Source organism: Candidatus Formimonas warabiya, from assembly GCF_002777255.1.
Classification (GTDB): domain Bacteria; phylum Bacillota; class Dehalobacteriia; order Dehalobacteriales; family Dehalobacteriaceae; genus Formimonas; species Formimonas warabiya.
Map to the genome: position 1 here is coordinate 346029 of NZ_CP017634.1, position 57671 is coordinate 403699.

The 57671-nt window shown below is 46.6% G+C and carries 56 protein-coding genes, 1 tRNA gene and 2 riboswitches (2 of these 59 cut by a window edge); of the genes, 42 read left to right on the forward strand and 15 right to left on the reverse strand.

Features of this window, described 5'->3' with window-relative positions:
- Positions 1–777, reverse strand: the beginning of a protein-coding gene (locus tag DCMF_RS01555; RefSeq protein WP_148132804.1) for a molybdopterin-dependent oxidoreductase. It extends 1524 nt beyond the left edge of the window; the window shows 777 of its 2301 coding nt (coding positions 1–777); its start codon is at positions 775–777; its stop codon lies off the left edge, out of view.
- 496 nt (positions 778–1273) lie between these two features.
- Positions 1274–1404, forward strand: a riboswitch (molybdenum cofactor riboswitch).
- 190 nt (positions 1405–1594) lie between these two features.
- On the opposite strand from DCMF_RS01555, the gene moaA reads away from it, so the two are divergent.
- The 9 genes from moaA (at position 1595) to DCMF_RS01600 (ending at position 10375) form a co-directional block, all read left to right on the forward strand.
- Entirely contained in the window at positions 1595–2554 is a 960-nt protein-coding gene (gene moaA, locus DCMF_RS01560; protein WP_148132805.1) for a GTP 3',8-cyclase MoaA, read from the forward strand.
- Positions 2555–2654: 100 nt separating this feature from the next.
- Positions 2655–3155: a molybdopterin-guanine dinucleotide biosynthesis protein B gene (gene mobB / locus DCMF_RS01565; protein ID WP_148132806.1), complete on the forward strand. Its 501-nt coding sequence runs from the start codon at positions 2655–2657 to the stop codon at positions 3153–3155.
- 150 nt (positions 3156–3305) lie between these two features.
- Positions 3306–4589, forward strand: coding sequence for a molybdopterin molybdotransferase MoeA (locus DCMF_RS01570; RefSeq protein ID WP_148132807.1), 1284 nt, complete (start codon positions 3306–3308; stop codon positions 4587–4589).
- Between the two features lie 18 nt (positions 4590–4607).
- The gene (mobA, locus tag DCMF_RS01575) at positions 4608–5240 is read left to right on the forward strand and encodes a molybdenum cofactor guanylyltransferase (RefSeq protein WP_148132808.1); all 633 of its coding nucleotides are present in this window, start codon (positions 4608–4610) and stop codon (positions 5238–5240) included.
- A 134-nt stretch (positions 5241–5374) separates the two neighbouring features.
- On the forward strand, positions 5375–6106 hold the full coding sequence (locus DCMF_RS01580) for a M15 family metallopeptidase (protein WP_148132809.1): 732 nt from the start codon (positions 5375–5377) through the stop codon (positions 6104–6106).
- A gap of 51 nt (positions 6107–6157) precedes the next feature.
- A complete protein-coding gene (recD2, locus tag DCMF_RS01585; RefSeq protein ID WP_148132810.1) occupies positions 6158–8302 on the forward strand; it encodes an SF1B family DNA helicase RecD2 in 2145 nt (714 codons plus the stop codon).
- 106 nt (positions 8303–8408) lie between these two features.
- Complete coding sequence (locus DCMF_RS01590) at positions 8409–8822, forward strand: RrF2 family transcriptional regulator (protein ID WP_148132811.1); 414 nt, start codon at positions 8409–8411, stop codon at positions 8820–8822.
- Positions 8823–8870: 48 nt separating this feature from the next.
- Complete coding sequence (locus tag DCMF_RS01595; RefSeq protein WP_148137690.1) at positions 8871–9416, forward strand: NADH peroxidase; 546 nt, start codon at positions 8871–8873, stop codon at positions 9414–9416.
- Between the two features lie 176 nt (positions 9417–9592).
- Positions 9593–9718, forward strand: a riboswitch (FMN riboswitch).
- Positions 9719–9793: 75 nt separating this feature from the next.
- Positions 9794–10375, forward strand: a complete 582-nt coding sequence (locus tag DCMF_RS01600) for an ECF transporter S component (RefSeq protein ID WP_257790941.1) — start codon at positions 9794–9796, stop codon at positions 10373–10375.
- Between the two features lie 54 nt (positions 10376–10429).
- Here the strand turns inward: DCMF_RS01600 and DCMF_RS29025 are convergent, their stop codons facing one another.
- The gene (locus DCMF_RS29025) at positions 10430–10606 is read right to left on the reverse strand and encodes a hypothetical protein (RefSeq protein WP_214659021.1); all 177 of its coding nucleotides are present in this window, start codon (positions 10604–10606) and stop codon (positions 10430–10432) included.
- Between the two features lie 148 nt (positions 10607–10754).
- Between DCMF_RS29025 and DCMF_RS01605 the strand changes: the two genes are divergently transcribed.
- From DCMF_RS01605 to DCMF_RS01620, 4 genes are all read left to right on the forward strand, one after another.
- A complete protein-coding gene (locus DCMF_RS01605) occupies positions 10755–11525 on the forward strand; it encodes a tRNA threonylcarbamoyladenosine dehydratase (protein WP_148132812.1) in 771 nt (256 codons plus the stop codon).
- A gap of 160 nt (positions 11526–11685) precedes the next feature.
- The gene (locus tag DCMF_RS01610; RefSeq protein ID WP_148132813.1) at positions 11686–11934 is read left to right on the forward strand and encodes a TM1266 family iron-only hydrogenase system putative regulator; all 249 of its coding nucleotides are present in this window, start codon (positions 11686–11688) and stop codon (positions 11932–11934) included.
- A gap of 18 nt (positions 11935–11952) precedes the next feature.
- Entirely contained in the window at positions 11953–12489 is a 537-nt protein-coding gene (locus DCMF_RS01615; RefSeq protein WP_148132814.1) for an ECF transporter S component, read from the forward strand.
- A gap of 129 nt (positions 12490–12618) precedes the next feature.
- Positions 12619–12960: a hypothetical protein gene (locus DCMF_RS01620; protein WP_148132815.1), complete on the forward strand. Its 342-nt coding sequence runs from the start codon at positions 12619–12621 to the stop codon at positions 12958–12960.
- A 106-nt stretch (positions 12961–13066) separates the two neighbouring features.
- Here the strand turns inward: DCMF_RS01620 and DCMF_RS01625 are convergent, their stop codons facing one another.
- From DCMF_RS01625 to nuoE, 4 genes are all read right to left on the reverse strand, one after another.
- The gene (locus tag DCMF_RS01625) at positions 13067–15286 is read right to left on the reverse strand and encodes a sigma 54-interacting transcriptional regulator (protein WP_148132816.1); all 2220 of its coding nucleotides are present in this window, start codon (positions 15284–15286) and stop codon (positions 13067–13069) included.
- Between the two features lie 153 nt (positions 15287–15439).
- Entirely contained in the window at positions 15440–17164 is a 1725-nt protein-coding gene (locus DCMF_RS01630) for an NADH-dependent [FeFe] hydrogenase, group A6 (protein WP_148132817.1), read from the reverse strand.
- An 18-nt stretch (positions 17165–17182) separates the two neighbouring features.
- Positions 17183–18406, reverse strand: a complete 1224-nt coding sequence (locus tag DCMF_RS01635; RefSeq protein ID WP_148132818.1) for a complex I 51 kDa subunit family protein — start codon at positions 18404–18406, stop codon at positions 17183–17185.
- Positions 18407–18489: 83 nt separating this feature from the next.
- Positions 18490–18936 (reverse strand): NADH-quinone oxidoreductase subunit NuoE, encoded by a 447-nt coding sequence (nuoE, locus tag DCMF_RS01640; protein ID WP_148132819.1) that lies wholly within the window; start codon positions 18934–18936, stop codon positions 18490–18492.
- Positions 18937–19799: 863 nt separating this feature from the next.
- Between nuoE and DCMF_RS01645 the strand changes: the two genes are divergently transcribed.
- The 7 genes from DCMF_RS01645 (at position 19800) to DCMF_RS01675 (ending at position 28093) form a co-directional block, all read left to right on the forward strand.
- Entirely contained in the window at positions 19800–20966 is a 1167-nt protein-coding gene (locus DCMF_RS01645) for a THUMP domain-containing class I SAM-dependent RNA methyltransferase (RefSeq protein ID WP_148137692.1), read from the forward strand.
- A gap of 57 nt (positions 20967–21023) precedes the next feature.
- A complete protein-coding gene (locus DCMF_RS01650; protein ID WP_148132820.1) occupies positions 21024–21449 on the forward strand; it encodes a hypothetical protein in 426 nt (141 codons plus the stop codon).
- Positions 21439–22452, forward strand: a complete 1014-nt coding sequence (locus DCMF_RS01655) for a DivIVA domain-containing protein (protein WP_214659024.1) — start codon at positions 21439–21441, stop codon at positions 22450–22452. The genes DCMF_RS01650 and DCMF_RS01655 overlap by 11 nt, the downstream gene beginning before the upstream one ends.
- A 32-nt stretch (positions 22453–22484) precedes the next feature.
- Positions 22485–24401 (forward strand): HD-GYP domain-containing protein, encoded by a 1917-nt coding sequence (locus DCMF_RS01660; protein WP_148132822.1) that lies wholly within the window; start codon positions 22485–22487, stop codon positions 24399–24401.
- A gap of 33 nt (positions 24402–24434) precedes the next feature.
- Complete coding sequence (gene trmB, locus DCMF_RS01665; protein ID WP_148132823.1) at positions 24435–25073, forward strand: tRNA (guanosine(46)-N7)-methyltransferase TrmB; 639 nt, start codon at positions 24435–24437, stop codon at positions 25071–25073.
- Positions 25074–25172: 99 nt separating this feature from the next.
- A complete protein-coding gene (gene thrC, locus DCMF_RS01670) occupies positions 25173–26669 on the forward strand; it encodes a threonine synthase (RefSeq protein ID WP_148132824.1) in 1497 nt (498 codons plus the stop codon).
- A gap of 62 nt (positions 26670–26731) precedes the next feature.
- The gene (locus DCMF_RS01675) at positions 26732–28093 is read left to right on the forward strand and encodes an RsmF rRNA methyltransferase first C-terminal domain-containing protein (RefSeq protein WP_148132825.1); all 1362 of its coding nucleotides are present in this window, start codon (positions 26732–26734) and stop codon (positions 28091–28093) included.
- A 26-nt stretch (positions 28094–28119) separates the two neighbouring features.
- Here DCMF_RS01675 and DCMF_RS01680 read toward each other — a convergent pair whose 3' ends face one another.
- Positions 28120–28431 carry a zinc-ribbon domain containing protein gene (locus tag DCMF_RS01680; RefSeq protein ID WP_148132826.1) on the reverse strand — a complete coding sequence of 104 codons (312 nt, stop codon included), beginning with the start codon at positions 28429–28431 and terminating at the stop codon, positions 28120–28122.
- Between the two features lie 346 nt (positions 28432–28777).
- Between DCMF_RS01680 and DCMF_RS01685 the strand changes: the two genes are divergently transcribed.
- The 4 genes from DCMF_RS01685 to polX all read left to right on the forward strand — a co-directional run bounded on the left by DCMF_RS01685 (position 28778) and on the right by polX (position 33354).
- The gene (locus DCMF_RS01685) at positions 28778–28975 is read left to right on the forward strand and encodes a cold shock domain-containing protein (protein ID WP_148132827.1); all 198 of its coding nucleotides are present in this window, start codon (positions 28778–28780) and stop codon (positions 28973–28975) included.
- Between the two features lie 144 nt (positions 28976–29119).
- Entirely contained in the window at positions 29120–29557 is a 438-nt protein-coding gene (locus tag DCMF_RS01690) for a DMT family transporter (RefSeq protein WP_214659025.1), read from the forward strand.
- A 30-nt stretch (positions 29558–29587) separates the two neighbouring features.
- Positions 29588–31516, forward strand: a complete 1929-nt coding sequence (locus DCMF_RS01695; RefSeq protein ID WP_148132829.1) for an ABC-F family ATP-binding cassette domain-containing protein — start codon at positions 29588–29590, stop codon at positions 31514–31516.
- A gap of 68 nt (positions 31517–31584) precedes the next feature.
- A complete protein-coding gene (gene polX / locus DCMF_RS01700; protein ID WP_236860161.1) occupies positions 31585–33354 on the forward strand; it encodes a DNA polymerase/3'-5' exonuclease PolX in 1770 nt (589 codons plus the stop codon).
- A gap of 60 nt (positions 33355–33414) precedes the next feature.
- On the opposite strand, the gene DCMF_RS01705 is transcribed toward polX, so the two are convergent.
- Positions 33415–33645 (reverse strand): heavy-metal-associated domain-containing protein, encoded by a 231-nt coding sequence (locus tag DCMF_RS01705; RefSeq protein ID WP_148132830.1) that lies wholly within the window; start codon positions 33643–33645, stop codon positions 33415–33417.
- A 107-nt stretch (positions 33646–33752) separates the two neighbouring features.
- Here DCMF_RS01705 and DCMF_RS01710 point away from each other — a divergent pair, with 107 nt between their 5' ends.
- Positions 33753–34250, forward strand: a complete 498-nt coding sequence (locus DCMF_RS01710; protein ID WP_148132831.1) for a metallophosphoesterase family protein — start codon at positions 33753–33755, stop codon at positions 34248–34250.
- 33 nt (positions 34251–34283) lie between these two features.
- Here the strand turns inward: DCMF_RS01710 and DCMF_RS01715 are convergent, their stop codons facing one another.
- A complete protein-coding gene (locus DCMF_RS01715; protein ID WP_148132832.1) occupies positions 34284–34508 on the reverse strand; it encodes a DUF896 domain-containing protein in 225 nt (74 codons plus the stop codon).
- 74 nt (positions 34509–34582) lie between these two features.
- The gene (locus DCMF_RS01720) at positions 34583–35296 is read right to left on the reverse strand and encodes a tRNA 2-thiocytidine biosynthesis TtcA family protein (protein ID WP_148132833.1); all 714 of its coding nucleotides are present in this window, start codon (positions 35294–35296) and stop codon (positions 34583–34585) included.
- Between the two features lie 193 nt (positions 35297–35489).
- On the opposite strand from DCMF_RS01720, the gene DCMF_RS01725 reads away from it, so the two are divergent.
- Entirely contained in the window at positions 35490–35726 is a 237-nt protein-coding gene (locus DCMF_RS01725) for a hypothetical protein (protein ID WP_148132834.1), read from the forward strand.
- Positions 35727–35748: 22 nt separating this feature from the next.
- Here DCMF_RS01725 and DCMF_RS01730 read toward each other — a convergent pair whose 3' ends face one another.
- Entirely contained in the window at positions 35749–36771 is a 1023-nt protein-coding gene (locus tag DCMF_RS01730; RefSeq protein WP_148132835.1) for an asparaginase, read from the reverse strand.
- Positions 36772–36896: 125 nt separating this feature from the next.
- On the opposite strand from DCMF_RS01730, the gene DCMF_RS01735 reads away from it, so the two are divergent.
- A complete protein-coding gene (locus tag DCMF_RS01735; RefSeq protein ID WP_148132836.1) occupies positions 36897–37181 on the forward strand; it encodes a DUF503 domain-containing protein in 285 nt (94 codons plus the stop codon).
- A 10-nt stretch (positions 37182–37191) separates the two neighbouring features.
- Here the strand turns inward: DCMF_RS01735 and ku are convergent, their stop codons facing one another.
- The 3 genes from ku to DCMF_RS01750 all read right to left on the reverse strand — a co-directional run bounded on the left by ku (position 37192) and on the right by DCMF_RS01750 (position 41327).
- Positions 37192–38010, reverse strand: a complete 819-nt coding sequence (gene ku, locus DCMF_RS01740) for a non-homologous end joining protein Ku (RefSeq protein ID WP_148132837.1) — start codon at positions 38008–38010, stop codon at positions 37192–37194.
- A 180-nt stretch (positions 38011–38190) separates the two neighbouring features.
- Positions 38191–39309 carry a CotS family spore coat protein gene (locus DCMF_RS01745; protein WP_214659026.1) on the reverse strand — a complete coding sequence of 373 codons (1119 nt, stop codon included), beginning with the start codon at positions 39307–39309 and terminating at the stop codon, positions 38191–38193.
- Positions 39310–39395: 86 nt separating this feature from the next.
- Positions 39396–41327, reverse strand: a complete 1932-nt coding sequence (locus DCMF_RS01750; RefSeq protein ID WP_148132839.1) for an aconitate hydratase — start codon at positions 41325–41327, stop codon at positions 39396–39398.
- 169 nt (positions 41328–41496) lie between these two features.
- Here DCMF_RS01750 and DCMF_RS01755 point away from each other — a divergent pair, with 169 nt between their 5' ends.
- From DCMF_RS01755 to DCMF_RS01765, 3 genes are all read left to right on the forward strand, one after another.
- The gene (locus DCMF_RS01755) at positions 41497–42252 is read left to right on the forward strand and encodes a class I SAM-dependent DNA methyltransferase (RefSeq protein WP_148132840.1); all 756 of its coding nucleotides are present in this window, start codon (positions 41497–41499) and stop codon (positions 42250–42252) included.
- A gap of 2 nt (positions 42253–42254) precedes the next feature.
- Entirely contained in the window at positions 42255–42713 is a 459-nt protein-coding gene (trmL, locus tag DCMF_RS01760; protein WP_148132841.1) for a tRNA (uridine(34)/cytosine(34)/5-carboxymethylaminomethyluridine(34)-2'-O)-methyltransferase TrmL, read from the forward strand.
- A 105-nt stretch (positions 42714–42818) separates the two neighbouring features.
- Positions 42819–42895: transfer RNA gene (locus DCMF_RS01765), tRNA-Pro, on the forward strand.
- Positions 42896–43094: 199 nt separating this feature from the next.
- On the opposite strand, the gene DCMF_RS01770 is transcribed toward DCMF_RS01765, so the two are convergent.
- The gene (locus tag DCMF_RS01770) at positions 43095–45449 is read right to left on the reverse strand and encodes an STAS domain-containing protein (protein ID WP_148132842.1); all 2355 of its coding nucleotides are present in this window, start codon (positions 45447–45449) and stop codon (positions 43095–43097) included.
- 274 nt (positions 45450–45723) lie between these two features.
- Here DCMF_RS01770 and DCMF_RS01775 point away from each other — a divergent pair, with 274 nt between their 5' ends.
- The 12 genes from DCMF_RS01775 to DCMF_RS01830 all read left to right on the forward strand — a co-directional run.
- Complete coding sequence (locus tag DCMF_RS01775; protein ID WP_148137694.1) at positions 45724–46131, forward strand: ATP-binding protein; 408 nt, start codon at positions 45724–45726, stop codon at positions 46129–46131.
- A gap of 609 nt (positions 46132–46740) precedes the next feature.
- On the forward strand, positions 46741–48474 hold the full coding sequence (locus tag DCMF_RS01780) for a uracil-xanthine permease family protein (RefSeq protein WP_236860162.1): 1734 nt from the start codon (positions 46741–46743) through the stop codon (positions 48472–48474).
- A gap of 237 nt (positions 48475–48711) precedes the next feature.
- The gene (locus tag DCMF_RS01785; RefSeq protein WP_148132844.1) at positions 48712–48957 is read left to right on the forward strand and encodes a hypothetical protein; all 246 of its coding nucleotides are present in this window, start codon (positions 48712–48714) and stop codon (positions 48955–48957) included.
- 29 nt (positions 48958–48986) lie between these two features.
- Positions 48987–49619 carry an IMPACT family protein gene (locus DCMF_RS01790; RefSeq protein WP_214659027.1) on the forward strand — a complete coding sequence of 211 codons (633 nt, stop codon included), beginning with the start codon at positions 48987–48989 and terminating at the stop codon, positions 49617–49619.
- A gap of 42 nt (positions 49620–49661) precedes the next feature.
- Positions 49662–49880, forward strand: coding sequence for a small, acid-soluble spore protein, alpha/beta type (locus DCMF_RS01795; protein ID WP_236860163.1), 219 nt, complete (start codon positions 49662–49664; stop codon positions 49878–49880).
- A 151-nt stretch (positions 49881–50031) separates the two neighbouring features.
- Entirely contained in the window at positions 50032–53457 is a 3426-nt protein-coding gene (locus DCMF_RS01800; RefSeq protein WP_148132847.1) for a DNA polymerase III subunit alpha, read from the forward strand.
- Between the two features lie 93 nt (positions 53458–53550).
- Positions 53551–54045, forward strand: coding sequence for a pantetheine-phosphate adenylyltransferase (coaD, locus tag DCMF_RS01805; protein WP_148137695.1), 495 nt, complete (start codon positions 53551–53553; stop codon positions 54043–54045).
- 23 nt (positions 54046–54068) lie between these two features.
- Complete coding sequence (gene mtrB / locus DCMF_RS01810; RefSeq protein ID WP_148132848.1) at positions 54069–54302, forward strand: trp RNA-binding attenuation protein MtrB; 234 nt, start codon at positions 54069–54071, stop codon at positions 54300–54302.
- Positions 54303–54417: 115 nt separating this feature from the next.
- A complete protein-coding gene (locus DCMF_RS01815; RefSeq protein ID WP_148132849.1) occupies positions 54418–54618 on the forward strand; it encodes a putative signal transducing protein in 201 nt (66 codons plus the stop codon).
- Positions 54619–54677: 59 nt separating this feature from the next.
- Positions 54678–55637, forward strand: a complete 960-nt coding sequence (gene pfkA / locus DCMF_RS01820) for a 6-phosphofructokinase (protein WP_148132850.1) — start codon at positions 54678–54680, stop codon at positions 55635–55637.
- Between the two features lie 27 nt (positions 55638–55664).
- Entirely contained in the window at positions 55665–57410 is a 1746-nt protein-coding gene (gene pyk, locus DCMF_RS01825; protein ID WP_148132851.1) for a pyruvate kinase, read from the forward strand.
- A gap of 80 nt (positions 57411–57490) precedes the next feature.
- Positions 57491–57671, forward strand: partial view of an oxaloacetate decarboxylase subunit alpha gene (locus DCMF_RS01830; protein WP_148132852.1) — the beginning only. It continues 1226 nt past the right edge of the window; the window shows 181 of its 1407 coding nt (coding positions 1–181); its start codon is at positions 57491–57493; its stop codon lies off the right edge, out of view.

Here is a 57671-nt window from a genome sequence, read left to right on the forward strand (position 1 = left end):
GTTTGCCAGCCAGGTCAGTCTGGGATCTACCACGATCAGCTTAGTTCCTCTTTTCATCATGTCGACAATGGCATGGCCAAAGAGGCCGTCCGCATTTGATTTCAGGGGTTCTTTACCCCAAACGATCAGACATTCAGGCAGCTTGTATTCCGGATTATCGAAACGATCTTCCTGGAATTGGGCGGCATAGTCGATTTCAGGATAACCGGCACCCATGGTATAAACGGTAATGGAGCAGCGAGGACCGTAGCAAGACCAGCCGCTATGGATGTAACTGAAGTTCGGGCTGCCCAAAGCGCCAAAGGTAACGAAGGGAACAGTATGCCACATATCTCTCCCTGTGCCGATCACGGAGAAGATGGATTCAGGACCGTATTTTGCTTTGATTTCTGTAACGTTCTTCTCAATCATGTCATATGCTTCATCCCAGGTGATCCGCGTCCATTTATCTTTACCGCGATCCGCTTTATCACGCTTCATGGGGTAGATAATTCTTTGAGGATGATAAATATATTCTGTCAAGGCCAGACAACGGGGACACAAGCGGCCATTGGTTATGGGATGAGCCGGATCTCCTTCCACCTTAACCAGTTTTCCGTCCTTCACATACAGTCTTAAACCGCATCCCACCGGATGATCTCCCGGGGGGGACCAGGCACAGGTTTTGACTACGGTATAACCGTCTTTTTCATATTTCCAACTCACAATTATCACCGACCCTTTCAAGAACCATTGTTCTTTTTCTTTTACTTCTTGTTGACATTCGCTTTTTGTCATGTCAAGATGTCTTTCTAGGTTCAGTTTTTAAAGATGAAAATAAAATCTTCCCTGTTTTCACCTCCTTTAATAAGGTTAGGGGAGACACCACATCCAAGCATCAAGATACAAGAAGCCGGAAGCAAGAAAAGTAAAGTTAGAGTCAGCAAAGAAGGGCAAACGTATATCATGTAATAGCAAAAGCCGTACCAATCTTCTTTTGTATTTTTCTCTTTATTTATAGGCATTACAGTAAAGCCATTTCCTATTTTGCATCTGCAAGAGTTAGCTTTGAAAAATTATTTGTGCAAAATAATACAAAGCCGTCTTATTCATCAAAATGAAAAAGCAGCTTGACATCTGCGCATAAAATTTTCAAAATGAAACTAGCGTACTAATTTTGATAAAGATATTTCACTCTTTTTGAGAATGCCAGGCAAGAAACCATTGATGTCCCAATACTTTTCCTTTCTGTCATTTTGGCATATAATTTGCTATATATAGTGAGTGCAATCCAAATTTAATATTTCTCCGAGCCTTATAAGCCTAAAGCGGAGACTATGGCTTTAAGGTCTGGGTTGAGGCCCACGGAGTAACAGAAGAAATTCTGTTGCTTGCTATTTGCGAAGGAGGTGCACAAAGAATGGATTGGCTGTTAAGCCGACCAGAGAAATTGCCTGCATGTCCGTGCAGGCTTTTTTTATGCTTTCAAAAATTATAAGACTCTAAAGGCTGAAAGTATCAGTGAAACTAAGGCTTCCGCCGTCGCCAGAGGATTGGTGCAAGCCAAGTTTTCTAATTGTGCAGGCTGCTATTCCCATCATAAGGAGATGAGGATATGATTGATAGTTATGGCAGGGACATTGATTATTTGAGGATCTCGGTGACAGATTTATGCAATTTAAAGTGCCGCTACTGTATGCCGGAAAAGGGAGTAAATAAAAAAAATCACCATGAAATTCTTCGCTTGGAGACCATTGAGAAAGTTGCCCAAGCAGCAGTAAAACTGGGTATTAATAAAATCAGGCTTACCGGTGGTGAGCCCCTGATCAGAAAAGGTATCATTGATTTGGTTAATCGAATTGCCCAGCTTAAAACGAAAGGGCTAAAAGATCTGGGGTTGACGACCAATGGTATTTTACTTAAAGAGTATGCATTGCAGTTAAGAAAAGCGGGCCTAACCCGAGTAAATGTGAGTATCGACAGTCTGGATCAAGCAAAATTCCAAACCATCACCCGGGGCGGCAATGTTCAGGATGTGTTAGACGGCATCAAGGCAGCTAAAGAAGCAGGACTTTTGCCAAAACTAAATGTTGTTTTGATCGGAGGATTCAATGACGAAGAAATTGAAGATTTTGTGTACATGACCTTAGAAGATGATGTTGAAGTGCGTTTCATCGAACTAATGCCGCTGGGAGAAGCCGCTAATTGGGACAAGAAGCATTTTCTCTCCGGCACGGAGATCATGAATAGAGTTCCGCGTCTGATTCCTCTGCCTTTTAAAGGACATGGGGGTGTGGCCCGCCTTTATAAGTTGCCGAACAGCAAAGGAAAGGTAGGTATTATTAGCCCTTTGAGCAGCCATTTCTGCCACTACTGCAACCGGATCAGGATTACCCCTGACGGGAAACTGAAACCGTGCCTCCATTCAAATATGGAACTGGATATCAAGAACTACCGGGAAGAATACCTTGAAAAATTTTTGATGGACGGCATTAAATGTAAACCACTCAAACACTGCATTCAAAGCAATGATTACATTCCCATAGAGAGGAACATGAACGAGATTGGAGGTTAAGCCGGGGGATGATTCTTTAACCGGGATGAGAGGAAAAGGTCTTAGGAAATAATAATCGCTGCGATGATAAAAGCACCCAGGATGAAAGGATAGATGATGGATGAAAAAAATACCGGTAATCTCCTTTGTAGGAAAGTCTGATTCAGGAAAGACCACTCTTTTGGAAAAAGTGATCAGGGAGTTAAAAAACAGGGGAATCAAGCTGGCCATTATTAAACACGATGCCCACCAGTTTGAGATTGATCACCCGGGAAAGGATACCTGGCGCCATGCCCAGGCCGGGGCGGATATTGTGGCCATTTCTTCTCCGGGAAAGGTGGCGATAATCGAGAAAAGAGAAAGGGAGCTTTCTCTGGATGAGGTGATCTCCCGGATATCCGGTGTGGATATCATCATCACGGAAGGATACAAAAGGGAAAACAAGCCGAAAATTGAAGTTATTCGATCTGCCGCGCACCGGGAACTGCTGTGTCGACCGGAAGAACTTCTTGCCATCGCAAGCGATCTCACCTGGGATATGGGCGTACCCTGCTACCATATTGACGATGCTTCAGGAATAGCTTCCGAAATTGAAAGGTATCTCCATTCCTTTGCGGGTTAAAATGAAAAGCTTGTAAAAGGTACGGGATTTGAATTTTTGTGCCGGGACTTAGGAATGTACTCAGGTTGAAGGAAAGAAATGGATCATGTGCCATTGACGCTACAGAGCCATGCAGACAATTTTACGCTTGGGAAAGGGATGAATGTAAATATGAGAAAGGGTATTTCATTGGAAGAGGCACAAGAGTTGCTTCTCCAAAGAGCAAGTATGGTGGAGGAATCCTCCGTGCCGTTAATGGAGTCCCTGGGTAGAATACTAAGCAGAGATATCAGGGCCCGGGAAAATCTCCCGTCATTTGATAAGTCTCCTCTCGACGGATATGCTCTCCAGGCAAAGGATGTGGAACGGGCCGAGTTATCTCATCCGGTGTCCCTGGAAATTATTGAAGAAGTCCGGGCAGGATTTGTTCCCCAAAATCGGATTAGGCCCGGGACCGCCATTAAAGTCATGACCGGGACTCCCATACCGGAAGGAGCAGATACGGTCATTAAGTATGAAGACGTAAAAAGAAGGGGTAATTTTATCTATTTGGCCAGTCCCTTGAGAAGCGGAAACAATATTATTCGGGCGGGGGAAGATGTGAAACGGGGAGAAGTAGTGGCAACAAAGGGTACCTTAATCAGGCCTGGGTTGGTTGGCCTGCTCGCTGGTTTGGGTATGGCCGAGATTTCGGTTTATCAAAAGGTCAAAGTGGCTCTGGTCAGCACCGGTGATGAGCTGATTGACCCGGTAAAAGAACCAAGTCCCGGCAAGATATACAACAGCAGCCTTTATAGTATCGCTGCTTTATGCGGTGAACTGGGCGTAGATCCCGTAATGATGGGGATTGTTCCCGATGAAAAAGATCTGATCTCAGAACGCATTTTAAAGGGTCTGGAAGAAGCGGATATTTTGATTAGTACGGGAGGCGTGTCGGTGGGGGATTTTGACGTGGTGCAGGATGCCCTCCGGCAAATAGAGGCAGATCTGCTTTTTTGGAAAGTGTCTATGAAGCCCGGATCTCCCGTCTTAGGGGCGGAAAAGAATAAAAAGATCATCATCGGCTTGTCGGGAAACCCGGCCGCTGCTCTCGTCACTTTTGATTTAATTGCGGTACCTGTGATTAAAAAAATGATGGGCCTCCATAAGCAAATGCCTCCTAAAGTTACCGCAGTTTTGATGGATAATTTTTCTAAACCTAGCCCCCAAAGGAGATTTCTCAGGGGAAAATTACAGGTGATAGATGGGCTTCATTACGCGAAACTCACAGGAGAACAGGGCAACGGCATCTTAAAATCCATGGTTCATTGTAATGCTTTGATTGATGTGCCTGCAGGGAGCGGCCCCCTGAGCGCGGGGCAGGAAGTTTCCGTCCTCATTGTCGGGAATATTATGGAAACTTTTATTGAAGCCTATCAAGAGATTAGCTCATCTAGTGTTTTTTCATCTTATTAATGCAAAGGGGAAATATAGGTGGGAATCAGCGGAATAATTCTTGCGGGCGGCAAAAGTCTGAGAATGGGACAAGATAAAACATTCATGTCCTTTAACAATGAGACCTTGATTGAACATACGGTGAAAGAACTTCAATCTGTCACAGATGAAATCATTATTGCCAGCAATGATTTATCTAAATACAATATATCCGGTCTGGTTGAAGTGCGGGATATCTTTCCTGATATGGGGCCTCTGGGGGGGATGCATGCAGGATTGACAGCAGCGAAAAATGATTATGCTTTTGTGGTATCCTCTGATCTGCCCATGTTTCATGCCCGATTAGCCTCTTACCTGCTCGAGCGTAGAAAAGGTTATGATGTGGTGGTCCCGGAAATACATGGTTATTGGGAGCCTCTTTGTGCCGTGTATGCCCGGGATTGCCTGGCCGCTATTGAAAAGTGCTTACGGGCGGATATCAGACAGGTATCCCAATTTTATCAGGATGTCAAGGTTTTAAAGATTAAGGAGGCGGAATTGCGTATCTTTGGAAAGACGGAAGAACTTTTTTATAACCTGAACACGCCTGAAGATTATCAGGCTCTTGTGCGGAGGAAAAAAGACGGATGGGGTGTGAAAAGCACGATTTTAGATGAACCAAAAAGGATTTAGGCTCTGAGGCAGGAATTTGGAATAGGATGGTAGAATAGGGGGGAATAAGTCTAAACTTATTCTCCTATTTGTGTTTAGAGCTGCGCTGTTTGGGAATTGTAAGTTGGCAAATTAGTCTGTGAGATGAGAAACGAATGCGAAATACCTACTCATTAATACTCACCTTCGTATTGATCGTGCCGCTGGTTTATCTTTATTCCATCATAGAGGCAACTGGTATTCAGCCAGAGCAAAAACCTGAGAATTTTGCCGCAAAATCTCTATGTGAACTGGAAGAGAAGTTGAAAAAGGCAGGATTGGTTGATATTCAAAAAATAGATCCCAGCATTCAGGTAGAGCTAAAATACTCGTCCACAGACAATTTTTTAAAAAAAGATGTTTACGGCTCTTTGGAAAGAGGATATCTCGTGCGAGAAGCAGCCCTGAAGCTGGCACAGGCACAGAAAGAACTCAGGAAGCAAAAGCCGGGATACAGTCTGCTCGTATATGATGCGGCCCGACCCTTAAGTGTCCAATATAAAATGTGGGAAATCGTCAAAGGGACGGACAAGCAGATCTATATCGGTGATCCGGAGAGAGGATCCATCCATAATTACGGAGCAGCCGTTGACATTACCATTGTTGATGAGAAAGGCGTGCCATTAGATATGGGCACACCGATGGATTATTTTGGCTGGCTGGCCGAACCGAAGCGTGAGCAGCATTATTTAACCCAGGGAAAGCTGACCAGACAGCAGGTGGCCAATCGGCAATTGCTCAGGTCCGCCATGACAAAAGCCGGCTTTATCGGCATTTCCAGCGAATGGTGGCATTTTAACGCCTTCTCCCAAGATTGGGTGAGGCAGCATCTAAAAGTGATCCCTTGAGCTCGGGCAGAATTTGAAGCAGCTCAGAAAAAATAGTTGAGGCAGGTTGTTATGGAGACTCTGGCAGGAATGGTAGAGAGAATTACCTTTGCCAATGAGGAAAACGGCTTTTGCGTGATCAAAATCAAGTCTAGGGGATTTCATGACTTGGTGACGGTAGTGGGAAACTTGGCCGCCGTGAATGTGGGGGCAGTCGTATACCTGAAAGGCGAATGGAGAATAGACGGTAAGTACGGCAAACAGTTTGTGGTGCAAGATTACCGGGAGACGGTGCCGGCCACAGTGGCGGGGATAGAAAAGTACCTGGGCAGCGGGCTGATCAAAGGAATCGGGCCTGTCAATGCCAAAAGGATTGTGTGTCAGTTTAGAGAATTAACGATTCAAGTGATCGAAGAAGAGCCGGACCGGTTAATCGAAGTGGAGGGCATCGGCCCGAAAAGAGTGGGTATGATTAAACGGGCCTGGGAGGAACAAAAGGAAATCAAGAATGTGATGCTGTTCCTCCAAAGCCACGGCGTGTCCACTTCTTTTGCCGTCAAAATCTATAAAGCATATGGCAATAAAAGCATTGAAGTCGTGAAGCAGAATCCCTACCGGCTGGCAGATGAGATTTGGGGCATTGGTTTTCGAACGGCAGATAAAATTGCCCAAAAAATGGGCTTTGATAAAGATTCTTATGAGAGATGCCGGGCGGGGATCATCTATGTTTTAAATGAACTCTCCAATGAGGGGCACTGCTATGCGACGCGAGAGCAACTGGTGGAAGAGTCGGTCAAGATATTGGAACAGTCTGAAGAAAATATTCAAGAGGCCGTGGAACAAATGCTGGCCGCGAAGGCGTTAATCCTTGACTTTGAGGATGCCATCTACCTGCCTCCCTTTTATTTTAGCGAAGTGGGGGTGGCAAAATTGGTCAGCCGGTTGAATACTGTCCAGGAACAAAAGGACTATGGGAAAATTATGGCCAAAGTGCAAAAGGATTGCGGCATCGTCTATGACGAAATCCAGGAAGCCGCCATTAAGACCGCTTTAATGGCCCCATTCATGGTTCTCACCGGGGGACCCGGAACGGGAAAAACAACCACTACCTTGGGCATCATTCAAGCCTTTCTCTCCATGGGAAAAAAGGTATTGCTGGCTGCCCCCACGGGCAGAGCGGCCAAACGGATGACGGAGGTTACCGGTTTGGAGGCCAAAACTATTCACCGGCTGCTGGAATACTCACCGGCGGAAGGGTATAAAAGAAATGAACAGCAGCCTTTGGTCTGTGACGTCCTGATTATTGATGAGGCCTCCATGATTGATCTCATCCTCATGTATAATTTGATGAAGGCTGTGCCTGCCGGGGCTTCGGTGATTCTGGTCGGTGATGCGGACCAGCTACCCTCGGTGGGTGCGGGAAATGTCTTACGCGACATCATTGAATCGGCATGTGTACATGTGGTATCCTTGACAAGAATATTCCGGCAGGCTCAGGACAGCATGATCGTTTTGAATGCCCACCGCATCAACCGGGGCGAGTTTCCCCAGCTGAGAGGGGGAAAAAACAAAGATTTTTTCTTTGTCGAGGAGGAAGTCCCGGAACAGATCCCGGAGCAGATTAGAAAGCTGTGCGCCACAAGATTGCCCGGGTATTTCGGCGTCAGTCCCGTTCATGATATCCAGGTGCTCTGCCCTATGCAGAGAGGGGAAGCCGGAACCGGGTATCTCAATGCTCTGTTGCAGGAAACTTTGAACCCCTCCCAGGTCGTGGCCAAATACGGGCCCACCACCTTTAAAACAAATGATAAGGTGATGCAGATCAAAAACAATTATGATAAAGGGGTCTTCAACGGGGATATCGGCGTGATCAAACAGATTGATCTTGAGGATAAGAAGATAGTGATTTCCTTTGATGAAAACGAGATCGAATACGATCTCTCCGAAATGGACGAAGTGGTATTGGCCTATGCCATTACCGTACATAAAAGCCAGGGAAGCGAATACAAAATTGTGGTGGCTCCTTTTACCACGCAGCATTTTATGATGCTGCAAAGGAATCTCTTGTATACCTGCGTGACCCGGGCAAAGCAGGCTTTTGTTGCTGTGGGCTCCCAAAAAGCCCTGGCCATGGCGGTTAAAAATAATAAAACCACCAAAAGGAACACCATGCTGGCCCGCAGGATTGGGGAACAAAAATCTCCGGCATGGGATTAGGTATTTTTGGTTTTTTTGCCCAAATGTAACTTGACAAGAAAGAAGGATTTCTATATACTAAAACTGTACCAAAAAAGTATACTTTTAGAAAGTGCGAGGATGGAACATGAGAATTACTCAGGAAGGGGACTACGCATTAAGAGTAGTTCTATATTTGAGTAAGCTGGGCCTGGATGAAAGAATAGAAGCCAGGGTGATTTCGGACCAGGAAAGAATTCCTCTCCGGTTTCTCTTAAAACTCTTAAGGAAATTGACGATGGCAGGAATTGTCAAGTCCTACCGGGGGATTGGAGGAGGCTATGCCATTGCCCGGCGGCCGGAAGAGATTAGCTTAAAGGATGTGATTGAAGCGATTGAAGGACCTATTTACGTAAACAGGTGCCTGTATGATCCCGGATTCTGCAACTTGAACCGGGCCCACATCTGTGATGTGCACCGGGCTCTGGATAAAATACAGTCCCGCTTGATCCAGGACTTGGGAGAAATTAATTTCCGGGATTTAATCAATGGGATGGACTGACCCGTGATCAATTAAATAGAGTAAAAAATAAGGAGGATGACGATCATGCTGAAAAAATTTGTCTGTGCCGTATGCGGTTATATCTACGAGGGAGAGGAAGCACCGGAAAGATGCCCGCAGTGTAAAGCTCCGAAAGAGAAATTCACCGAAAAAGGGGAAGGACAGTTGCACTGGGCAGACGAACATAAAATCGGGGTTGCCCAAGGTGTTGAGCCTGAAATCATGGAAGGGCTGAAAGCCAATTTTATGGGTGAGTGCACCGAAGTGGGAATGTACCTGGCTATGAGCCGCCAGGCGGACAGAGAAGGCTACCCGGAAATTGCGGAAGCGTACAAAAGATTTGCTTTTGAGGAAGCGGAACATGCCGCCAAGTTTGCCGAATTACTGGGTGAAGTGGTCTGGCCGGACACGAAAAAGAATCTCCAATTACGGGTAGAAGCGGAATGCGGGGCTTGCCAGGGCAAAAAGGACCTGGCTACCATGGCAAAGAAGTTGAACTATGATGCCATTCATGATACCGTTCATGAGATGTGCAAAGATGAAGCCAGACATGGGGCTGCTTTTAAGGGCTTGCTTGACAGGTATTTTAAATAGAACCCCCCAATTTTGACCCGCCACCTCTGGTGCGCGGGCCACTTTTTTGTTTCAAAAATTCTGGATTATCCCTTGTGCGCCGGGAATTTGTTCTTTTTGGATGTTCCATCACGGCTTTTTCTTATTGTATTCTTTTGGGGGGTCTGGTAAAATAAATTTAAAGTTCATCAAGAATATGAGATCTTCAGGGCAGGGTGAGATTCCCGACCGGCGGTAATTCGGTTTTCCGATAGCCCGCGTGCGCAAGCTGATCCGGTGAGATTCCGGGGCCGACAGTAAAGTCTGGATGGAAGAAGGTTGTTTTTTTATGTGTTTGATAATTTTCCTGGAGTTTTCATATTCCAGGAAAATTCTTATTTTTAGGAGGCAAGATTCACGTGAGATTTGATGTAAAAAATGTGGTAAAGATTTCGATTATGGCGGCTTTGTCTTTTTTGATCATGTTAATTGAATTCCCGCTCCCTTTTATGCCCCCCTTTATGCAAATTGATTTAAGCGAAATTCCTGCCCTTTTAACGGCTTTTTCCCTGGGGCCGGGCGCCGGGGTGCTGGTAGAGCTGATCAAAAATATTTTACATTTGCTGAAATCCCAAACTGCCGGGATCGGTGAATTGGCCAATTTTGTGGTAGGTATTGCCCTGGTGATTCCGGCCGGTCTGATCTATAAATGGAATAAAAGCAAAAAAGGTGCCTTTTTGGCTTTGGTGGTCGGTGTGGTCATTATGGCTGCCGTGGCCTCAGTCTTTAATTACTTTGTTTTATTGCCCTTGTACGCCAGGGTATTGGGTTTTTCTACGGATGCCGTAATATCTTTGGGTAAACAGGCCAATCATCTGATCGTAGATCTAAAAACCTTGATTGCGTATGGAATTATTCCTTTTAATATCATCAAAGGCTTTATCGTTTCCGTCATTGTTCTGGTGGTCTATAAACGGCTGTCTCCCGTCTTGCATAAATAAAATAGTAAAAAACTGGCAATCATAGAAGGTGCCAGTTTTTTCTTTCCCTGGTGCCTATTTTGGGATTCCGGTGGGAAATTCTTTGCCGAATTCTTCATAAACCATGGCTAACCGCCGATTATCCGGACCGTAAAAGTTTTTATCTTTATTTTTTTTATCTAAATTTGCTTTGGGTACTTCTGAGGGCCCTTCGGCATCGGCAACCGGATGCGCCGGGTTTTTAGCGTCCATTTTCATCACCTCCAAAATTAGTATGAGTTTTTAACCCTATTTCATGCTGTGTTTTCTTTACCAAATAAATGCTTTTAGGCAAAGCGGGCTTGTTTATTCCGGTTTGAAGCATTAAAATATAAAAATACCAATCAAAAAGAGGTCTTTTATGCTGTACGAATTTTCAAGAACAGAACTGCTGATCGGAAAGGAAGCCGTGCAAAAATTAAAGCACAGCAAAGTAGCTATTTTCGGCATTGGAGGCGTGGGCACTTATGCTGTGGAAGGTTTGGTCCGGGCCGGGGTAGGTAGATTTGTCCTGGTCGATGATGATTGTATTTGTCTGACGAATATCAACAGGCAGCTCCATGCCACCAGGAAAAGCGTGGGCAGGCCAAAAGTTGACGTGATGCGGGAAAGGATTTTGGATATTAACCCGAAAGCCGAGGTTGTTACCCACCAAAGGTTTTATCTCCCGGACTGCGCGGAGGAATTGCTGAAGGCGGATTATGATTATGTTGTTGACGCCATAGATACCGTGACGGCTAAAATTGATCTCATCGTAAAATCTATTGAGATGGGAATTCCTGTGATCAGCTGTATGGGAGCCGGCAACAAGCTGGATCCTACTCAATTTGAGGTGGCGGATATTTACAGTACCTCCGTTTGCCCCCTGGCCAAAGTGATGAGAAAGGAATTAAGAAAACGTGGGATCAGCTCCCTGAAAGTGGTGTACTCCAAGGAAGCGCCGATCACACCGGTAGAAACGGAGGATTCCAGCTGCAGTACAAATTGTATTTGTCCCAAGGGCAGTACCCGCCATTGTACCGTCCGGCGTCAGATTCCCGGAAGTATCTCTTTTGTCCCCTCCGTAGCGGGATTAATCGTGGCGGGGGAGGTAGTGAAGGATTTAATTCGTGATCCTGGTGCAGCCAAATAATTCTTTTAAGAGAGAAATATTATTGGTATAATGTAGTTGGAATAAATACCCTGCGCCGAGGGGAGTCTGAAAGCAAGGGGATGGAACAGAGGTCTTGGTTTCTTTCTGCTTTCCTCCTTTGCCGGCGAAAGCAGTTTTTTTATTGATGAGGGGGGATAAAGTGGAAACCAGATTAGGTGTGATCGGGATCGTCATTGAAAACAGGGAAGTTGTGGCGGAAAAAGTAAATGCTTTGCTTAGTGAGTTCGGCTCCATTATTGTGGGACGGATGGGCATCCCATACCGGGACCGGGATGTTTCTGTGATCGCTTTAATCATTGATGGAGATACCGATTCCGTAGGAGCGCTAACAGGAAAATTGGGCCGTCTGCCCGGTGTCAAGGTGAAATCGGCTTTAACCGGAAAATAAAAAAGGGAGGAAGATCTGATGACTGAGTATCCCAATCAGGCCGGCCTAGATGAAAAAAAAGAGAAGGGCATGAGCCTCCAATTTTTGACCCGAACAGCAGTTTTACTTGCCATTGCTTTGGCGGTACAGTGGTTACGTTTACCCACCTACTTTACCGGGCCGGTGGTGAATGCCGTGTTAATTCTAGCCACCTTGTTTTCCGGGATCTGGAGCGGCATTATCATTGGCTGCATTACTCCGGTAGTTGCTTTGCTGATGGGGATCATTCCTCCTGCGGCTATTCCGCTGGTTCCCCTGATCATTGCCGCTAACATTACTTTGGTCCTCGTATTCTTTTTTCTTGACAAAGCAAACAGGTATGTGGCCTGGATCGGGTCTGCTTTCGCAAAGTATGGGATGTTCTATGTGGGCCTCCGTTTATTGCTGCATCTTTTCGGGGTGAAACTGCCTGCCCCGTTGTTGCTTGCTTTTCAAATCCCCCAATTGTATACAGCCCTGGTGGGGGGATTGACAGCAGTGATCATCGCCCGCTACTTGAAGCAAAGAATGGACTGAATACAGGGACAGTGGTCATCATCGGGCAGCAATTGATTCAGGAAATAATTTATCAAGTTTCATTGAAAAATGACCATGATCTATGGTATTTTATTTAAGGGTATAGATCGCCTGAAGGAGAGTGCAGGAATGGAAGATTTTTTTGAGAAAATAAAAGAGTATTTAAAAATGGACAGTGAAATTTCCTATGAAGAATTTGCTGCTTTTTATTCCGGCGTCATGGAACACCTGAACAAGAACTATGCGGACTTAGACCGGGACGCGTTAATAAAAGGAAGGTTCATTTGCTCCATTTTGCAGGCAAACAGCTTGGAACGCTCCAAACGAAAGACTCCTGAAGCTAAGAAATTTAAGAAGATGATGGAAAAAAGCCAGTTTTGGGCAGGCGCGATCAAACATCGGCTCCTGAAAGAGGGCATGACGGTTTCCGAAATTGAGGAAGCCGACAAGGCTTTGCATGAGGCTGTTTAGTTTTTAATGATGAAATAGGCAAAAATAAAGGAGGGAAATGTTTTACGGAAAAACATTTCCCTCTTTATTTTATGCGGAATAAAATTACGCCGCTGCCCCTTATAGGTTAGCCAAGGTCTAATTTTTTCATGATTTCGTTGAGGGTGCTGCGGCCAATGCCCAGCTGGCGGGCCGCCTGTGCTTGAACACCATTGGACTGTTCCAGGGCTTTGGTGATCAGCTTCTTCTTATATTCTTCTAACGCCTGGTGGTAATTCATCAGTTCGGTTTCCGGCGCGGCCAGGTTATTTTGATATTCCCCGCGGATAGAGGGAGGGAGATCTTCTGTTTTTAGCTCTATGCCTTCGCACAATATGACTGCCCGCTCAATGGCATTTTCCAGCTCCCGTACATTTCCGGGCCAGGCCGCTTCAGATAGGTTGATCATCGCTTCTTTACTGACCGACATCACCTTTTTGCCGTGCTTTTTGTTATATTTGTCGAGAAAATATTTCACGAGAACCGGAATGTCTTCCCGCCGTTCTTTTAAATCAGGAAGATAGATGGTGACGACGTTTAGTCGGTAATATAAATCTTCCCGAAATTTCTTTTCGGAAATCAATTCTTCCAGGTTCTGGTTGGTGGCGGCAATAATGCGGACATCACATTTCCGGGGAATGGTTTCCCCGATTCTTAAAAACTCTCCTTCCTGGATGACCCGGAGCAGTTTTCCCTGCAATTGGGGGCTTAAATCACCGATCTCATCTAAAAATAGGGTGCCTCCATTGGCTTCCTCAAATAATCCTTTTTTTTCGTTTACCGCTCCCGTAAAAGCTCCTTTCGTATGGCCGAATAATTCGCTTTCCAGCAAGTTTTCCGGCAGGGCGGCACAATTGATACTGACAAAATTGCTTTTTTGGCGCAGGCTGTTGCGGTGCAGGGCATGGGCGACCAGTTCTTTACCGGTGCCGCTCTTGCCCCGGATCAATACCGTGCTGTCCGTAGGGGCAACCTTTTTAATGATTTCATACACTTTTTGCATAATGGGGGAATTGCCGATGATATTTTCAATTTTCTCCGCCGTGGTCAGCTGCTTCATGAGATGAACATTATGGGATTCCAAACTGGCAATGAGAAAAGGCAAGCACATTTTGCTTTCGGCCAGGCCGTGAAAAACTGCCACGGCCTTTTCCCGGCAGTTATTATACCCGCAGGCCCCGCAGTTCAGCTCATCTTCCGGAGAGAATTTACCCAGCTCCGTTAATACCGCTCTGATTTGTTGTTCCGTTGGTTCGGGCTGTTTCCGGCTCCGGTTGCGGAAACCCCGGGACATATTGAGCCCTTCTGGTGCCTGGAGGGGCTCCTGACCGTCGGCAATACTGTCTTTGGTATACTGGACCACAATTTTTTGCCGTTCCAGCTTGTTTAAATGTGATTTTAACATAGGGCCGCTGATACAGCCGTCGCAAAATAAGATATCGGCAAATTTGACCCAATTTTTATCTTTATTGATGGTATCAAGAAAATGCATGCAGTTTTCTTTACCTTCTACCTTGACAATGTCAAAATCTAAGGGGTCCAAGTCTTTACTGGCGCTGCGCAGCAATCCGCCCGACACAGGATAGAGCCGCCCGAAGCCGCCGGGAGGACTGTCCCATTTTCCCGGGGGCAATTTTTCCGGATCGATGCCTGCGTCACGAAACATTTGATCCAGTTCCTGGAAGGTTAATACGGCGTCAACCGCTCCATGCACCATGGCATCTTCCGCTTCTTCCTTTTTGGCCACACAGGGGCCGATGAATACGACCCGGCATTTCTCCCCATAATTTGCTTTTAAATATCTGCCCAGAGCAATCATGGGAGAGACTACCGGGATTAAAAGCGGGATCAATTCCGGATAATGTTTTTCCACCAGATTGACCACGGCCGGACAAGCGGTAGCAATAAAATATTGTTTTTCTTTGGCAGTTAAGATTTCTTTTTCGTATTCCTGGGTTACTAAATGGGCCCCAAAGGCGACTTCCCAAACTTCCTGGAAACCAAGTTTTTTCAGGGCACTAATGATTTGTCCCGGATGATATTGCGCATATTGGGCCACAAAAGACGGCGCCAGGCAGGCAACCGATTTTTCCGCGTTTAGGGCTTCTTGGCTTTTCTCGAGGCCACTGATAATCTGCTTTGCATTTTGAGAGCAGACGCCTACACAGTGGGCGCACCCGATGCAAAGTTCCGGAACGACCATCGCCTGACCGTCTTCTACCTTAATTGCTTTGGCCGGACAGTTCCGGACACAGGAAAAGCATCTTTTACATAATCCTTTGATGGTTGAGACGACATGTACCGGCACCGCTATCACCCCCTATTAATTCGGTGTTTGTATTTGTATTGTACCATTGACTTTTCCCTGTGAGCAACAGAGATTGCCTGGAAGCGATCAATAAAATATCAGCCTGCTTTCCCAAGGGAGCGAAAAGCAGGCTGAAAAAAGACCATAAATATATTATAGGAAGTTTTTGTTCTTCGGCGTATAGTGGGTGTGCAAAAGTTCGTGAGATTTATGGCCCAGGGGTTGATGGAGAAACTCTTCATAAAGCTGTTTCACTTCCGGATTATCATGGGATTTCCGTAAAGTTAAATTTTCGTCCTCCACATAAATGCCTTTAATCCGTTCTTCTCTCTTGGCATTGCATTTAGTGATGGGCTGGCCGCCTCCGCCAATGCATCCGCCCGGGCAAGCCATAATCTCAATAAAGTGATAGGGAGATTCTCCCGCCCTGACCTGATCCATGAGCTTTCTGGCGTTAACCAGGCCATGGCCGATGGCCACCTTCACTTTCACGCCGTCCAGATCAATTTCCGCTTCTTTAATCCCTGCCATACCCCGGGCAAAGGTAAAGTTTACGTTTTCCAGCGTCTTTCCGGTCACCACTTCATAAACCGTACGCAGGGCTGCTTCCATTACGCCTCCGGTGGCGCCGAAAATAACGGCGGCGCCGGTATAGGCCCCCATCCAGGAATCGAAATCGCTGGGTGCGACCTTATCAAAATTAAGCCCTGCCATGCGGAACAGCCGGCCCAACTCCCGGGTGGTCAGGACCAGATCTACATCCCGGTAACCGCTGGCGTTCATTTCCGGACGGGCAGCCTCAAACTTCTTGGCCGTACAGGGCATAAGGGAAACGGAATAAATCTTTGCCGGATCAACACCCATCTTCTCGGCCCAATAAGTTTTCACCAGAGCGCCAAACATTTGCTGGGGCGATTTGCACGTAGACAGGTTGTTTAAAAGGTCAGGATAGAAGGTTTCGCTGAAATTGATCCAGCCCGGGCTGCAGGAGGTGACCATGGGCAGGGTGCCTCCTTCCTTGAGCCGTTTCAGCAGTTCGTTTCCTTCTTCGAGAATGGTTAAGTCTGCCGTAAAATTGGTGTGCAGCACATAATTAAAACCAATCCGCCTTAACCCTGCCACCAGAACATTCATATCCAGGGCTCCTGTAGGCAGGCCCACTTCTTCTCCGATGGCCACCCTCACTGCGGGAGCCATTTGGGTAACGACAATTTTTTCCGGATCGGCCACAGCGGCCAGGAACTCATTAATTTGTTCGTTTTCATGGATGGCCCCCACAGGACAGGCGTGGATGCACTGGCCGCACATGACGCAAGGGCTTTCTACCAAGTCCTTGCCCAAGGAAGGCACGATCATGGCATGATTTCCCCGGTCCTCCACCCCTAGGGCATTTACGGTTTGTATTTCACTGCAGGCATATTCGCAACGCCGGCATAAAATACATTTATCGGGATCCCGCACAACTGCTCCGGTAGAATTGTCGATAGGCAGACCACGGGTGAGCTGGTCAAAAGGATTCTCCCGGATAAAATATTCTTCGGCCAGTTTCTGAAGCTCACAATTTCGATTCCGGATACAATTGAGACAGTCTTGGGGATGGTGGGCCAGGATTAACTCTAATATCGTTTTTCGTGCTTCCAGTACCGCGGGGCTGGTAGTTTTGATCACCATACCATTCCAGACCGGAGTGGAACAGGCAGCCTGAAGCAGGGCCAAACCTTCCACTTCGCACACACATACCCGGCAGTTGGCTTTTACTGCTTGATCGGGATGGTAACACAGGGTGGGTATTTTTACTCCGGCCGCCTCTGCCGCCTGCAAGATCGTTGATTTATCCGGAACGGTAATTTGGATACCGTCAATCGTTATATTTGCCATAACTTTCTCACTCCTTTCCTACTGTATTTTGGCATCATAATCAATGCCGAAATGATGAATGGTGGTTATTACAGGAGTAGGCGCCGCTTGACCTAATCCGCACAGACATGCGCCAGCCATCACCCGGCCTAATTTTTCAAGCAATGCCACATCTTCCTTTGAACCTTGCATAGAATTGATTTTTTCCAATAATGCTCTGATCCGCATCGTACCTTCCCGACAGGGCGCGCATTTCCCGCAGGACTCGTGTTCAAAGAATTTGGCGATGCGGGTGACTACATCCAGAATATCCCGGTCTTCCGCCAGGACAAAGACTGCGCCGGAACCCAAAGTAGCTCCTGCTTTTCTCATAGAGTCGAAATCAATGGGCGTATCCAGCAGGGTTTCCGGTAAAAAGCCTCCTGATGTGCCGCCGATTTGTACGGCCTTAAATTTTTTATCGCCGGTAATGCCCTGGCCAAATTGGAAAATAACTTCCCGGACGGTGGTATCGGTAGGTACTTCAATAAAGGTGGTATTTTTCACATCCCCCGTCAAGGTTAAAACCTTGGTTCCGGGGAAATTAGCTGCTCCAATCCCGGCAAACCAGGCGCTCCCTTTTTCCATAATAGGGGCGATATTGGCAAAGGTTTCCACGTTGTTGACGATGGTGGGTTTTTTCCACAAACCGCTCACCGGTGGGTAGGGGGGCCGGTACCGCGGTTCTCCCCGGTTCCCTTCCAGGGACTCGATTAAAGCCGTTTCTTCACCGCACACATAAGCCCCGGCTCCCATGCGCACTTCAATATCAAAGTCGCCTAAGACACCTTTTTCTTTCGCTTGTGCAACGGTGTTTTTTAAGGTTTGAACCAGGTGGGGGTACTCTCCCCGGCAATAAATGAAACCTTTGCGGGATCCGATGGCATAGGCGCAGATCGCCATACCTTCCAAAAGGCTATGGGGATCATTTTCCATGATAATCCGATCTTTATAGGTACCAGGTTCTCCTTCATCAGCATTGCAGACCACATATTTTTCTTCCACTTGCAGGCTGTGGGCAAAGAACCATTTTTGTCCTGTGTTGAATCCGGCACCACCCCGACCCCGCAGGCCGGATTTTTTTACTTCCTCTATTACTTCTGCTTTGCTCATGCCGCGAGCTTTTTCCAATGCCTGATAGCCCCCGGCATCAAGATAGTCGTCAATTTTTGTGGGGTTAATCTTGCCTAGATTGCGTAGTACCACGCGTAGTTCTTCCGCCATGTAAATATTTCCCTCCTCTCGATAATGTGAAAAAACAGACATTCACAAACAACGGTCTAACCCATTGAACCCGCCAGAGGTTCTTACTTGTACTCCGCCAAAACTTGCGAAATTTTCTCGGGGGTCATCCCCTCATAAGGTTTTGAATTGATGGAAATTACCGGCGTTTTTTGGCACTGCCCGATACATTCTGTAAATTCCAAAGTAAATTTTCCATCAGGGGTCGTTTCTCCCATGCTGATTCCCAGCTCTTTTTCCAACGCTTGGATCACTTCTTCAGCTCCGGCAATATGACAGGGAGCGCTTTCACAGATTCTGATAATGTACTTTCCCCGCGTTTTTGTGGAGAAAAACGAATAGAATGTAGCTACTCCATAGGCCTCTTTTACCGGTACCCCAAAAGCTTCCGCCGCTGCAATGATGGCTTCTTCCGGCAAATAGTTGATTTCATTCTGAACGGCATGGAAAGCTTCAATCATTCCCCCCTTCAGCGGAGCGTACTTTGTCATCATCTCTTTGTAATCAACCATTACCTATTCACCTCCTCTCAAATTTTTTTCTGCCTGGTTAGGTAATTAAAGCCATTTTGAGGCAAAATTTTTTACTTTGTGATCTTTTCCACAAAGTTTTTCAAATACCTTTTGTATTGAAATACGAACATGTTCTATAATCCGAACACATTTTTCGGATCAAAGAAAGAGATTTTGATCCATATAGTCTATTTTGTGTTCGATAATCCGAACAAAGAAAAAATTGCCAAAAAAAATTTTTTTAAAAAATCTTGACCAGAAAAGGGGAAATGATTTGTAATCTTTGGCATGATAATTGCTAATAATACTTTATAAAAAGAGAAAACCACCATCCACGGGGAAAAAATTTGAGATGATCGGGTAGAAATGATAAAGGAGATGTTTTTATGGATAATCTTGTAAAGGAAGATGAAAATAAAGAAGTTACGGAACGATTAATGGAAGAATATAATCAGATCATGCTACAACAATTATACGGCGCAAGAAACAACCTACTCGTAAAATAAGTTTTGACGCGAAAAATGCCTGGGTGCGGCCGGAATGGTGAAAATTTTCACAAAAAACCGGTGGTGCTTTTCATGAGACGCAGGAAATTAACCTGAGGTACCCGTATTATTTTATGCAGGGAAGCGCCTTTTGGTGCTTCCCATTTTAGCATATGCGAAACCCCGGTTCGTTAGTAGAACCTTTTTTGATACCTGTTGCCCGTAAGGGAGCAGGTTTTTTTACGTCTCCAAATATTTCCTGTTGGAGAAGCTGTTTTTCAAGTATAATTACAATGTTATTCAGGGCATGAAAGAAGTATAAAGTCCTGTCCGGCGATGGGAAGATAATATGGTGAAGCAGGTGAAAAAGTGGGTAAAGTGGACAAAGTGGACATCATTGCTACGGCAACTTTTGGCTTGGAGGCTGTTGTGGCTGATGAATTAAGAAACTTAGGCTATGATGCCTTACATGTGGAAAACGGAAAGGTGACATTTGGCGCCGACGAGAGTGCCATTTGCCGGTGTAATTTATGGTTGCGTACCGCCGACCGGGTGCGCGTGAAAATGGGGGAGTTTCAGGCAGAGACCTTTGACGAATTATTCGAACAGACAAAAGCCCTGCCCTGGCCAGATTGGATTCCTGGGGACGGCGTTTTTCCCGTGGAAGGGAAATCGGTCCAATCAAAATTATTTAGTGTCTCCGATTGTCAGGCGATTGTAAAAAAAGCTGTGATGGAGAAGATGAAACAGAAATACCATGTGAATTGGTTTGAAGAAAAGGGCCCCTCCTATCCCATTGAAGTTGCGCTGCATAAGGACCGGGCTACTCTTACCATAGACACCAGCGGACCTGGCCTGCATAAAAGGGGATATCGCCGGGTGGGCAGTATTGCTCCATTAAAAGAAACCCTTGCTGCCGCCCTGGTCTTGTTGTCCCGCTGGCGTGCTGATACGGAATTTCTTGATCCTTTTTGCGGTTCCGGAACTATTCCCATAGAGGCCGCATTAATTGGGCAGAATATTGCACCGGGTATGAACCGGAATTTTATTTCCGAAGAATGGACTGCGATCCCGAAAGAGCTATGGCGCCAGGCCAGAAAAGAGACCCATGACCTGGCTCTTTTTGACCTTCCCCTCCCTATTCGGGGTACGGATATCGATGGCCATGTGTTGGAGATTGCCCGTCATAATGCAGCGGAAGCAGGTCTGGAGGGACAGATTCATTTCCAAAAGATGCCGGTATCAGAGGTCCGTTCCTCCAAGAAATTTGGCAAAATTATCTGCAATCCTCCTTATGGGGAAAGGTTGGGGGGCAGTCAGGAAATTGCCACCCTGTACCGGGAGATAGGAAAAGTTTTTTCCCATCTGGATACTTGGTCTTTTTATATTTTGACCGCGTGCGCTGATTTTGAAAAGCTGTTTGGCAAACCGGCCACCAAAAAGAGGAAACTTTATAACGGTGATATCAAGGTAGATTTTTATCAATATTTTGGTCCCAGGCCTCCCAAGAAAGAGGATTTTTGTCAAAAAATGCAGAAATATTAAATATTATTGTTGACATTTTATTTTGCATTTCCTGCCTGGTTAATAGGAGGCGTTAGTGTGGCGATAAAGTTTGCACGATCTTTTTTGGGTTACAGCCCCAAAGCTGTGGAAAAGACCATTGATTCTATCCACGCAGAGTGTGAAAAACAGCTGAGGGAACTGGAAGAACAGTATGCGCAAGAAGAATTTGACCTTCAGTCACTAAAAAAAGAAATAAAAGGACAAAAAGATTCGGTAGAGTCCTTTCGGGTGCTGGACGAGGAACTGTCTAAAATGCTGGTCTCTGCCCATTTAGGAGCGTGCGGAAAGATTATGGATGCCATAAATCTGGCTGGGCAATTGGAAGAAGGGGCCTTGAACAAAGTTTTGGAATGCGAAAACCAGTCCGCAAGATTGAAAAAGACCATGGATGATCTCCTCAAGGAGATTCAGACGATCACCAAACGGTATCGTTTTGCATTGGAGGGGTCTGATGATGAGTAAGCGCATTGAGGTTTTAACCCAGAGTCTGTTTGGTTATAACAAAAAGCAGGTAGACGAATATTTGGAAGAGATCAGTATTACGCATCAAAAGACGATCAACTTTTTGAGAGACAGTATCCAAAATTGCCGAAAAGAAAAAGAGACTTTAATTTCGGAGCTGAACCTGTTGAAAGGTTTTAATCAGGAAGGAGAAAGGTCCCAAGAGCTTTTGGAATTGGCTATCAAGAGAGCGGTCCGGACCATTTCTCTCATGAACAAGCTTGCGGAGGAAGATGCCGAGAAAATTATGGAAGACGCGAAAGGGAAGGTATGTCTCCATGAAAAGAAAATAGAGGACCTGGAGCAAGTGATGGCGGTACAGAGAAGGGAAATTGATGCCTTGTTAAATAAGGTGAAGCTGGTTTCTCAAGAAGGTCCGGGAATAAAACCTGAACCCGGGGAAAAGCCCGCCGATAAAAGTATGGCAAAGATCCGGACGGCTCCCGGGCAATCCAAAAACTCCGGTTCTACTTTAGAAGCGATTTTAAACAATCATGAATGGCAAAAAATTACAAAAGTTTTAAATAAAACGGGAAAAACGGAAAATATCTTGCCGGAAGCAGAAAAGATCACCGCCGACGGATATGGCGTATCAACCATCAGGCAGAACAGCCCTACTTTTTGGGAGGATCGGGCTGATGATCTTCTTACCCAGACAGCAGGCCCTTTGCCAAAGTTAAATAATGTGATCAAACTGACAACGGCTTCTTCCGAAGAGGCGGCCTGTGGCTTGCCAATGCCGGATACGCCGTTTTGCAGCCCATCTGTTCTGGAAGAAATTGAAAGAATCAGGGAAAAGTATGTGGTGGGCAGAATCGCCGGCGCTGATTTATTTGACCGGCAAAAGCAATTAATTATTGCCAGAAATGGGATCATTACTTCTGAAGTAGTGAAAAAAGCGGAAAAAGAGGGGAAACTGGCGGAATTGATTGTCAATATGTCCATGCCGGAAGCCGAAAACTAGAGAAGAAAAAGTTGGGGGGGGAGGTGCAGGATTTGAGCAGCTTTTTACCAAAACTTTTAATATTTTTGAACATTTCCTTTTTGGTGATTGTTTTAGAGTGCTTGCTCGGAGTAATTTTTCTGGGATTTTTAATCTGTCTGTTTCTTTTGGTGAGGCAGAAAAGGAAGGCGGCGCGCGAAGAGAAACGCTTCCATGCCGTGGAACAGCTTCTCCACAATCTCCAACCCGGGGAAAGCCTGGACGAAAGCCTGTATCGCCTTTTAGGATTGTTTATCCCAGTGGTGAAAGGACAAGGCTATTATTTTTATATTTCAAACGACCATAAAGAATATGAATTAAAGGCCCGCCGTTACGCGGATGATGATCAGGTCCCGATTCAGGAGAGATTGGCCGCTCTTGAGCCATTTTCCCACATGATATCTGAACCTCCTGCCCCGGTTTCCTTAGCTTCTCTTGAATGTAGAATTTTCAAACAAGGTGAAGCGCCCTTTATGGAGATTCCCGTGAAAGGTGCGAAAGGGTTGATTCGAATCGGTCCTGTTTTGTCGGGTGAAAAACAGGACTTTGCTTTTTTGCATTATTTGGCTGATCAGATAGAGCCGGTTTTGGAAGCTTTGGTCCAAATGGATCAGGCAAAAAAACAGGTTGCCGTAACGGAAAGCTCCCGCAAAGCCGTAAAAGCCGTGACGGATGCGGCCATGAATTTTCCGGGAACGGTAAATACCATCTTGGGGCTTTGTATCCGAATGATCACCGCCTCGGGAGGATGTTTGCTTTCTTCCCGGGAGCAAGAAATTGATGGCGTCACTGTATTGGGCATGGAGAATGAACTGAAGAATTTATTCCGCCAGGATCAGAGCGCCTTAAAAACTTTGACTCATATTTTGGGAGACCGTGATTTTATCGTTTTAGACGGGGAACATCCGGAATTTTTTCAAATTCCCTCGTATTTTTCTGCCGCCGGTATGGTAAAAATATTCTTGATCAAGGTTCCCCGGATGGATGAGAAAGGGTTGGCCGTCTTTTGGTTCCATGATCCCATCCATATTGAACAACACAGGATCTACGGCCTGCAAATGGTGTTAAGCCGTTTAGGGGATACCCTGGATAGTTATCAAGTGTATCAGGAGCAATCTAAGTCTTATCTGGAAGTGCTAAAGGTACTGGTCAATACCATAGACAATTGTGATCCTTATCAGGCGGGATACGCAGAATTAATGTCCCGTTATGCCGGAATCATGGCAAAAGAAATGAATTTAGAGGATCAGGAAGTAAGAGATATTGTTTTGGCGGCATATTTAAGTAATATCGGCAAGATCGGTATGTCTCTGGACCTATTCCTGAAAGAGGGAAAGTATGCTGAGGTTGAATATGAACAGATGAAACTTCATTGTGAAATAGGGGCGGCTATCGTAGAGGTGGTCTTTGGTAATAACCATGTGGCCTCCTATATCCGGCATCATCATGAAAGGATGGATGGCTGCGGTTATCCGGCAGGCCTGAAAGGCGAGGAGATTCCTTTAGGGGCGAGAGTTCTTGCTGTGGCTCAATTTTTTATTGCCAAGACCATGGGAAGAAATTATCGGGAGCCCTTGAATTTTGAGCAGGCAATGAAGCTGGTAAAGGATGCAGCAGGTTCCCTGTTGGACCCGGAGGTAGTAGGATTCCTCCTCAACTGGTTTAGCAAGAAACAAGCAAATCCCCAAAGGGCGGGGCGCTCTCTGGGGCCTTGCTGGGAAATGCGCTGTGCTCCCGTGAGCATCTGTTCCCAGTGCCCTGCTTATCAGCATACGGATAAAAACTGTTGGGACTATGAAAATGTAAATTGTTTAGCCCATGGAAACTCCTGTTCCTCTTGTTTTGTTTGTGCGGAGTATGTTTACCGGACCCAAAATCCTGCCCCCAAGGCAGCGGGAGATATCGTGAATGTGTTTGTCGCAGCAGATTGAAGCCTGACCTGAGTAAAAATGCGGAGGTTGTGTATGCGCTTAAGAAGAATTCCGGGGACCAAGGAGGCGCTGGGTCATTTCCCGGATTTGGTGATTGGGGAGCCATCAAGGTATTACGGGTCCTGGAATCAATTTTTTGGAAATGAACATCCCATCCATTTGGAATTAGGGATGGGGAAAGGGAAATTCTTGCATCTTTTATCCCAAGCCCATCCCCATCTAAATTTTTTAGGAATGGAATTCCGGGAGGAAATGGTATACAAAGCCGTGGAACGGTTCAAAGGCCGGCATGATCATGTGGGATTCCTCTGGGCGAATGTGGATAAAATTTTAGAATTCTTTGCTCCCGGAGAAATTTCCCGGATCTATTTGAATTTTTCCGATCCCTGGCCCAAAAAACGACATGAGAAACGACGGCTTACCCACGGGAATTTTTTAAAGAAGTATCAAATCATTCTCTCCCCGGGGGGAGAAATTCATTTAAAAACGGACAATCAGGACTTCTTTGAATTTTCCCTCAATGCGTTCGCCGATGGGGGATTTTTTCTGAAGAATATTACCTTCGATTTACATCACAGCAATTTCCCGGGAAATATGATGACGGAGTATGAGGAAAGATACAGTCCTGTAATGCCCATCTACCGGTGTGAAGCTAAGTTGACAACGCCATAACCCGGATCCCGAAAAGCCTTTCAGCTTTTTTTATTGACAAATATCAAATAATGGATACAATACTGTTAAGGTTGTGAAGAACCAGGGAGGAGTGCGGCAATGTATATCAGTACGAGGGGGAATTATGCCAAGATCCGGTCTGCGGAAGCAATCAGGTTGGGCATGGTGCCGGAGGGCGGGCTTTTTGTGCCTGAAGCGGTTCCTGCTTTGGACCGGGCTGAAATAAACCGGATGGCAGGGCAATCTTACCAGCAGATTGCTCAGACCATTCTAAAAATTTTTTTAGATGACTTTACCAGTGAAGAAATAGATGATGTGGTTAGTAAATCTTATCAGATCAATAATTTTGACCACCCGGACATCGCTCCTTTGGTTCAAATAGATAGCCGGACCTTTATTTTAGAGCTTTGGCACGGGCCGACGGGGGCTTTTAAGGATATGGCGCTGCAAATCATGCCCCGATTGTTATCCCACGCTGTGCAAAAGACAGGAGCCGGACAGGAGATTATCATTCCTGTGGCGACTTCCGGTGATACGGGAAAAGCTGCTTTGGAAGGATTTCGGGATGTACCGGGGGTGAAAATAATCGTCTTCTTCCCCTTCGGCGGCGTCAGCAGGGTTCAAGAGCTTCAAATGATCACCGCGGCAGGAAATAATGTACATGTGGTGGCAGTGAAAGGTAATTTTGATGACTGCCAAACGGCCGTGAAAGAGTTATTTGCCGATTCCCGGCTGAATCAAGTTCTTGCCGAGCATAACATGGCTTTTTCCTCAGCAAACTCCATCAATTGGGGACGCTTAGTGCCCCAAATCATTTATTATTTTTGGGCTTACGCCCAAATGCAGAAAAAGGGGGAAATCCTTCCCGGAGAAAAGATCAACGTGGTGGTGCCCACAGGTAACTTCGGCAATATTCTGGCCGGGTTCTATGCCCATTTAATGGGCCTCCCGGTGCACAAGTTTATTTGTGCCTCTAACGAAAACAAGGTATTAACCGACGTGATCCGTACTGGGATTTATGACCGGAGAAGAGAATTTTTTAAAACCAACAGCCCGTCCATGGATATCCTGATTTCCAGCAACTTTGAACGATTTCTCTTTGAAGTCAATGGGCATGACGGGGATAAAATCACCAAATGGTTTCACCAGCTGCATCAAGAGGGTTATTTCCAGGTGGATGACCACACGAAAGAAAAATGGCAAAGCCTGTTCATCAGCGATTATGCTACAGGAAAGGAAACCTTGGCACAAATCAAAGAGACTTTCGAAAAAACCGGCTATTTATTGGATCCCCATACAGCGGTAGGATTAAATGTCTATGAGAAGTATTACCGCAAAACCGGGGATAATACGAAAACAGTGATTGACGCCACAGCAAATCCCTATAAATTTAATCATGCCGTATGGGAAGCACTTGCCGGATCGCGCCATGGGCAAGATAAAGATGAGTTTTTAATCCTGGATGAATTGCACCGGATGACGGGATTTCCCATTCACCGGGCGCTGAAAGATTTGAATAAAAGAATGATTCTCCATGATACCATCGTGGAAAAAGAGGAACTAAAGGAAACGGTGAAACGTATTTTAGCACTATAACGATACAAGCCCCAAGCTTTTTTTGAAAGGCTTGGGGTTTTATCAGATAGGATGAAACGAAGATGAAATTACCGGATGAGTTTTGTCAACGCATGAAGCTGCTTTTGGGGGAAGCATATGCCGACTTTTTATCCTCCTATGCCAGCCCGCGCTATTATGGGTTGCGGGTCAATACCCTAAAAATCAGCGGGGCAGATTTTCTCAAAAGATGCCCTTTTGAAATCATCCCTGTTCCCTGGACAAAGAACGGGTTCTACTTTTCTGAACAGGACAGACCGGCAAAGCATCCATACTACCATGCCGGTCTTTACTACATTCAAGAGCCCAGTGCCATGGCTCCGGCCCAAGTTCTCAGAGCAGAACCCGGTGACCGCATCTTGGACTTATGTGCGGCGCCGGGAGGAAAAAGCACCCAGATTGCTGCCGATCTTCAAGGAAGAGGGGTGCTGGTAAGCAACGACATCAGTTTGGAACGTACCAGAGCCTTAACGAAAAATCTGGAGCTTTTCGGCGTGGTGAACGCGGTGATTCTCAATGAGACACCGGAAAAATTAGCAGCTAAATTTCCTGGCTTTTTTTCTAAGATCTTGCTGGACGCCCCTTGCTCAGGAGAAGGAATGTTCCGGAAAGACCCGGATGCTGTCCGCCAGTGGGGGGTGCACTCAAGCGCCAAGTGTGTGCTGATGCAGCGGGACATCCTTTTCTTTGCCGCTCAAATGCTTTCTCCCGGGGGCCGGATGATTTATTCAACCTGCACCTTTAATCCGGAGGAGAACGAAAAAATGATGGAGGACTTTCTTCAGAAACAGACTGATTTCGATTTGGTGGATATTTGCAAAGAGCCGGGCTGGGAAGAGGGAAGGGCGGATTGGGCAGGAGGCAACAGCGAACTGAAAAAGACTGCCCGTCTCTGGCCCCATCGCTTAAAAGGCGAAGGTCATTATGTGGCCTTGCTGGAGAAAAGAGGTCAAGCAGGCCATCCTCATCCGGACAAAAAAAATGGGGTGGATGAAAAAAAATTAAAGGATTATTATACTTTTGCCGAAGAACATTTGGCCGCTGCCCCCACCGGTAATTTTGTCTTATACGGCGACCATCTTTATTTGCAGCCTGTGGAGGCGCCGAATCTAAATGGGGTGAAAGTAATCAAACCCGGCTTGTATTTGGGTGTGTTTAAGAAAAACCGCTTTGAACCATCCCACAGTCTGGCTCTGGCTTTGAAAAAAGATGCCTTTCGGAGAACCCTTGATTTTTCCCCCGATGCGAGAGAATTGGGGACTTATTTAAAAGGGGAAACACTGCACACCACGGGGGAAAGAGGATGGGTGGGCGTATGTGTGGACGGTTATCCCTTGGGCTGGGGAAAACAGTTGGAAGGAGTATTGAAAAATCATTATCCCAAGGGATGGAGACAGATGGAGTAAAAAAAAGCCCCGAAGGGCTTTTTTTATTAATAATTGTACTGTTTTTGTTTTTGATAGCAGTCACGGCAGTATACGGGTCTGTCATTATTGGGTTTAAAGGGAACCTGGGTTTCTGCACCACATTCAGCACAGATCACAGTATGCATTTCTCTGCGCTGTCCCGGGTTGTTGCTTCTGCCGCCACCATTGCGTTGACGTTTACGAGCTGATCTGCATTCTGGGCACCTTGCGGGGTCATTTTGGAAACCTTTTTCTGCGTAAAACTCCTGCTCGGAAACTGAAAAAGTAAATTCAGCTCCACAATCTTTACAAGTTAAAATTTTGTCCTGGAAAGCCATTTAACCATACCTCCTTCTTTGGGGTTTTCCTAAGTTTCATTACCTGGGGCGGTTTCTAATCCAAAGAAGGAATTGGGAAACAACCTAGTAAATGCAAACATTAGGTGTTTTTATTATACATTTTTAAAAAATAAAAATCAATGAAAAATGCAGAGATTTGCCTGAAAGCTGCTATTATTGAAAGATTGTTCCATAAGGGCTGTCTATTTTGAAAAGACAACAGATATTTGAGGGGTGGGCCGGGTGCTATTTAATAAAGAGGATATTTATGATTGGCCAATTGAAAAACCATATTATTCATGTTATAATGATCGAGCTTAATATTTTATTTTTTAGGAGGTACCACATGATAGGCAAAGTTAAGTGGTTCAACGCGGAAAAGGGTTTCGGTTTCATTGAAAGAGAAGGTGGTAGCGATGTTTTTGTTCACTTCTCTGCGATTCAATCTGAAGGTTTTAAAACTCTGGAAGAAGGACAAAATGTCGAGTTTGAAATTGTGGAAGGACCCCGAGGCCCTCAGGCAGCTAACGTTGTCAAATTATAATCAAACAAAGCACTTGCTGATTATAGATGAATTTGTTTAGGTTTATGGTTTGATGACATAAGCCCCGGTGAGAGCCGGGGCTTAAGTTATTTTATGGGAGCTTTAGGGTTTTCCGATAAAACATTTCGCTTAGAGGAGCACAAGATGGGCAAATATATGGCATTGCTTTTAGCAGGGCTGATCGGCATTGCTTCCGGAATGCAACCTTCCATCAATACTGCCTTAGGAAGATATACAGGAGTGAAAGGGGCCTCTCTAGTCAGTTTTTGTGTAGGTGTGACGGCGGTATTCTTACTTAATCTGTTTTCCGGTAACCTTAACCAGTTGAAGGGATTGACTGCCGCTCCCTGGTATTTGTGGCTGGGGGGAGTGTTGGGCGCTTTTATGGTCTATTCGTCCATGTACGTTTTACCGAAAATCGGTGCCGCAGCAATGATCAGCGTGCTGTTAACATTTCAATTGGTCACCGGTATGGTGATTGATCATTACGGCTGGTTGGGAACCCCGGTGATTTGTCTGGACTGGATGAGAGTGGTGGGGGCCATACTACTATTGATCGGAGTAAAATTAATCGTCAGGTGAATGAAGGTGTTTTTAAGGAGGTAGCTTTGGGTGATTATCCTGCAGGTAAAAAACTTGAGTAAAGCTTATGGGGTGCAAAGTATTTTTTCTCAGCTGTCCTTTACGCTTCAGGAGGGAGAAAAAGTAGGATTGATCGGCCCAAATGGTACGGGGAAATCTACTTTACTGAAGTGTATTACAGGAGAAGAAATGTCGGATGCTGGTGAGATCATCGTCAACGGAAATACTTCCATCGGTTTTGTGGCCCAGCAAAACTCCTGGCAAAACAACTCTTTATTCGAAGAATTGCTTTTAGGATTTGAAGAAATAGTGGCAGACCGCAAAACATTGGGAGAATTGGAACAGCGCATGGCCCGGTCGGAAGGACAGCCGCTCGCCGCACTGATGCAGCAGTATGCCCAAGTGACGGAGCGCTATGAACGGGCAGGCGGCTATGCTTGCGAGGCCATGGTAAAACGGGTTGCCAAGGGCTTAGGATTTACGGACCGGGAGTTTGAGCAGACGGTAGACACGATGAGCGGAGGTCAAAAGACCAGAGCCGCTCTGGCGAAGGTGCTTTTAATGCAGCCGGATATCTTGTTGTTGGATGAACCGACGAATCATTTGGATATTCATGCGGTGGAATGGCTGGAGGAATACCTCAGCCAGTATCCTAAAACGGTTTTCCTTGTGTCCCATGACCGTTACTTCCTGGATAAGACGGTGACGCGGATTCTGGAGCTGGATGCAGGTAGGATTACGTCTTTTCACGAGAATTATCAGGGGTACCTGAGAAGAAAAGCAGAATTTGCCGAGAGCTATAGAAGGGCCTATCAAAAACAGGAGCAGGTGATTGCCAAAACCGAAGAATTTATTCGGCGTTACAAAGCGGGCGTGAAATCGAAACAAGCCCGGGGCAGGGAGACCATCTTAAGCAGAATGGAGCGTCTGGAAAAGCCTCCGGAGCAAAAGACGATGCGCCCAATGACCTTGGCCCCCGTACCTGAATGCGGTTTTTATGTGCTGGAGGTGTCAAAACTGGCCCACCGGTATGGGAGCAAAAGGCTATTCTCGGATCTGAATTTTATCATCACCAATGGGGAAAAGGTGGCCCTGATCGGCGACAACGGTACGGGAAAATCCACTATTTTAAAAAACTTAATCGGTGAGATCCTTCCTGAGGAAGGTACGGCTAAATTTGGGCCGCGGGTAAAGGTGGGCTATTTTTCTCAGGGGCATGAGACTCTGGATGAGCGGAAGACTGTTCTGGAAGAAATCATCTATTCCTTTGACAAAAGGAAGGAAGAAGCCCGGAGCTTGCTGGCTGCTTTTTTGTTTCGGGGCGACGAAGTGGAGAAGAAAATCAGAGATTTAAGCGGCGGGGAAAAGTCCCGCATCGCATTGTTAAAGCTTCTCCTTCAGGGGGCCAATTTTCTTGTGCTCGACGAGCCTACCAACCATTTAGATATTCCTTCCAAAGAAGTGGTGGAGGATTACCTGAGTGATTTCCCCGGGACCATTTTGGTGGTCTCCCATGACCGTTATTTTTTAGATAAAGTGGCCAATCGGGTTTTGGAATTAGACGGGGGACAAATCTTTGATTTTATGGGCAATTATTCCTATTACCGTTTTAAGAAAAAAGAAAGCAGCACAGAAATTTCTCTCCCGAAAGGGCCCTCCAAAGAATCTTACCGGACCCCAAATCCTTTGAAAGAGCAGGAACGGTCCCTGAAAAAAATGGTCCGGCAGATCGAAGCAATAGAAGCACAATTAGAGGAATTAGAGGCGGAAAAAGAAGCCTTAGGACAAAAAATGAGCAACCCGGAAGTTTTTGCGGGGGGAAATGAAATCAAGGATCTGATCCAGGCGTACCATGACGTGGAAGAAACCATGAACCGGTGTTATGCCCAGTGGGAAGCCTGGTCTTTAGAAAAAGAAGAATTGGAAAGAAATCTCCTGGAACAAACGGAGGGCAGTTAACCGGGGGAGCGATGGTTGTTCGGGTGCGTTGGGTGTGGTAAAATAAAGAAAAATTGCCAGGTGGTTTTTTGCGGGAGCAGACAGACTGGTGGGAAGGGAGCCGTTTTCCGGTGGATGGAAAAGCCGTCAGCATAATTTTGAACGAAATAGCTGTAATGATGGAACTCTTGGGGGAAAACCCTTTTAAGGTGAATGCCTATTATACGGCGGCAAGAACGGTGGAGTTATTAAAGGAAGATTTGGGAGAGCTGGCCGGGGAAGACCAGCTGCGCCATATCAAAGGGATTGGGAGCTCTCTGGCGAAACAAATCGGCGAGATTCTCCACACCGGGACATCCCAGTTCTATCAGGAGCTACGGGCTAAAATACCGTACGGTTTATTTGCCTTGACCCGTATTTCCGGGTTAGGCCCGAAGAAAATAAGCCTGCTCCACAAGCAACTGGGTATTTCGGACGTGGACCGCCTGGAAGAGGCCTGCCGGAAGAATAAACTTCTGGAGCTCCCCGGGTTCGGGGCGAAAACCCAGGAGAATATTCTAAAAGGTATCGCGGGTTTAAGAAAGTATACCGGACAGCATCTTTTTGTTAATGTATGGGGCCTGGCAGAGAACCTGGAAAAGGAGCTGAAAAAGCATCCCCATGTTCGGGATGCCCTGCTGGCCGGAAGTTTGAGAAGACGAAAAGAGGTTGTGAAAGACATCGATATCCTGGTCAGTTCAGATAATCCGGAGGAGGTAGCGGAATATTTTGCCGGTCTTCCTCAGGTAGAAACGGTGGTAGGTTCCGGCCCTACAAAGACCTCCGTGGTATTGCACCAGGGCATCCAGGCTGATTTGCGCATCGTGGAACAAGGTGAATTCCCCTATGCCCTGCATCATTTTACAGGAAGCCAGGAACATAATATTGCCATGCGGCACCGGGCCAAGAAAATGGGTCTAAAAATGAATGAATACGGGTTATTTGATGCCCAGGGAAAAAAGATCATGTGCCAAAGTGAAAAAGAGATTTTCCGCACCTTAGGATTAGATAATATTCCTCCGGAATTAAGAGAAAACATGGGTGAAATTGAGGCGGCGGAACAGGGAAAATTACCCTGTTTGGTGGAACTCAAGGATATCAAAGGAGTTTTCCATATTCATACGGTCTACAGTGACGGTACCGCATCCATCAGGGAGATGGTGGAGGAAACCAGAAGGCGGGGTTGGAACTATCTGGGCATTTCCGACCACAGCCAGTCCGCCTTTTATGCCAATGGGTTAAAGGTGGAGCAGATAAACAAACAGCTGGCAGAAATAGATCGGCTCAATGAAGAAAACCCGGATTTTACCATATTTAAGGGGATCGAAGCGGATATCCGAAAGGACGGTTCCCTGGATTATCCGGATGAAATTTTGGCTCAGTTTGACTTTGTCATTGCCTCCATTCATTCCGGTTTCAAAATGACGGAAGAGGAAGCGACAGAGAGATTAATCAAGGCGATGCAAAACCCCTATACCACCATGCTGGGACATCCTACGGGAAGGATTCTCCTGGGCAGAGAAGGCTATCCGGTCAGTATGAAAGCGATGATTGAAGCTGCCCGTGATTGCCATGTCATCATTGAGTTAAATGCCAGTCCCTACCGGTTGGATCTGGATTGGCGCTGGTGCCGTTATGCGAAAGAACTGGGTGTAAAAATTGCCCTCAATCCTGATGCCCATCATCTTGCGGAATTCGATCACATGGAAGCCGGTATTGGTGCGGCGCGCAAAGGATGGCTGGAAGCCTTTGATGTATTTAACACCCGGCCCCGGGAGCAAGTAAAAGATTATCTGCGCTTGAGAAAGGGGCCTAAATAGGGTCTCAAGAAATAAAAAAGCTATCCACTGGGCCGGATAGCTGTGTATCTTCTTAATCATTTATTCTTTTGTCAAATTTTCTTGTACCGAATACCCTAAGGTGTTGATCGTGTGTTTAATGAAATTCTCACTGACCACCTCAGGGTTGAAGGAAAAACTCACAGCCCTTTCCGAGATATTTACTTTCACATCGTTGACACTGCGCATTTCCTGCAGGGAGTTTTGCAGATGATCTCTTGATGCGTTGGAGTCAAGTCCTCCTACGCGCCAACTTCTAAATTCCGATGACATGTTATCGCTCCTTCCATGAGATTTTTTTATTTATCATTTCGAATTTTGGTCAAAATATGTGTAGCAGTAAAATAACGATCCAAAGCGGAAAAAAGGATGAAAGTTTTATGAAAATCGGAGTCATCTCGGATACCCATATGCCCAGACGGGGAAAATCATTGCCGCCGGTTCTTTGGGAGGTTTTTCAAGAGGTGGACTTAATCCTTCATGCCGGAGACGTGGTAGAAGCAGGAGTTCTCCTTGACTTGGAGACGATCGCTCCTGTGGAAGCGGTGGCAGGAAACATGGATAGTGGGGAATTAGCTTTTCGGCTGCCCAGGAAAAAAATTTTGCACGTGGGGGGAAAAAGGATTGGTTTAGTCCATGGTGACGGCTCCAGCAGCACCACCCTGGGAAGAGCCATCCTCGCTTTTGCCCAAGATCAGCCGGACTGTATTGTTTTCGGGCACAGCCACCAGCCTTTTAACCAGGTGATGAACGGTGTTTTGATGTTTAATCCCGGTTCTTGTACGGATCCCCGCAGGGAGCCCCGGCCCTCCTGCGGCTTACTGCATGTGAAAGAGGGAGAGATCAGAGGAGAAATTATCTATTTTGAAAGAGCATAGACCGGATCCCCAAGGAAACCCGTGCCTGCTTTCCTAATGTTTACACCTGCCGCAATCACAGCCTGCCTGATGATAAACGGAATCATCCGTTTTTCCTTTTTTGAGTTCCGCCAACATAGGGCGCAGTTGATCTTTGATTCCATCAATGTATTGACGGCGCACTTCCTTTTGTTCCTGTTCCTCTTCCGGAGTCAGGCCCACTTCTTTTTTCTTTTTGGCCAAAAAGTTGATTCTTTCAATTAATTCGTTTGTGATCATAATTTTTCTCCTTCCTGGTTTTATCCTGGCATAAATAGTGTTCCCATGGTCAATGCATGATATTTTTATTTTTTTTATCCTTGTAACCATTGGCTTTTTAAGGCGGTGATCAGGTGAGCCGTGCAGCCGGGTACCGCTTTTTCCATTTCTTCCAAAAGAACCTTCATGTCCTGGCGTTTCGTTTTTTTATCCAGGGAACAGGGGCTTGCCTGGACAGGGAGATTTTCTCTTTTGGACAAAGAAACGATGGTCTTTTCGCGTAGATAAATCAGTGGTCGAATTACCGTGATGCCCGAATCCGGGTAAACAATCACAGGAGAGAAGCTGGACAATCTTCCGCCCAGCGTGCTGTTTAATAAAAGTGTTTCTACGGCATCATCGCCATGATGCCCCAGGGCCAGTTTATGGAACCCTTGTCTTTGCGCCCTTTTGACCAGTGCCCCGCGCCGAAGTTTGCTGCACAAGGCGCAGGGATTTTTTTCTTTCCGTGCTTGGAAAACAATTTGGGCAATTTCCGTCCGTTCTTCCCATAGCGGTATGTCCAGTTGCCGGCAAAATTCGAACAAAGGACGGTTGTCCACCTCCCAGCCCGGATGGATGGTCAGGGCCGCCAGCTCAAATTTTAGATGGGAGTATTTTTGCAGCAAGGAAAGGATGAAGGTGAGACAAAGACTGTCTTTGCCGCCGGAGAGGCCCACAACTACTTTATCCTGGGGTTCAATCATGTGAAAGTCTTTAATGGCGTTCTTAACCTTTGTTAAAAACCATTTATCATCATTTGGATTCAAGTGGGACCTCCTTTATGGTTGAAAAGATCTGCCCGGCTTTCTTTTTATTTTAAGATAAAAACGGTGATCACACAAGAAAACCTTATCCGCAGGGGGCTGCTTTTCCTTCCTGCGGTTTTGAAAAAAATGGAAAGGATAACATGGGAGGAAGCTGAGCAGTCTAAAAGTAAGAATTTGTCGGGGGGAATGAAAGATGGGCGATATTTACCTGGATTTTCGGCCGGAAGTGACAGAGTCTCATTTAGAAAGCCTGGAACGTACGCTGCCCGGAATCAAAGGGGATGACTATGTTATGGTTATTTTGGACAAGGAAGAGGCCCACGAGGCCAAAAATGTACGGAAGATTCTTCTGCAAAACGGTTTTGAAGTATCCTCACAAGGGGCTTTAGGAACGGAGTTTGCCCTTACCGCAAAAAGACTGCTCCATTAAAAATCAGTTTGTTCAGTTTTTCCTAAGCCTGCCTTTGTCTCTGCAATACAAACACGGGATTAATTGATCCCACCACGATATCCCGGTGATTGGTGATTTTCGGATGGTGCAGGTCGGCCAGGTTTGCGAGCTCTTCGGCGGAGAGAATGTCTAATTGTTTGATCACTTCAATCACGGCGGGAGCGATGGGGCGATCGGCACCGTCTTCGATTTTCACGGCCACACCAAGCCCGAGCCGGGGTAATCCCAAACAGTATACGGCTTCCGCCCCTAATTTTGCCAGTATTTTTCCTTTTGCCGCTGTCATGATCCGGGCACATAATCGCCCGGTGCCTGAGGACATTTCCGGGTGTTTCATGATGGCCTGGGAAACGTAATTACAGGCAGCCTGACGGGTCGCGGACAACTTGTGAGGAGCGGTTAAACGGGCATAAGCGAAGGCCATGGCCCGGAGCGGTATCCCATACACCGGCGCACTGCATCCATCAATGCCCAGATGAATTTTTTCCTCAGGTATTCCGCTCATGCCGCTGATCGTTTTTAAATTTAATTGCTGCACCGGGTGGCTCAGATTTAAATAGTCTTCTGTGGACCATTTATGAAATACACACAGGGCCAGGGTGGCCACATGCTTCCCGGAACAATTATTATGCAGGGGAGTAAATTTCTTTTTTTCTTCTTCCATGTTTGCATCTGCCAGCATATTCCGGTGCAGGGGAATGTGGATCCCGCATTGGAGAGCTGTAACCGGTAAGTCGATTTTGCCTAAAATGTTCTGGATCGTTCGGATATGAAATTCCTCTCCGGTATGAGATCCCGCCATAATGGCAACCTCCTGGGGACTGAAACCAAACTGTTTTAGTGCGCCTGATTCCACGAGAGAAAGAATTTGAATCGGTTTAGCCGCGGAACGAAAAAATGTGACGATATTCGGATCCCCGAAACCGGACACAACATTTCCTGCGGTATCAACGACCGCAACATGGCCCCGGTGACAGCTTTCCTGAATCGGGCCTCTTGTCACAGAGACCAAAATATTTTCCATGGGGACCCCTCCTAAAACAGACTCTTTTTCTCCGGCAAAGGTTTGGGCGCAGGATAAAGGAGAAAAAAAGATACCGTCGAATATGGTATTTCAAAACAGCAATTATCCGCACAGAGGTGACTTTTATGGTAGTAGGTACCTGTACATTTGAAATGCATCTCAATACTTCTCAATCCTTGAAGGATAAAAGACGCGTCCTGAAAAGCGTCATTGAACGGGTCAAAAACAAATTTAATGTTTCGATTGCCGAGGTAGACCGTCAGGACAATTGGCAAATCGCCGTGATCGGGATTGCGGTGGTGAGCAACAACTCCGTTCATGTCAACCAGGTCCTGAATAATGTGGCTCATTTTATTGAAGATGCCAGCGACGAAATTGAGGTGATCCATGTATTGATGGAAATTATCTGATTTTGACCTGCTATTTTGCCGCTTTCTTTTTTACTCTCGGTTTTTTCTCCAGGTTTTTTTCATTTTCCGTTGCTTTCAGGCTGGCTTTTAAGGCTTCCATGAGATCCACCACATTCCCGGGTTCCCGTACCTGGGGTGTTTCAATCTGTTCTCCGGCCACCTTGGCCTCAATCAGTTGCATTAAGGCTTCCCGGTAGTCGCTTTTATACTTGGCGGGATCGAACCGGGCGGATAAGTTATTAATCAATTGGGTTGCCATCTTAATTTCGTTTTCGTGTAAAGGGACCGGGGCATTTAGTTCCGGAAGTGCCTGCCCGGAGCGGATTTCGTCCGGATAGTACATGGTTTCCATCAAAACCGTGTTTTCATAAACGCGCAGGCACACCAGGTTTTCCGTGCTTCTGATCGTTACTTTGGCAATGGCGATCTTTCCGGTTTCTTTCATCGCTTCTTTAAGAAGCAGATAAGCCTTTTGTCCTCCTTCGGAAGGAGCAAGATAGTAGGGCTTCGAAAAATAAATGGGATCGATTTCCGAGAGATCAACAAAGTCGATGATATCGACGGTCTTTGTCGTTGCCGTAGGGAGGTTATCCATATCTTCCTCATTTAAGATCACAAAGCGTCCCTTTTCATATTCATAGCCCCGGACGATTTCATCCTGGGATACTTCTCTGTTACAGACCGGGCAAAGTTTCTGATAATTGATGGGGGAATGACATTCTTTGTGCAGATAATTAAATTTAATGGTTTTACTCTCCGTGGCAGGAAATAATTTAACGGGAATATTCACCAGGCCAAAGCTGATGGCACCCTTCCAGATCGTGCGCAATTCGCGATCACTCCTGTAAGTAAAAGACTTAAGACTTTCATTTATTTTTCCTCAACCGGTTGAATTCATGCATATAAAAAAGCCCTGGCGGGCTTTTTTCGGGATCCGGGTACCGGTTAACCGGGAACCGGGTAAACCAATTAAATCTATATCACCTCACTTGCTGATACCCATAAAAACTTATAAATTCTGAAAGTATAAAAAAGCACGATCATCATGTGCTTTTATGCACAGGTATTTCTCCGCGAACTTTTTTAGGAACAAGTCCTGATCCTTTTGTTCGGAAACAATTTTCCTCAGTGCTTCATAGACCTTTTGGGAGGTGCGTTTTTTACCTTCTAAATAATGCAAATGTAAAGTTTGCCAGTATTTATAGGGAAAATAAAGAAGAATGTAAAGCAGGGTGAATTCTTTTTGATCCAGGGGAATGACGCTGGTATAACCATTGATGATATTTTCCGCGGCTTTCATTTTCCAATTTGACAGCCTCAGGCTTCGTCTGAGGAATTTGGATAGGTCGATGACACGGAAATCAAGAGTCAAATAATCAAGGTCAATAAGATGGATCTCTTGGTTGATCCAAATCAGGTTATGGTAAGCAAAATCCTGGTGCAGCAAGGCCACGGTGTGACGGGCCTGCTCAACAAAATCAAGGTAGCGGAACCTTTTTAAAAGGTGCAGGGACTCTTGGGCCTTGAGATAAAAAAGATGGTGATGTCTTTTGATCAGGTCTTCCAGCCTGCCCGGACGGGGATGGTGGGCGGCGGCGGTATAAAATTGAGTAAATTCGCTTACATGCTGGTGCAGGTCATGTTCCATCAGACCGCATCGACTAATCTGGTGAAAGGGAAGGGAAGATTGAAAACCTTGAGACGCTTGGTGGAATTGGGCCATCGTTACCGCAGCCTCATAAACTTGCCGTGGGTCGGACAGATCGCTTTCTTTTCCTTTGACCCATTTTGTCATCACATAATTTTGATTTCCTGCGGAGCAGAGAAAAGAGCCGTTTTTAAAAGGAACGTATTCTAAAACCTTATCAAACTTGTTTCCCCGTACATAGGAAATTCCTTCCGTAATAAAAGCGACGCGGACGGGACTCATCCTTGTCTTTTTCAGAGCGATTACACCTTGATCGGTATCCAGTTTTTGGGCCGATCTTACCTGATCTGTGCGGTAAATTTTGAAATCCAATTGGGAAGAAATCTCCCGCGGAATTTCATCCTGATGCGGTAATTCCTGAATATTTGCAGAGCGCTGGGACTTTAATTCCTTTTGCCAGGCTTGGAGCCACTGTTGCAAGCTGATTACCTCCTCCTGTGCCATCTCTCTAAACACTATATGTGCAAGAAGGGGTAATCGTGAGCAAGAGAAAGTCCTACTTATTTCTAAAGCTCTGCCTGTATTTTGGTATAGTTTAACAATCCTCCGGCTCGAATAATCCCTATTTGACGGGAAGAAAGATCGTGGGTCACTAAAAACTTTGTCTGCTTGGTCTGATTGTGTACCCAGAGTTTATTGGTTTGGGACAGCTGTGCCCGGAGGTTGGGAATCCCGATCAGGTCATCCTGGTCGATCCGCCCATAGTCTTCCGGATTGTCAAAGGTTAAAGGAAGAATGCCAAAATTGATTAAGTTGGCCTTGTGTATACGGGCAAAGGACTTGGCGATAATGGCACAGACCCTTAAATACATGTGGGCAAGGGCGGCATGCTCCCGGCTGGAGCCTTGACCGTAGTTGAAGCCCCCCACGATCACACCTCCGCCTGCTTCTTTTGCCCGCAAGGCAAAGGTATCGTCGATGCGGGAGAAAACGAAACGGGAGAGGGCCGGGATATTGGATCTCAGGGGTAAAATATTTGCTCCCGCCGGCATAATGTCGTCGGTGGTGACATTGTCTCCTGTTTTTATCAAAGTCATTCCTTGGAGAGCGCCGGGCATTTCCTTTTTTAGGGGCAGGGGCTTGATGTTTGGTCCCCGGATAATGTTCCCGGCCTGGTTTTCCGGGGAAGGAGGAATAATCATACTGTCATCTAGCAGAAATCTTGAAGGCATGGGCAGGGAAATGCTTTCTCCCAGGGTGCGGGGGTCCGTCAGGACCCCGGTTAAGGCGCTTGCGGCTGCAGTCTCCGGGCTGGTTAGATAAACCTGGGCATCACAGGTACCGCTGCGGCCAAGAAAATTACGATTGTTGGTGCGCAGCGAGACGGCGCCGGAATTGGGCGCCTGCCCCATACCGATACAAAAGCCGCAGGTGCATTCCAGAATGCGTGCTCCCGAGGAAATGAGATCTGCCAGTGCGCCGTTACGGGCCAGCATTTCCAATACTTGCTTGGATCCCGGGGCAATTCCGGCATGCACGGCAGGATGAATTTTCTTCCCTTTTAATATTGCTGCCACGGTCATCAAATCCTTATAGGAGGAATTGGTGCAGCTGCCGATGAGGACCTGATCCACCTTGATCGGTCCGATATCTGTTATTTTGGCGATATGATCCGGCATATGTGGTTTGGCTGCGAGCGGTTCTATTTTCTCCAGGTTAATTTCCAGGCGTCCATCATAGGATGCGTTCTCGTCGGCTTCTAATTCCTGCCAGATTTCTCCTCTGCCCTGGGCATGAAGGAAATCCCGGGTTACAGCATCACTGGGGAAAATGGAAGTGGTAATGCCTAGTTCCGCTCCCATGTTGGCTATGGTGGCCCTTTCCGGAACAGCCAAGGATTTTACTCCCGGTCCGCCGTATTCGATCATTTTCCCCAAGCCGCCTTTTACGGTCATGATGCGGAGAAGTTCTAAAATAACGTCTTTGGCGCTAACCCAGGGAGACAAGCGACCTGTTAAATGAACTTTAATTATTTGGGGCATCGTTAAGTAAAATGGTCCTCCCGCCATGGCCACCGCTACGTCCAGACCGCCTGCGCCAATGGCAATCATGCCCATGGCGCCTCCTGTGGGCGTATGGCTGTCTGCGCCCAAGAGGGTTTTTCCCGGGGCGCCGAAGCGTTCTAAATGAACCTGATGGCAGATGCCGTTACCCGGGCGGGAATAGTAGATGCCGTATTTAGCGGCAATGCTCTGTAAAAACCGGTGATCATCCATATTTTCAAATCCCGTTTGGAGGGTATTGTGATCCACATAACTGACGGAAAGTTCGGTTTTAACCCGGGGCATCTCCATGGCTTCAAATTGAAGATAAGCCATGGTGCCGGTAGCATCCTGGGTTAGCGTCTGGTCAATGCGAATGGCAATTTCTTCACCCGGTACAATCTTTCCTTTCAGCAGATGGGTAGCTAAAATTTTTTCTACAATGTTCTGGCCCATGATTCGTTCCTCCGTCTCCCTAATCTTTCAGATAGATTATCAGATAAAATAAACAGTGTCAACGGAACTGGGCCGGAATCAGGACAAGTATCTTGTATACTTTTTTTCTCCTGTTTTTACCTTGCGCATTTAAAAAACTATGGTAAAATAAGGTCGCGGGGTGATTACAGTGTCTATTTACCAAGGATTGGCCTTCATCTATGATCAGTTGATGGAAAGCGTTGACTATCAAGGATGGGCCCAATATATTAAAACATTGTCGAAAAGATATCATAAAGAAATCGGCAATGTGTTGGATGTTGCATGTGGGACCGGGAATACCAGCATACCTCTGGCCCAATTGGACTGGCGCGTTACAGGAGTGGATATTTCCTTGCCCATGCTGCAGCAGGCCAGGCGGAAAGCCGCGGAAGCCAAGCTTGATATCATCTTTCTTCAGCAGGATATGCGAAACCTGGAGTTGACACGGGAATATGATTTGGTGACCTGTTTCCAGGACGGGCTAAATTATTTGCTTACCGGCCCGGATTTGGAAAAAGCTTTTCTCAGCATCTATCACATGATGAGTGCCCAGGGTTTGTTTATCTTTGATTTGAATCTGGTGGAAAAATACTCTTTAAGTGCGCAAGGTGACATCAGTTTCGTGGACACGGAAGATTTTTGTCTTGTTTATGAAACATCCTACCTGACCGGCCAAGAAGTTTGGGAAATAAAAGTAACCGGTTTTATCAGAGAAGATCAGAAATATACAAAATTCCAGGAAATACATCAGGAAAAACAGCATCACTTGAAAGATGTGCAAGGCTTCCTGGAAACAACAGGATTTAAGGTGTTGGATGTTTTCGATGCCTTTTCCCTGGCTCCTCCTTGCGCCCGGAGCAGAAGAATTTTTGTGGTGGCGCAAAAGGAAGAAGGAAGGGAATAAGCGTGCATATTGTCTTGGTGGAACCGGAAATCCCGGCCAATACGGGTAATATTTCCCGTACCTGTGCGATTACCGGAACCTCTCTGCATCTGGTAAAACCCCTCGGGTTTTCTGTCGATGATAAACACCTCAAGCGGGCCGGCCTGGATTATTGGAAATATCTAGATGTTCATTATCATGACAGCTTTCCAGAATTAAAAAATAAATTTCCCGGGCACAGATTCTTCTTTGCTACCACAAAAGCAGAAAAAGTTTATTCTGAGATGCAATTCGGACCGGAAGATTTTTTAGTTTTTGGCAAAGAAACCGCCGGACTGCCCAAGGAATTATTGAAAGAAAACTGGGATCATTGCCTGCGTATCCCCATGGGGGTACAGTTGCGGTCGTTAAACCTGTCTAATTCTGTGGCCATCATTCTTTATGAAGCATTGAGGCAACAGGGATTTCCTAACCTGACCTAGTTTTTATGTCTGCTTCCCCTGTCTGCCCGGTGATAAAAACAACTAAATATTGTATGCCGATTCTAGTTGACAACCCAGTATCCCTGGGTTACAATTGAATATGCTCGGGATGTGGCTCAGCTTGGTAGAGCGCTGCGTTCGGGACGCAGAGGTCGCAGGTTCAAATCCTGTCATCCCGACCACTTTAAAAATCAAGAGTTGCGGGCTTATGCCCCGGCCCAGAAGGACATAATGTGCACCCTGGGTAGTTTAACACGGGGCTCTGTCATAAGTTCACTGATAAAAAGCGATTCCCATCATTCAACAAAAAAAGATCCCGTATCACAGACTAAGTGGTGCGGGATTGCTGTTTTTTTAGGCTATTTTCGGCGCGACCTGAAATTATCCTGATCGGCGGCATGATAATCTCATAATCTGATCTACCATTAAAGCGGCGCTGTAGGTTGCCGCTTTTTTGGCAAAGGGCGTGACGTTGATGAAAACCACGATAGGTAAAGTCCATTCCAGCAGGGCGAGGAGATAGGGGATGATATCGGTTTCGAAGATCACCGCGGTTTTGGCATATTTGCGGATTCGGCAGATCATCTGATAAGCTTTTTTCATCGTGGGGTCGTCTCCCGAATAGGAGAATGGAGGCGCCTCATCCAGAGAATTTACCTGCGCCAGGGCTTTCTCCAGTTCCAGAAAAGATACCAGGTCGGCTTCACTACCCATGCGGGTCATTTCGAATTTGAATATCGGTTCCAAACGGGCGAAGTCGGAGACGATATTTCTGGGCCTGGTCTCCGAAAAATCAATGATATAGACATTGTCCTGTTCATCCAGGAGGATGTTCTGCATGTTTAAATCCCCGTGGTTAATACCCGTATACCAGAGCTGGGAAACAGATTGGCGGGCGGGATACTCATGTTTCAAGAAATGATAGGGATTGGGAAGGGTCAAACCTAATTCCGGACAATCAATAGTCGCTGCCTGGGCTGAAATTCCCAATTCTTTTTCCGCCGCATCGAATATCATGGGGAATAGGGGCAGCGGATTGTGTTCCTGATAGGGTTTGATCATTTCCCAGCGGGGCTGGCCATACCAGGGTTTGAGGATGCGCGTAAAGATTTTATCGAAGAGCGGTATCAATTCCTCAACCGGTTTTTCCCGGAAGCGGTTGGTCAACCAGCTCAGATTACTGTCCGGGCCGCTGATGCCCACAAAGCTATAGCGCATGCCGGTTGAGGCCCCGCAGGTGCTCTGCCCCATAATGGTCGTGGAGTTGTTCAGAATATATCCGTGCACGTATTTTTGATGGTTTTGAATTTCTTGTTCAATCAGGGAAGTTGGCCCCAGCTTTAAGACGGTGGGCAGCATGCGGCGGTTATCATGATCATAGGCGCTTACTCGGAAGGGCTTGCCCGGGCTGAATCCCCCGGTCAATGGTTCCAGAACCACACGGCAGGCATCGGTATAAAGCCGGCGGGTAATGATCTCCCATTCTTCCGGGAAGGTTATGTCTCCTTTTACTTCGACCTGCAATTGTTTTTCTTTCCCGGAGCGTATTTGCCCGGGAATAAAGAACCAGACCCGTCCTTCGGTGAGGGCTGCATTCTCATCCGCCATCATTACATCCTGCATTAATTCCAGGTCTGTGCAGTACTTCATGACCTCCCCGGGCATTTGAATATTGTTCCAGTCAAGCAGGTCTGTGAACAAAAGAACGTTGCCCAGGAAAAATTCTTCTCCCGGTTTTATTCCCCGCTGGGCCAGGAAGATGGAGAGATGTTCATCCGCTTTCCAGCCTGCATCAGCACCGAGGCCAAACAGCATCATGGTTTGCGGTCCAGCCAGTTCCCGGCCGAGGGGCCGGTTATTGATCAAGTCCTCGTAATTATGATAATAGCTTGCACTACCCGGTTGAATCTGCCCTAGGACTACCAAGCCCAGCAGAGCGGCATCCTGCCCCTTTTCCCGAAGTTTGGCAATAATCAGATTTTGGATTTCGCGCACATGAACCGGCCTGCCCGGCGGCAAGTCCAGCTTCCCCCAGGGCTGCCCGCTGAAGCCTGCTGCGGCGGCAACGTACATAAGAGCTTCCCGGGGATCTTTAACCACCATAAAATCCGGCTGGTTATATGTATCCGCCGGCAATACACCTGCCATTTTCTCCAGGGCAATAAACGACCCTAGTCCTTCAAAGGCGCTAACCCGGTCAAAACCCAGTCCCCCTATCCCCCAGGCCATATTAAGATCCTCCAGGCTGGCGGTCATGAGCTCGGCACTGGTTAAATTCCGTAGGGAGGCGCTTTTAAGAGGATTCCAGATATCCAGGTAACATGATTGTGCCGCCAGACTCTGCCAGGTGCATTCCCGGTTTAAGGCGTTAAAACTATGGGCATTGTCTAACGAGTACTCCTTATTTATTGAGGCCAGAGCCTCGGACATCTCTTTGGCCTGTCCGAATAGCTGTAAGACTCCGGTGGTTTCCAGGACTAATTTGACATCACGGTTTAACCCGATCAGGATAAGCTTACCTCCAACCCCAATGATCTTTTTGCCGTATTTAATCAGGGAGCGAATTCCGGCGCTGGATAAATAGACAACATGAGTAAAATCGATGAGCCATTGTTTTTCATCTTTAATGCGGGCTTCCACTTCCTGATCAAAAAGCTGGGCGCCCAAGCCGTCAAACCGCCCCTGCAGGTAAATCCGGGCGATGTCTTCCTGTGTGGCGACAGAAACTTCAAGCACGGTCTATTCTCCTTTCGACTTTTTTAAAGATGTTCGCTTTCATTTACTAAAAACCTTTTGAACGTAAAAAAATTGCTATAATTATCCATGGGATTAAGCAAAAACTGTTATAATTATTCAAGGAGATTTAAGATATGACAGCCTTGCTTGAGGGTGAGCAAAATGTGCAATCCATTAGCCGGAAAAATTTAGACGAGGAGGATTTATATATGAAAAAAAGGCTGGGAAAAATAAGTTTGAAGAGATCTGACCGGGAGGGATGAATTTGAAACATGTGCATGTTTGCTTGAAAAATAAGCTTGAAGAGATTCCAACCCTGGCCCAGACCATTGAGGATTTCGCCGCCGCCAATAATCTGCCGGACCAGCCGATTTTTCAAGTGAATCTATGCTTGGATGAATTGCTGACCAATACCATCAGCTATGGTTTCCCGGAGGGCGGCGAACACGAAATCACGGTGGAAATCGATCTGCAGGGGAAAACGCTGGTGATTGCAACCCGTGATGACGGACTGGCCTTCAATCCCCTGGAACAGTCGGAGCCGGATACGGGTCAGAGCCTTGAAGAGCGGCCGATTGGAGGCCTGGGCATTCATCTGGTGCGCACTATGATGGACGAAATTGAGTACCGGTATGAGTCAGGCCAAAATGTGCTGGTAATGAAAAAACAGATCAAGAATTAATCGGATTCGTTTTATGCTCCTTGAGATATATTTCCAATAAGGTAATCATGGGCGCCAGCTCATCGACAAAGTTTTGTACTAAGGTACAGTATACATTATAATAGTAATTTGCTAATATAGAAATGATAGGCATTGCTGGTCGGCCTTTGCAAAAAAGCCGGCTGATTTAACCTGACTAACTTGGCTTACTCTGTATTCGCAGTTCTAAGGTTTGGTAAAAAGCAACCAAACCTTAGAACTTGCTTCAGTCTCCCGCCATCAGCGGTCAGGGGACACACTCATTGGGGACATTCCTCTGTAAGAGGTGTGTCCCCTGACCGCTATAGGAATGTCCCCAAATATGCGGGAGTCCAACGCCAACTAAGTCATGCATTTGCAGTTCTCACGCTGTATTAGCAGTTCTAAAACTTGCTAAGAAAACCACTTAGCAAGTTAAGAACTTGCGTCAAAATTCGGATGGAGTAAAAGAATCTCCATCTGAATTAAGAACTTGCTTTAATGAAGGGCAGGCGGAGAGGCCTCTGATAGCCGCCCTGGTCCGTGAATAGAAGGGGTTCCCGGATGAAAACATAACCCGTCGGACGGATTAATTGCGTTCATTTTGAAGGAGTGATTTTATTGTCCGGCAAAGCACCCGTTAAACCGCTCAACATTCTCTACGGCGTTGACGACAAGCCGCCCCCGGTCATGACCCTGGTGCTGGCTATCCAGCATGTCTTACTCTTGACCGGCAACTTTATATTTCCGGTCTTAATCGTCCAGTCTGTCCAAGGGCCCGGCGAGGTTACTCAAGGGATGATCAGTATGTCGATGATAGCCGGAGGGGTAGCTGCTATTATCCAGGCTTTAAATAAAGGGCCGGTCGGCTCCGGTTATCTTGTGACGGAGGGAGGGAGCGAACCGTATCTTCCGGCTGCTTTCCTGGCCGTCCAAACCGGTGGTTATCCCTTATTGTTCGGCATGACGATGGTTGCGGGCGTGTTCCAGGCTTTTATATCCCGCATTATTAAGCGAATCCGATTTCTGTTTCCGCCGGAAGTCACCGGTGTGGTGGTTTTTATGGTTGGGGCCAGCATTGTTCCCGTTGCCGTAAGACTCTTTCTGGGCGTGGACGGCATGGCTGCCCCTGTTATAACGCCTCCCGGTCTGATTGTCGGCATAATTACCTTCGCTGTTATCGTGGGAACGAACATCTGGGGAAGGGGAAACCTGCAGCAATACTGTATGATTATCGGGATTATTGCCGGGTACATTTTGTCCTACTTTTTCGGTTTTTTCACACCGGATAATTTTGCCCAGCTTCGTCAGTCTCCCTGGCTGGACTTGCCTAATGTCGGCTACCTCGGCTGGTCCTTTGACATCCGGATTTTGGTTCCTTTTTTAATTGCCGCGGTCTGTGCTTCATTAAAATGTGTCGGTGACCTTACCACCTGCCAAAAGATCAACGACGCCAATTGGAAACGCCCGGAAATGAATAATATCAGCAAAGGAATCCTGGCTGAAGCGGTCAAAACTGTTTTCGGGGCCCTAACCGGCGGCCTGGCCCATACCACATCGTCCTCCAATATCGGTCTTTCCCTGGCTACCGGGGCTACCAGCCGTGTCATTGCCTATGTTACCGGCGGTCTCATGATTCTCATGGCCTTTTTCCCTAAAATGGCCGCCTTCTTTGCCGTTATGCCCCAGCCGGTGATGGGAGCGAGTTTGATCTTTTGTATCACTTTTATGCTTTTATCCGGCATTCAGATCATTTTGTCCCGCATGATTGATACCCGTAAGACCATTGTGATCGGCACCGCGATCGCATTCGGGATCAGCGTGGATATGATGCCGGGCTTATACAGCAATCTGCCTGCTGCCTTGCAGCCTCTTTTCAGTTCTTCCCTGACAGTAGCTACGCTGACCGTTCTTATTTTGAATCTTATTTTCCGCATTGGCATCGCCCAGAAGAAAACAATCCAACTGTTTCCGGGGGAAGAGAATAATAAAAAGATTTTCGATTTTATGGAAACCCAGGGCGGCGCCTGGGCGGCCCGGCGCGAAGTTGTACTCCGGGCGGCAGCGGCTATGAACGAATTTATCGAATCGGCAGCTTCCCTGGAATTATCTGCCGAACCTATCGCCATGGAAGTGGTATTTGATGAGTTTAATCTGGATATTAACATTTCTTACTGCGGCATATTGATGGAATTTCCCCAGATACGCCCGGGTGAGCAGGATTTATTGGCAGATGAAAACGCCTTTATAAAACTTTCGGGATATTTAATGCGCCATTACGCCGACCGGATCAAGTCGGAATACAAAGACGGCAGGTGTTTCATTCAGTTCCATTTTGACCACTAAGCTATCTTTAATGCGGGCTTGGCATAAAGACACAGGTAATGGAGGGAGGACGGAAATAGGTCCTCTTTTTTGTTGCTTTTGGGGATCCCCCTTAACCCGGTACTTTTTTAAACCTAAATGGGATGGTGACCCGGGATATCTGGTACTGTTTATTTTCAGGGCATTTATGCTAAAATAAAATTACAGGTAGCTTTTGGGAGATAGTTCGGCCAAGAAATAACGGGTAAGGAGAACGATATGAAAATCAGGATCGCCAAAAAAAACAAAAGAAACACCACAATTTATGGTTATTTAGGATTTTTAGGTTTTATGGGGTTTCAAGCTTTTTTAGCCGATAATCCCTGGCTCTTATTTTTTTTCTGTTATTTTGGCTTTTTTTCCTATTTCGGACACTACAACCAAAGGTTGAAGTATCTGGGATTTCTCGGGATGATTGGATTAATCGTTGGCATACTAGGTGTCACAGGCATCATCAAGGTGTAAGGACCCTGCTGTGAAAAAGGAAGATGATCATGGAAAAATTTCTTACGCTCCATAAATATGGCGAAGCGAGACTGATAGAAAAAAAGTCCCTATTCATTGGACAGGCTGCTCCCGCATTAAATGAAAGAGAGGCTTTAGACTTTATTGATCATGTTAAAGAAAAATACCATGATGCCCATCACCATGCTTTTGCCTACCTGATCGGAGAAAATGAAGAAATACAACGATATCATGATGGAGGAGAACCGTCCGGGACCGCAGGACGACCGGTATTTGAAATGATAAGAACCGGGCAGCTTACAAATGTTGTGATCGTCGTAACCCGGTATTTTGGCGGCACTTTATTAGGAACAGGAGGATTGGTGCGGGCTTACGGGACCGCGGCCCATCAAGCAGTGCAAAAGGCGGGGATCATTGAAAAAGCTTTGGGCCGGGAAATTTTTACGGAGATTGAATATCATTTGGAGGGCAAAGTCCGGAACTATCTTTCCCGTGCGGGAGTTTTCCTCAAGAGCATTTCCTATGCCGATAAAGTGTACATAGTCTGTTATCTGAAAGCTGCTGAAGTGGAAAGCTTTCTGGAGGACTTAAATGATATCTCCCATGGTTCAGCAAAAATTGATTTGGGCAATGAATTATTTTTTAACCTCCATGAAGAATGAAAAACGACTCCCCGGGCAAAGATATCGGGGGAGGTGCAGAGCTTGGATACACAAATTAATCCGTCCAGAAAAAGTAGGGTGAAAAAGACCCCTGATCATGTGGAAAAATTAAAGCTGGAGATTGCAGAAGAACTTGGTTTGTTGGACAAAGTGAGAACATCCGGTTGGGCCGGCTTAAGTGCGGCAGAAACCGGGAAAATAGGAGGACTGCTGACAAAAAGGATGAGAGGGCAGCAAGTAAAAAAAGATTATCCTAATTAAGCGAAATTTCAGCCAGGTAAAAAGATGTGCTCACGTGCGAGTGCATTTTTTTATGTGCGCATGGGATGAGAAATAAAAGTCGCCTGCCCATAGGAAAATTACCTTGATTGTAGAAGTATACATTCTTAAGTAACAATGGAGGCTTAAGAAAGTGAAAAGTTTTGTCCATTTACATAACCACACGGAATATAGTCTTCTGGATGGGGCCAGCCGGATCAAAAAACTGGTGCAGCGAGCGAAAGAACTGGATATGCCTGCCGTAGCCATCACCGATCATGGGGTCATGTATGGGGTGATCGATTTTTATAAGGAAGCAAAGAAGAGCGGGATTAAACCGGTGATTGGCTGTGAAGTGTATGTAGCCCAGCGTACGCGCTTTGACAGGGAGCCGAAAAAGGATGATTCTCCTTATCACCTGGTATTGCTGGCAGAAACCCAAGAGGGATATCAGAACCTGTCTAAATTGGTTTCTTTCGGTTTTTTGGAGGGGTTTTATTATAAACCTAGGGTGGACAAGGAACTACTCCGACAATATCACAAGGGTTTGATTGCGCTCAGCGCTTGTTTGGCCGGAGAAATTCCCCAGTACCTGATCCAGGACCAGTATGAAAAGGCTAAATCCTTGGCTGGGGAATATCAAGATATTTTTGGCCGGGGCAATTTTTATTTGGAGCTTCAGCAGCATGGCATTGAAGACCAGACAAAAGTAAACTTGGGCATTTCCCGGATCGCCCGGGAATTGGACATCCCTCTGGTGGCTACCAACGACATTCATTATGTGAACAAGGAAGACGCGGTGGCCCAGGATGTGCTGCTCTGCATTCAAACCGGAAAAATACGGGATGAAGAAAACCGCATGCGGTTTCCTACGGAAGAATTTTATCTGAAATCCTACCAGGAAATGGACCTGCTCTTTGGGGAATATCCGGAAGCCTTGTCCAATACCTTGCAGATCGCCGAGCGCTGTCAGGTCGATTTTGAATTCAACCGCCTCTACTTACCTGATTACCAGGTCCCCGAAGGATTTAGTCTGCACAGCTTTTTGGAGAGCTTGTGTTTAAAAGGAGCGGCGGAAAGATACCCCGGCTTGCCCGCATCTGTACGGGAACGTTTGTCTTATGAGTTGGATGTGATTCGCCAGATGGATTATCCCGGATATTTTTTGATTGTCTGGGATTTAGTCAATTTTGCCCGGGAAAATCAGATCATGGTGGGGCCGGGCAGAGGATCTGCCGCCGGGAGTATTGTCGCTTATTGTTTGGGCATCACTAATATTGACCCGCTGAAATATGAACTGCTTTTTGAGCGCTTTTTAAACCCGGAGCGCATTAGTATGCCTGATATCGATATTGATTTTTGCTTCGAACGCCGGGGCGAAGTGATCGATTATCTGGTGCAAAAATATGGCACGGACCGGGTCGCCCAGATTATTACTTTTGGTACCATGGCCGCGAAAGCCGCCGTACGGGATGTGGGACGGGTTTTAAATATCCCCTATGCGGATGTGGACCGGGTGGCCAAACTGATTCCCTATGATTTAGGGATCACCATCGATAAAGCATTAGACGTAAGTCACGATCTGGGCCGTCTTTATGAACAGGAATCCCAGGTCCGGGAAATCATTGATTTGGCCAGGCAATTGGAGGGGGTTCCCCGCCATGCTTCGACCCATGCGGCTGGGGTAGTGATTTCCCGAAACAGATTAATTGATCACTTGCCCATCCAAAAACTTCCCGACGGGGCCGTGACGACCCAATTTACCAAAGAGACGGTGGAAGAAATCGGCCTGCTTAAAATGGATATTTTAGGCTTGCGCACCTTAACGGTGATTCGTGATGCCTTAGACAATATCAAAAGAAACAGAAATTTGACCCTTGATATCAATGCCATTTCCCTTGACGATGAGAAAACCTACGAAATGCTGTCCCAGGGTGAGAGCACCGGCGTTTTTCAGCTGGAAAGTTCCGGCATGAAAAATATCTTGAAAAACCTGAAACCGGAGCGGTTTGAGGATATTATTGCCGTGAATGCTCTTTATCGTCCCGGACCGCTGGGCAGTGGCATGGTAGAAGACTTTATCAACCGGAAACACGGGAAAACAAAAACAGATTATTTGCACCCTGATTTAAAACCGATTCTGGAGGAAACATACGGGGTAATTTTGTACCAGGAGCAGGTGATGAAGATCGCCAGCGCTTTGGCCGGGTTTTCCTTAGGACAGGCAGATATGCTGCGCCGGGCCATGGGAAAGAAAAAGCCGGAGGTGATTGCCGGCCAGCGTAAGAATTTCCTGGACGGGGCCACGAAGCATCAGGTGAGCAGGGAGACAGCCGGTCAGATATTTGACCTGATGGAGTATTTCGCCGGCTACGGTTTTAATAAAAGCCATTCCGCCGCCTATGCGCTGGTTACTTGTCAGACTGCCTATCTGAAAGCCCATTTCCCGGAAGAATATATGGCGGCCCTCCTGACCAGCATTATGGATAATATGGACCGGGTGCCGGTGTATATCGAGGAGTGCCGGCGCATGGGGATTAAAATTCTTCCCCCCGATATCAATGAAAGCCTGATCGATTTTACGGTTGTCAACAATAAAATCCGTTTTGGCTTGGCCGCAGTAAAAAATGTGGGGCGGTCCGCCATAGAAAACATTATCACGGCCCGGACGGAAGAAGGAAAATTTGTTTCCTTGGCTGATTTTTGTGCCCGGGTTCCCATCAATAAAAGGGTTTTGGAGAGTCTCATCCGGTGCGGGGCCTTTGATTCCTTAGGATGGAAGCGATCCCAAATGCTTGCCGTCATGGAAACATGCCTGGACTTGGGTCATAAAAGGATGCAGGAAAAAGCCTCGGGTCAGATCTCCCTTTTTGACATGGGCATGATTCAGGAAAAGGAGCAGGCGGCCCATGTGGAACTGCCGGAGATCCCTGAATTCCCCTCCCGGGAGCTTTTAGCGATGGAAAAAGAGATGATTGGCTTTTATGTGAGCGGGCACCCTTTGGATGGATACAGCACTTCCTTGGGCAAAGAAGCATTGCATTTTATCGACTCCCTGGCCCAGCTGAAAGATGCGGAGCCGGTAAAACTGGGCGGTATCATCAACTCTGTCCGGCAGGTAGTGACGCGAAGGGGGGAACTGATGGCCCAGTTTTCCTTGGAGGATTTTACGGGAACTGTAGGTTGCCTGGCCTTTCCCAAGACCTATGAGCGTTTTCGTGATTTGCTTCAAATGGACCAGGTGGTCCTTGTAGAGGGAAGATTAAACAGTCAGGAAGAAGACCTGAAAGTGTTTTGTGAAACCATCCGGGTTCCCTCAGAAAGGGCTCCGGCAGAAGGAAAGGAATCCGGGGCCAGACTGTACCTGCGCCTTAAGAACGGTGATGACCCGGCTGTCCTGGACCAGATTCAAAAGATGCTCCATAATTATCCCGGGCATATTCCCGTTTATTTATATTTTGAGACTACCGGCAAGTATGTGGCCGTCCAGGATCGATACCGGATTACCCCGTCGGCACAGCTGATGGGGAGTCTGGAAGCATCTTTTGGCAAAGGAAATATAATTTTAAAGCAGAAGTAATTTATTTTTTGCAGGAAATTGTTTTAAAACATTGAATTAGGATTTATAAACAGGAAAAAATGTAGATATTACGATTTAGGGAGTGTGAAATCATTGCGGGTAGCCGTTTACCCAGGTACTTTCGACCCGGTCACCAACGGCCATTTGGATATTATCACCAGGGCCGTGAAACTATTTGATCAAGTGATTATTGCTGTGGCCTGTGAGAATTATAAAAATACCCTTTTTGACTCTCAGGAAAGATTGGCCCTCATGCAATCTGTCACAAAAGGGATGGAACATGTAGAAGTTGACTCTTTTCAGGGTTTGTTGGTAGATTATTGTCAAAAAAAAGGGGCTATTACAGTGATCCGAGGATTGCGGGCTGTTTCTGATTTTGAATATGAATTTCAAATGGCCTTAATGAATAAAAAACTGAATCACCGGGTCGATACCATGTTTTTAATGACGGACCAAAAGTATTCTTTTATCAGTTCCAGTATTATCAAGCAGGTAGCCCAGTTGGGCGGGTGTATCAAGGGATTGGTACCGGAAGAGGTAGCCCAGGCACTGATCAATAAATTCACCGCGCAAAATGGGCATCAGTAATTCGGTTGGTAGGAGTGATGATCATGGAAAACGATACTGTGCAAACAAGCGATTTTGTGGTGATTAAAGCCAAGGAAAACGGGGTGACCATTATTGGTTTGACCCGGGGAAAGGACACCAAGTTTCACCATACGGAAAAATTGGATCGAGGTGAAGTGATGATTGCCCAATTTACGGAACACACCTCGGCAATCAAGGTGAGAGGAAAGGCGACGATTTTGACGAAGCATGGCGGTGTTGAGTCCGGAGAATCATAACCTTGGTTCAGCAGTAGGAAGTGAGGCAGGCAGGAAAGAAGAATTCTCAATTCTGTATCCCGAAATAGGAAAATGAACATGAATAAAATTTGTTTTAAGGGGAGGCGTACCGGAAATGTGGACTGTGGTCTATATTGCTCCCAATAGAGCAGTTGCCGAAATGCTCAAGAACTACCTAACAACTGAAGGCTTACTGGTTATGTTACGCTCAGTAGGTGTTCCGCATTTAGGAGATTCCGGTTCCGTAGAAATACTGGTTCCCGAATCTGAAGTGGAAGAAGCCCATGAAGTGTTAAGTACCGCCATTGGAAGCTGACAACTTGGTCTCATAGATCATCAAGTTACGGGATACACTACTGTTTAGGAGGCTAGAACATGAAAAGAGTTGCAGTCTTAACCAGTGGTGGGGATGCCCCGGGTATGAATGCCGCCCTCCGGGCTGTGGTGCGCACAGCTATTTACTATGGGATTGAAGTGATCGGAGTAAAACGGGGCTATTCAGGTTTGATTAAGAGTGATTTTATCCCGTTAGGTATCGGCTCGGTAGCCGACATTATTCACAGGGGAGGTACCATTTTACGTACGGCCAGATGTGAGGAATTTTTTCACCGGGAAGGACGGGAAAAAGCGGTCCGGAATATGGTTAGTGCCGGTATTGAAGGGCTGGTTGCCATTGGAGGAGACGGGACTTTTCGGGGGGCGGTGGAACTGGAAAAACTGGGGATGCCTGTGGTGGGGATACCCGGAACCATTGATAATGATATTCCCTGCACCCAGTGGACGATTGGTTTCGATACTGCTGTTAACACGGTGGTAGATGCGATTAATAAGATCCGGGATACGGCCACATCCCACGAACGGGTTTTCGTGATTGAGGTGATGGGGCGAAAAGCGGGTTTTATTGCCTTGGCAGCAGGTTTGGCTGGTGGGGCGGAATCCATTATTATCCCGGAAAAGCCTTTTGAAGTGGGCGATGTGATTACGAAAATCATGCGGGGACAGAACCGGGGTAAATTGCACAGCATTATTCTTGTGGCAGAGGGCGTTTCCGGCGCTTTGGAGATTAGCAAAAAAATTCATGAGGCAGCCGGGCTGGATACCCGTGTCACCATTCTCGGACATATTCAAAGAGGAGGCTCGCCCACCGCCTGGGACCGTATTCTGGCAAGCAGGATGGGGGCGGAAGCCGTAAAACAGTTGATTCAGGGGGAAAGAAAAAAAATGATCGGCATCAAGGGAGATGCGATCAAAAGCTATGATATAGAATGGGCGCTCAGTCAAACCCATGAGATAAACATGCAGGATTATCATCTGTCGGCAATTTTATCCATTTAGATAGAGACAAAAAGGAGCTGATCATGCTTGATCCATACCAAAATTGTTTGTACCATCGGTCCCGCCACGGATGCGGTGGAAATGCTGGAAAAATTGATTCAGGCGGGCATGAATGTGGCCCGGCTGAATTTTTCACATGGTAGCCATGAAGAACATGGCCGGCGCATCCAAAACATTCGTCAGGCTGCTCAAAATTTAAAGACGACTGTGGCGATATTATTGGATACGAAAGGGCCGGAGATTCGGCTGGGGGATTTGGCGGAACCCAGAATTCCCCTTAGCGCAGGACAGGAAGTGGTTTTGACCACCCGGAACATTTCCGGCCAGGGAGCAGTCTTGCCTGTCACCTATCCAGGATTGCCCCATGATGTGGCACCGGGAAATACCATTTTGATTGATGACGGACTGATTGGACTGGATGTGAAAGAGGTTCGGGGAGAAGATATTGTCTGCATCGTAAAAAACGGAGGGGATATTTTACCCCATAAAGGGGTTAATGTGCCGGGAGTAGAGGTCAATCTTCCCGGTGTCACGGAAAAAGATGTGGCGGATATCCTGTTCGGTATTGCCCATGGGCTGGATTTCATCGCTGCTTCTTTTGTGCGGAAACCGGCCGATGTGCTGGAAATCAGGAAGATTTTAGAAGATAACGGGTCCGATATCGATATTATTGCCAAAATAGAGAGCCGTTCCGGTGTGAAAAATATTGATGAGATTTTAAAGGTTTCCGATGGAATTATGGTGGCCCGGGGAGATCTGGGCGTAGAAATTCCTACGGAAGAGGTTCCTTTGGTGCAAAAAATGATTATTGATAAGTGCAACAAAGCAGGTAAGCCGGTGATTACGGCAACCCAAATGCTGGATTCCATGATGCGCAATCCGCGTCCCACAAGAGCTGAAGCGAGTGATGTGGCTAACGCCATCTTTGACGGCACCGACGCAGTGATGCTGTCCGGAGAAACAGCATCCGGAAAATACCCGGTAGAGTCGGTGCAAACCATGGCCCGGATTGCCGCTAAAGCGGAAACCGCCATTCACTATCATGTCAGGGCCAAAGGAGTATTGACCTTGCCCACCATTACGGATGCCATCAGTCACGCCTCGTACTCCATTGCGGACGATCTTAAGGCCGCCGCCATTATCACACCTACCACTTCAGGATCTACCGCCAAAATGGTATCAAAATACCGGCCGAAAGCACCCATTATTGCGGCTACACCTGTTCCTCAAGTAAAGAGAAAGCTGTGTCTGGTCTGGGGCGTATACAGCGTGTTAATTCCCCACACGACCGGGACGGATGAAATAGTGGGAGAAGCGGTAGCTGCCGCATTATCCGGACACCTGATCAAATGCGGAGACTTGGTCGTGATCACGGCAGGGGTACCCGCAGGGAATCCTGGAAACACCAATCTGATTAAGGTTCATATTGTGGGCCAGGTGGCAGCAAAGGGGACCGGTATCGGCAGATTGGTGGCCACCGGAATCGCCCGTGTGGTTCACGATGGGGATGAGGCAGCACAAAAAATCAAAGAGGGAGATATTCTGGTTACTAAAAGTACCGACTTTGATTATATGGGGGCCATGGAAAAGGCAGCTGCCCTTATTACCGAAGAAGGCGGGCTCACATCGCACGCCGCGATTGTGGCAATTAATCTGGGTATTCCGGCCGTCGTAGGCGTCAGTGACGTTTTGACAAAGATTCCTGATGGTGCTGTGGTAACTGTTGACGGCACCCGGGGTCAAATCTATTTAGGGGTAACGAGAGTTTTATAGTGTTCATGTCAAAAATGTGATATAATACTAGAAATTGTGATAAAAAAAGGAAAATGCATGTTGAGCTAGGGGGAGACAAAATGACTCAAGGAATTACACCCATTGGTATTACAGATACCACTTTTCGTGATGCGCATCAATCCTTATTGGCTACCCGCATGAAGGTAGAGGATATGCTACCCATTGCAGCAAAAATGGATGCAATTGGATTTTATTCCATGGAAGTATGGGGCGGCGCCACTTTTGACAGCTGTATGCGTT

What these genes read in the sequence shown, in the direction of transcription:
- moaA (WP_148132805.1), top strand. Translation starts at nt 1,595, where the DNA reads ATGATTGATAGTTATGGCAGGGACATTGATTATTTGAGGATCTCGGTG.
- mobB (WP_148132806.1), top strand. Translation starts at nt 2,655, where the DNA reads ATGAAAAAAATACCGGTAATCTCCTTTGTAGGAAAGTCTGATTCAGGA.
- DCMF_RS01570 (WP_148132807.1), top strand. Translation starts at nt 3,306, where the DNA reads ATGAGAAAGGGTATTTCATTGGAAGAGGCACAAGAGTTGCTTCTCCAA.
- DCMF_RS01580 (WP_148132809.1), top strand. Translation starts at nt 5,375, where the DNA reads ATGCGAAATACCTACTCATTAATACTCACCTTCGTATTGATCGTGCCG.
- recD2 (WP_148132810.1), top strand. Translation starts at nt 6,158, where the DNA reads ATGGAGACTCTGGCAGGAATGGTAGAGAGAATTACCTTTGCCAATGAG.
- DCMF_RS01590 (WP_148132811.1), top strand. Translation starts at nt 8,409, where the DNA reads ATGAGAATTACTCAGGAAGGGGACTACGCATTAAGAGTAGTTCTATAT.
- DCMF_RS29025 (WP_214659021.1), bottom strand. Translation starts at nt 10,606, where the DNA reads ATGGACGCTAAAAACCCGGCGCATCCGGTTGCCGATGCCGAAGGGCCC.
- DCMF_RS01605 (WP_148132812.1), top strand. Translation starts at nt 10,755, where the DNA reads ATGCTGTACGAATTTTCAAGAACAGAACTGCTGATCGGAAAGGAAGCC.
- DCMF_RS01615 (WP_148132814.1), top strand. Translation starts at nt 11,953, where the DNA reads ATGACTGAGTATCCCAATCAGGCCGGCCTAGATGAAAAAAAAGAGAAG.
- DCMF_RS01620 (WP_148132815.1), top strand. Translation starts at nt 12,619, where the DNA reads ATGGAAGATTTTTTTGAGAAAATAAAAGAGTATTTAAAAATGGACAGT.
- DCMF_RS01630 (WP_148132817.1), bottom strand. Translation starts at nt 17,164, where the DNA reads ATGGCAAATATAACGATTGACGGTATCCAAATTACCGTTCCGGATAAA.
- DCMF_RS01635 (WP_148132818.1), bottom strand. Translation starts at nt 18,406, where the DNA reads ATGGCGGAAGAACTACGCGTGGTACTACGCAATCTAGGCAAGATTAAC.
- nuoE (WP_148132819.1), bottom strand. Translation starts at nt 18,936, where the DNA reads ATGGTTGATTACAAAGAGATGATGACAAAGTACGCTCCGCTGAAGGGG.
- DCMF_RS01655 (WP_214659024.1), top strand. Translation starts at nt 21,439, where the DNA reads ATGATGAGTAAGCGCATTGAGGTTTTAACCCAGAGTCTGTTTGGTTAT.
- trmB (WP_148132823.1), top strand. Translation starts at nt 24,435, where the DNA reads ATGCGCTTAAGAAGAATTCCGGGGACCAAGGAGGCGCTGGGTCATTTC.
- thrC (WP_148132824.1), top strand. Translation starts at nt 25,173, where the DNA reads ATGTATATCAGTACGAGGGGGAATTATGCCAAGATCCGGTCTGCGGAA.
- DCMF_RS01675 (WP_148132825.1), top strand. Translation starts at nt 26,732, where the DNA reads ATGAAATTACCGGATGAGTTTTGTCAACGCATGAAGCTGCTTTTGGGG.
- DCMF_RS01680 (WP_148132826.1), bottom strand. Translation starts at nt 28,431, where the DNA reads ATGGCTTTCCAGGACAAAATTTTAACTTGTAAAGATTGTGGAGCTGAA.
- DCMF_RS01685 (WP_148132827.1), top strand. Translation starts at nt 28,778, where the DNA reads ATGATAGGCAAAGTTAAGTGGTTCAACGCGGAAAAGGGTTTCGGTTTC.
- DCMF_RS01690 (WP_214659025.1), top strand. Translation starts at nt 29,120, where the DNA reads ATGGGCAAATATATGGCATTGCTTTTAGCAGGGCTGATCGGCATTGCT.
- DCMF_RS01705 (WP_148132830.1), bottom strand. Translation starts at nt 33,645, where the DNA reads ATGTCATCGGAATTTAGAAGTTGGCGCGTAGGAGGACTTGACTCCAAC.
- DCMF_RS01710 (WP_148132831.1), top strand. Translation starts at nt 33,753, where the DNA reads ATGAAAATCGGAGTCATCTCGGATACCCATATGCCCAGACGGGGAAAA.
- DCMF_RS01715 (WP_148132832.1), bottom strand. Translation starts at nt 34,508, where the DNA reads ATGATCACAAACGAATTAATTGAAAGAATCAACTTTTTGGCCAAAAAG.
- DCMF_RS01725 (WP_148132834.1), top strand. Translation starts at nt 35,490, where the DNA reads ATGGGCGATATTTACCTGGATTTTCGGCCGGAAGTGACAGAGTCTCAT.
- DCMF_RS01730 (WP_148132835.1), bottom strand. Translation starts at nt 36,771, where the DNA reads ATGGAAAATATTTTGGTCTCTGTGACAAGAGGCCCGATTCAGGAAAGC.
- DCMF_RS01735 (WP_148132836.1), top strand. Translation starts at nt 36,897, where the DNA reads ATGGTAGTAGGTACCTGTACATTTGAAATGCATCTCAATACTTCTCAA.
- DCMF_RS01750 (WP_148132839.1), bottom strand. Translation starts at nt 41,327, where the DNA reads ATGGGCCAGAACATTGTAGAAAAAATTTTAGCTACCCATCTGCTGAAA.
- DCMF_RS01785 (WP_148132844.1), top strand. Translation starts at nt 48,712, where the DNA reads ATGAAAATCAGGATCGCCAAAAAAAACAAAAGAAACACCACAATTTAT.
- DCMF_RS01790 (WP_214659027.1), top strand. Translation starts at nt 48,987, where the DNA reads ATGGAAAAATTTCTTACGCTCCATAAATATGGCGAAGCGAGACTGATA.
- mtrB (WP_148132848.1), top strand. Translation starts at nt 54,069, where the DNA reads ATGGAAAACGATACTGTGCAAACAAGCGATTTTGTGGTGATTAAAGCC.
- DCMF_RS01815 (WP_148132849.1), top strand. Translation starts at nt 54,418, where the DNA reads ATGTGGACTGTGGTCTATATTGCTCCCAATAGAGCAGTTGCCGAAATG.
- pfkA (WP_148132850.1), top strand. Translation starts at nt 54,678, where the DNA reads ATGAAAAGAGTTGCAGTCTTAACCAGTGGTGGGGATGCCCCGGGTATG.